The sequence below is a fragment of the Bacteroides sp. AM23-12 genome, assembly GCF_003434395.1.
Taxonomy (GTDB): domain Bacteria; phylum Bacteroidota; class Bacteroidia; order Bacteroidales; family Bacteroidaceae; genus Bacteroides; species Bacteroides thetaiotaomicron.
In genome coordinates, this window is the sequence record NZ_QTLF01000001.1 from 230,686 (window position 1) to 288,356 (window position 57,671).

The window sequence follows — 57,671 nt, forward strand, 5'->3', positions numbered from 1 at the left end:
GAAATTTTGCCGGAGTCGACGAATCTGGAATCTAAGTTTGGTAGTAAAGCCAAGAAAGGCATTTGGGTGTTGGCATCTAAAAAGAATCCTTCCTATTTGGAGGAGTTTGAGAAGAAATTGGCAGAGAACTAACTGGAATTAATCTATATATGGGATTCTTTTTCGTCTATATACTAAAATCGGGGGTGTGCCTGTCATTGTTTTATTTGTTTTACAGGCTGCTGTTGAGTAAAGAAACGTTCTACCGTTTTAACCGGATTGCGTTGTTGGGCATTCTCGTGTTTTCTTTGTTGCTTCCGCTGATTGAAGTGACCAAGGCGCCGCAGAATGAAATAAATCAGGCAGTACTGACAATTGAACAACTACTTGTTATGGCAGAGAATCATCAGGAAACCCAGGTGACAACAGTAGTGGAAGGAGATGATTTGGTAGATACGTGGAGAAGCCCAGTGCATTGGATAGAAATAGTTCTTCTATTTTATATAGCGGGCATATTTTTCCTTGTTTGCCGGAATGTCTATTCTTTATTCCGTCTTGTTCGGTTAATGAATACGGCGCAACGGAGACAGATAGATAAACATACTGTTTTGTTGGTTCATGACCGGAATGTGGCACCCTTCAGTTGGATGAAGTTTGTTGTGATTTCACGAACTGATTTGGAGGAGAACGGACGTGAAATACTGATTCACGAATGTGCGCATATCAGAAAGCACCATTCTTGGGACTTGCTCATAGCAGATATCTGTATATTCTTTCAGTGGTTTAATCCTGGAGCGTGGTTATTGAAACAGGAATTGCAGAATATCCATGAATACGAAGCCGACGAAGCGGTCATTAATGAGGGTATAAACGCTAGAGATTATCAATTATTATTAATAAAAAAAGCCGTTGGCACAAGGCTCTACTCTATGGCCAACAGCTTTAATCACAGTAAACTTAAGAAACGTATCACTATGATGTTAAAAGAAAAATCAAATCCTTGGGCGCGTTTGAAATACTTATATGTACTTCCGTTGGCTGCTATTGCAGTAACCGCTTTTGCCCGTCCCGAAATCTCTGAAAAGGCTGACGAGATTTCTGCCGTCAAAGTTAATGATTTGGCTGCAATTGTAGAAGCAAAAGTGGAAGAAATCACCAAAGATGTGCTGAAAGACTCCCTGAAAGCTAAGCCCTATGTAGTGCCTGAGAAATCAAAAATGTATGGAGGACGTTGGGTTTCTAAGGATTCATCGATTGTATATTCAGCAGATTCAGTTGTAATATTCAATGATTCCGTTGCTTCCAAGCGAAGTTCGGTTGTTTTATATGGTGGCCGTTTTGAACGGATATCGGAATCAAATAAGCCTCTTATATTGGTAGATGGTAAGGAAGTATCTAAAGATACATTGTATTCGATAATGAATGATGAAGCCAACCCGAATCGAATAAAGACTGTGTCTATATTACGTAGCGATGCGGCTCTTTCTATCTATGGCGAGAAAGGAAAACATGGTGTTTATGATATTGAATTACTGCCGAATGCGGATAACCACTTTCGAATTACTAAAACTCAGGCTAAATTTAAGACTAAAACCGGATCATTTCCTAAACTGAACTCTGTCCCTGGCATTGGCGGACTTCCCATTCGTGGTGTATATGATGGTGAGGAACCACTAGTAGTGATTGACGGTAAAGAAGTTTTGGAACCTAATGCTTTGTCTAAGATTTCTCCGGATCGTATAAAAAGCTTTTCTGTCTTGAAATCAGAGGCTGCTTTGGAGGCTTATGGTGAGAAGGCGAAGAATGGAGTGATTTTGATAGACTTGCTTTCTGAGGAGGAATATGAAGACATTAAAAAGAATCCGCAACGTCCCTATAACAATGCTTGGGAGATGGCAATGAATATCCACGATAATAAAGTTGTTCCTACAGGAAAGGTATTATTCTTTATTGATGGTAAGGAAGCCTCGGAAGAAGAATTGAAAAATATTCCGGCAAATGAAGTGCGTGGAGTATCACGTATTGATAATAGCGGGGAGGGTGAAACTACGATCCGTGTTGAAACGGAAAGAAATTCGGATAAGTGGGTATTGGCTTCGGGTATTGTAATGGATAAGGAAGGAAAGCCTATGGAAGGAGTCACTATTACTATGTATGGAACTTCATCGTCTACAAAGACTGATGCAACTGGACACTTTGAGCTGAAAACTCCTAAAGACGCCTCTCTCCAGATTTCTCGGGGTGAGAAGGTGCTTTTCAGGACAAAAGCTGCAAAAGATATAAAAATCGTATTGGATAAATAACTTAGGAATCAATATACTTAATAAAATGGTCATTCAGCGTCCTTATTATTTATACTAATCCGGGTTAAAACTATATTTGTCTCCTTTAAATATCAATGACTATGGGAATCTTTCTTATCTATATTTTGAAATCGGCGGTTTGTCTGTCTTTATTTTATCTGTTTTACAGATTGTTGTTAAGTAAGGAAACATTCCATCGGTTCAACAGGATAGCCTTATTAGGGATATTATTTTTATCCCTGCTGATTCCCTTTATAGAGGTGACTACTGCTCATCAGACCGAATTGAGTCAGACCGTACTGACAGTTGAGCAACTATTGATGATGGCGGAAGCTATGGATCCCGCGGAGGTGTCGGTTGCACAGCCGGAGGAACTTTCCATTTCCTGGGTACAAGTTCTGTTGCTGTTTTATCTGGTTGGTATTATATTCTTTGCATGCCGTAATCTTTACTCTTTATCCCGTTTACTATTACTGATTAAATCGGGTAAACGGGAAAGGCTTAAAGGAGGAGTCAGACTGATTGTTCTGGAACGGGAGGTCGCTCCTTTCAGTTGGATGAGATATATCGTTATTTCCCGGAAAGATTTGGAAGAGGATGGACGCGAGATTCTGATTCATGAAATGGCACATATTCAGAATCGTCATTCCATCGATTTGTTGGTAGCTGATATCTGTATCTTTTTTCAATGGTTCAACCCCGGTATATGGCTGCTGAAACAGGAATTACAGAATATTCATGAATATGAAGCCGATGAAACAGTTATTAATGAAGGTATTGATGCGAAAGATTATCAGTTATTATTAATAAAAAAAGCCGTTGGCACAAGGCTCTACTCTATGGCCAACAGCTTTAATCACAGTAAACTTAAAAAACGTATCACTATGATGTTAAAAGAAAAATCGAATCCTTGGGCACGTTTGAAGTACTTGTATGTACTTCCGTTGGCAACTATTGCAGTAACCGCTTTTGCCCGTCCCGAAATCTCCGAAAGAGTTGAGGAGATTTCTGCAGTCAAAGTTAATGATTTGGCTGCAATTGTAGAAGCAAAAGTGGAAGAAATCACCAAAGATGTGTCGAATATTACTTCTGGAGATTCACTGAAAAAGTTGGTAGTCACGGGTGATTCAATATTGAAGGAGAAGGGAACAATATCTATTTATGGAGAAAAAGGAAAGAATGGGGTGTTGGCTACTAAACTACTGCCGGATGAAGATAATCATTTTAAAATAACCAAAACTCAAGCAAAAATAAAGCCGGGAATGAATACATCTGTAGATAAATCGAAACTTATGGGTACCCATATTGGGGGGATATCTACGGTGGATTTGCGAGATAAAGATGTATTGGTGATCATTGATGGTAAAGAATCTTCTCGTACTGTGGTAGATGCTTTAGATCCAAGTCGTATTGAAAGTATTTCTATATTAGATGGAAAAGAGGCTACAGATATTTATGGAGATAAAGCGAAAAACGGGGCTATGGTTATTCAGTTACATTCAACCGCAGAACAAATATTGCAGAATAAGTACAAGATTGATGCTATTTCAAAAACGAGATTAGATGCTCTCAATCGTGGAAGTAAGAATTGGGGTGTAACGTTTCATTCAGTAAGTGGTAAGAAGCCGTTAGTTTATATAGATGGCAAAGAAGCCGTTGGCGAAGAAGCTTTATCCAGTGTCTCTCCGGAACGTATTAAAAGTATATCTGTAATGAAAGACAAAGCAGCTGTAGAGGTTTATGGAGAGAGGGGGAAAGATGGAGTAGTTTTAGTTGATTTGTTGACGGAAGAAGAATATCAGAATAAACAAAAATTTCCAAAACCTGCAAAGGTAAGGACTGAGAGCGAATCACCTAAAAAATCACACTTTTATATGGGGGGATCTCATGATGAGGAATGGCATGTTGCTCAAGCTAAAAAAAAGCCTTTGGTTATTATTGACGGTAAAGAAGCATTGGAAGAAGATGCTATTTCCAAACTTGCTCCTGATCGTATTAAAAACTTTACTATATTGAAAGATAAATCAGCTACGGATATTTATGGGGAAAGAGGGAAAAATGGAGTGCTGATTATCACTTTGTTTACAGATGCGGAATATGAGTTTAATAAAGCTAATCCGAAAAAGCCTTATGCAGATGCTTTGGAATTGGCAGAAAGCATGGCAAAAGATGTAGAAGGAGAAATTATTTATTGTATAGACGATGAAAAGATTAAGAAGTCTAAATTGAAAGGTATGTCTACCAAAAATATAAGATCGGTGTCTGTAAATGAAATGGATGGAACAAAGATTGTAAGATTGGAAACCGATAAATATCGTTCTGATTGGATTTCTGTAACTGGAGTTGTGACTGATGAAGAAGGAAAAACGATTGCGGCTACTGTGTTAGTAAAAGGAACAAATGATTATACTGTAGCTGACGCAGATGGTCGTTTTAATTTGAAAGCGCCTAAAAATGGGATACTTCGGATTGCTGATGTCAATAAGTCTGTTGCTGAAGTGAAAGTAAAACCTATGCTTAAAGTAGTTTTGAAAGATAAATGAGAGGATACATTATTTGATTAAAAATGAGCAGTTATATCCTGTTGAAATAAAAATATGGAATAAAAGCGATATACACTATTATTAACTATTTGTTGAACTTAAAATTTTATTATTATGAAAAAACAATTTTGTAAGATTTTACTAGCTGTTTCATTTCTTTTTCTTGTACCTGCACTTTGTATGAGTCAAAACTTAAAAGGAATCTGGAAACTTGTTCAGAGTGAAGGCTCTTCGCAAGTGGTCAGATATAAGGTACTTGATAAAGATGGCAATTATTTCAATGTGGATGCGTATATCAAAGATGCTGTAGACGTGAGTTCAGGCAGCCGCAGTTCGGACGATGTATTTTGCCCGTACAAAATTACCCGTTCGGGGGAGTACAGCATCATTGCAAAAGGCCTTTACTGCGAGAAACTGCGTAATGAACATGGCAGATCGGCAAATGCTATCGTTCCTATATCTTACCGGATTGACGGAAAGAAAATGACGCTTCTGTTCCGGTTGGGCAATAATGTCTATCGGGAAGTTTATCAGAAGGTATCCAAACTGGGTAAATGAGTCAGATTTTGTAGACGGAGGTACTCAAGTATCTCCGTTTCTTGTTCCGGATGGAACCAGCGTATTTCTTCATCCCTTTTGAACCATGTCATCTGTTTGCGTGAATAAATGCGTGAATTTTGCTTGATCTTTTCGATAGCGAAAGGGAGTTCCCATTCTCCGTCCAGATATTTGAACAGTTCTTTGTAACCTACGGTATTAAGAGAGTTTAGATGCCGGTAGGAGAGTACGGAACGTACTTCGTCCAGTAATCCTTCCTCCATCATTTGGTCTACACGACGATTAATGCGGTCATACAGTTCTTCTCTGTCACGGGTTAATCCGATCTTAAGAATGCGGAAAGGGCGTTCCTTTTTCTGTTGGGTGCGGAAAGATGTATATGTCTTTCCGGTCATGTAACAGATTTCCAATGCATGAATCACCCGTTTTGGGTTTTTCAGGTCTACGATGCGATAGTAGTCCGGATCTAATAAACGGAGCTCTGCACAAAGTTGCTCCAATCCTTCTTCCTCATACTTTTGCAGCATCACCTGACGTGTTTCAGCATCAACGGTAGGGATGTCGTCAATCCCCTTGCAGATGGCATCTACATACATCATTGATCCACCAGTAAGTACTACTACCTCATGTTCTGTGAATAATTGATGGAGGATTTCCATCGCTTCCTGCTCATATTGAGCGGCGCTGTAATAATCGGTAAGATGAAGAGTGCCTACCAGATAGTGAGGCACACGTTTTAATTGATCCGGGGTAGGAGCCGCCGTTCCTATTTTTAATTCAGCATAAAGTTGTCTCGAATCAGCGGAGACAATGCTGGTGTGAAAGTTCTCCGCCAGTCGCAGGCTTAATTCTGTTTTTCCTACTCCTGTAGGTCCGATTAAAACAATGAGAGTGGGCATGGATTTTAAAGTATTAAGTATTAGGTGTTAAGTATTAAAGTGTCGGGGATAAAAATATTAGGTATTAACTGCTTGTCACTGCATAGCAATTAATACCTAATACTTGATACTTAATACTTAAAACTTCTCTTCTTCATAAGAGCCACCCGCGTTACCACCTATGTCGAAGCCTTCCTGATCAAAATCTTCCATATCAAAGTCCTGATCACCATAGAAATTTTCGTCCAGGTCGAGTGAACCGCTTGCAGCAGCCATTTCTTCAAAATCTACAGTTTGTGGCGGAGCATCACCCGATTTCTTGGTACATTTGGCACCATTCATATCTTTTCCGGTGATGATTTCAGACAATTCGATGAAGAAGCAACGCTCTGTCATGTAGTCGAATACATACAACAATTTTTGCTTTTCATCTTCTACCAGTTCGCTGATAGTAGTCTCTTTCATTACCCAACTATCCATTTCCGGATTGTCGTCCATTTCTTCCAAAGTGACTTCTTTTTCTTTTTCCCAATCATCATCACAGATAAAGAAGGAGGTCATCTGGTCGTTTGTGTACCCTACTGATTTCAGTATTGCTTCATGGAAGTCAAGAAATGTAGCTTCCGGATCAATTTGTATTTCTCTGACAAAATCGTCAACTTCATCAGATATGATAGTAAATCTGTATATCATAATATGACTATTTTGAACTGTTTATTTAATAATACCACGTTCTGAATTACGGATGAAATTGATGATGTAGTCAATCTCCGGACTCTTCTCAACTTCATCTTCAATTTTCTTCAATGCATCTGTCGTATTCAAGCCGCTTTGGTAAATGATACGGTAAGCGTTATGAATACTTTCGATCACTTCATTGGCAAAACCACGGCGACGAAGGCCGATAATGTTGATACCGCTGAAAGCTATGGGCTCACGTCCTGCAATGATATAAGGAGGGATATCTTTACTGAAGCGGCATCCGCCCTGAATCATTACATGGCTGCCTACATGGCAGAACTGATGCATCAATACATTGGCACTGATAATAGCATTGTCGTCAATAACGATTTCACCTGCCATCTTGGTAGAGTTGCCGATGATACATCCGTTACCGATCAGTGCATCGTGTGCTACATGCACCCCTTCCATTAATAAGTTGTTGCTTCCTACAATGGTACGCCCTTTAGCTGCCGTACCACGGTTGACTGTAACATTCTCACGAATCAGATTATTGTCTCCGATCTCAGCAGTTGATTCTTCTCCACGAAACTTGAGGTCCTGTGGAACTGCTCCGATAACAGCACCCGGAAAGATCGTATTTCCATTACCAATGCGTGAACCATACAAGATGTTCACATTAGCCATAATCTTGTTGTTATCGCCAATAACTACGTTTTTATCAATAAATACAAAAGGCGCAATTTCTACATTTTCTCCGATTTTAGCTTCGGGATGAATATACGCTAGAGGACTTACCATGTTTTTGGTTTTATTTATTTTTTACTATTTGTGCCATGAATTCTGCTTCGCAAACGACTTTTTCGCCAACGAATGCATAACCTTTCATTGTGGAGATGCCACGACGGATCGGGGCTAATAATTCTACACGGAAAAGCAGTGTATCTCCCGGTACTACTTTCTGGCGGAACTTTACGCCATCTATCTTCATGAAATAGGTAGAATAACGTTCCGGTTCGTCAACAGAATTAAGAACGAGCAAACCGCCTACCTGAGCCATTGCTTCTATTTGAAGTACGCCCGGCATCACTGGTTCCTGTGGGAAATGTCCCTGGAAGAAAGGTTCGTTTGCTGTGATATTTTTGATACCTACGATATAGCTGGCACCCATCTCAATTACCTTGTCTACCAATTGGAAAGGATAACGGTGTGGTAATAGCTCACGGATACGATTTACGTCCATCACCGGTTCGCGGTTACAGTCGTATGTCGGTGCCTGTATTTCATGCAGGCGAATTTCTTTCCGCATCTGACGCGCAAACTTATTGTTGATGGTGTGACCGGGGCGGGTAGCAATGATGCGACCTTTAATCGGTTTACCAATCAATGCAAGATCACCGATAACGTCCAGCAGTTTGTGACGGGCACACTCATTCGGCCAAACCAGTGGTTTGTGATTGATGTACCCCAACTGATCCGCATCCATGTGAGGAACACCCATTACATCAGCCAGTTTGTCATAGCTTTCCTGTGACATTTTGCGTTCGTAAATAACGATTGCGTTGTCGAGGTCACCACCTTTGATGAGGCCGGCGGAGAGAAGCGGCTCTATTTCACGAACAAAGACGAAAGTACGGCTGGCAGCCACTTCGTCTTTGAAATTGTGCATATCTTCAAGTGTTGCAAACTGATTCGGGATAATGGTTGAATCGTAGGAAACGAGTACATTCAGACTAAAATTCTCGTCCGGTAGCACGATGATAGAAGAACCAGTTGATTCGTCCCGGAATTCAATTTTAGATTTGATGATATAAAAATCCTTGACAGCACTTTGTTCTTCTGTTCCTACACGTTCTATTTCTTGTACATAATATTGTGCACTACCGTCCAAAATCGGAAATTCCGGACCATTAACCTGGATAAGGCAGTTATCAATGCCCAATGCATAAAGGGCTGCCATACCATGCTCTACGGTACTTACTTTGACTCCATTCTTTGACAATACTGTGCCACGGGTTGTTTCCGTCACATTGTCGGCTACTGCATCGATAGTTGGTTGTCCTTCCAGGTCAATACGCTGGATTTTATATCCATGATTGTCCGGGGCAGGATTAAAAGTTACAGTGAGATCAAGTCCAGTGTGAAGACCTTTCCCGCTCAGTGAAAAGCTATCTTTCAGCGTTTTTTGTTTCAGCATTGGTTACTTATTTACTTATTTAATAGTTGTTTTAATTCTTCTACTTCTTTACGCAGATTGCGTATTTCTTTTTGCATATCCGGCAAATTCTTAGTCACAACAGCAGCCTTGAAGTAAGCTTTCGGTTCCATAGGAGGAGTCCCGATCAGTACGCTGTCTGCTTTGATGCTGCTTGGTATACCTGATTGTGCTCCCAGATTTACCCGGTCGCCGATTGTGATATGTCCGGCAATACCTACCTGACCGCCAAACATACACCATTCTCCGATTTTGGCAGAGCCTGCTATGCCGACTTGAGCCGCCATAACTGTGTGTGAGCCAATTTCATCGTTGTGCGCAATCTGCACAAGATTATCTATTTTAGCGCCACTATGTATGATGGTAGCTCCCATTGTAGCACGGTCTACACAGGTATTGGCACCTATATCTACTTTGTCTTCCAAGATCACAATTCCGATTTGTGGAATCTTATCGTATCCGTTCGGAGTGGGAGCAAAACCGAATCCATCGGCTCCGATCACTGCACCTGAGTGAAGGATACATTCATTACCGACACGGCAGTCATGATAAACATTTACATTTGAGTAAAGAAGACAACCGTTGCCTATCTTCACACCGTCTCCAACGAAAGTATGCGGGTAAATTTGAGTATTATCTCCGATAACGGCGTTTTCGCCGATATAGGCAAAGGCACCGATGTATACGTTCTCGCCAATTTTGGCGCTGGGGGCAATATAAGCCAGTGAATCGATACCTTGCTTCTTTGGTTTACTCATTTCATAGAGGTTAAGCAGCTTCGCCAGGCTTTCATAAGCATTGTCTACTTTTATCAGAGTAGCTTGAATCTCATGTTCAGGGACAAAATCTTTATTAACTAATACAATGCTTGATTGTGTCTCGTAGATATAAGGCGTATATTTAGGGTTCGACAGGAAAGAAATAGCTCCGGGCATTCCCTCTTCTATTTTAGCGAATGTGTGTACCGTTGCGTTTTCATCTCCAATGATTTCCCCTTGGATAAATGCTGCAATTTGCTTAGCCGAGAACTCCATGTCTTTATTTTAAATTAAATTAGTTCACAAATAACGGATTTTTTTTTCAGATTTCCGTGTTATTGAATGAATATTTTATACTTATCTATGCAATCGCTGGTAGCAGAGATAGTATTTCTTTACCTTTTTGGACAATAATGAGATGTTCAGCATGTCCGATGCTTCGGCAATATTTTTGATAGTGCCGTCTTTGTAGATAATATCAATACTGTCATCTGCCGGGTCGTACATATTCTTTTCGATGCTGGGGGTAGAGACAAAATAGTTCGCTTCGGAAAGGGTTATGCCTAGTTGCTGGCTGATTTGCAAAGTTAACTCTTTTATTCTGTCCTCACCAATAGGTTCGGCAGAATTTTCCACTTTAAAGATATTTCGGTTAATCATGCCCAGACTAAGTGTGGAAAGAACTTTATCCGGATGGTTGCTCCATACTTTCAAGGCAGTCCAGATATCATTGTCATCCAATTGGATGAAATTTTCCAGACAATCGGGATTGTTATGGAACTCCGTATGATTAATGTCATTATATAGAAAGAAATGTAAGGCCGGCGAAGCAAACAGTTCTACTCCCTGTGATGCCAGTTCTTTGGCACGAAGCAACGTGCTGATAAGCATTCGTTCATAGGCTACCGATGTCTTGTGCAGATATACCTGCCAATACATCAGGCGACGTGCTGTCAGGAAATTTTCGATAGAGTAGATACCTTTGGATTCAATTACGAGACGGTCGTCGGCCACATCAAGCATCTTGATGATGCGGGCAGAACCGATATTCCCTTCTGTAACACCGGTATAGAAACTGTCACGACGAAGATAATCGAGGCGGTCCATATCCAACTGACCACTGACGAGCTGATGCAGGAATCGTTTCGGATATTCGTCCTTAAAGATCTGTATGGCAAGACTAAGTTGCCCGTTCATCTCTTTATTCATTCGTTCCATCAGCATAAGGGAGATTTCTTCGTGAGAAACTCCTTGTACAATCGTATCTTCAAGCACATGCGAAAAAGGACCATGTCCGATGTCATGCAGTAAGATAGCCGCTTGTACGGCTTCAGCTTCGCTGTCAAATATAAAGTTACCTTTGGAGGTCAGTTGGGTGATAGCTTCGCTCATTAGGTAGAACGCACCTAGTGAGTGCTGGAAACGGGTATGTTGTGCGCCGGGGTATACTACTGACGAGAGTCCTACTTGCTTGATGCGGGTAAGACGCTGCAAAAGGGGATGCTGTACAATATCGTACAGTAACCCCTTTGGGATATTAATGAATCCGAATACCGGATCGTTGATTATCTTTCTTTCGTAAGGCATTCCTTCTCTTTAAAGAATCGCTTTCAGTTGCTCTGCCATTTGCGCCTGTACTTCTTGGGCGGCAAGCCTTGCAGCTTCGGCAAACTTTTCTGTTTTATCGACGTAGATGATTCCACGGGAAGAGTTAACAATTAAGCCACAGGTACTGTTCATTCCATATTTGCAAACTTCTTCGAGCGAACCGCCTTGCGCTCCGACACCGGGAACGAGCAGGAAGTGGTTGGGAACAATCTTACGAATATCTTCAAAAGCACGTCCTTGAGTAGCGCCGACTACGTACATCATACGTTCGTCATTTGCCCATTCCTGTGATTTGCGTAGTACTTTTTCGAAGAGACGTTCGCCGTTTGCATCTTCTGTCAACTGGAAGTCGTGGGAACCTTTATTGGAAGTCAGTGCCAGCAAAATCACCCATTTGCCTTCGTAAGTAAGGAATGGAGTTACGCTGTCTTCACCCATATAAGGAGCTACAGTGACGGAATCTATATCCAGTTCTTCGAAGAAAGTACGGGCATACATGGCAGAAGTGTTTCCGATGTCGCCACGTTTGGCGTCGGCAATAATAAACTGGTCGGGATAGTTTTCCTTGATGTATTTTACTGTTTTCTCAAATGCGATCCAGCCCTTCACGCCCATACTTTCGTAAAAAGCGAGATTCGGTTTGTAAGCGATACACAGATCGGCTGTTGCGTCGATAATCGCTTTGTTGAATGCGAAGATCGGATCTTCTTCTTTCAACAGGTGCTCGGGAATCTTCTTGATGTCAGTATCAAGTCCTACGCAAAGGAATGATTTCTTGCGTTTTATGTTTTCAAATAGCTGTTGTTTATTCATGTCTATACTATAATTTTTAGAGTTCACTTTCTTTCAGGCGTTCCGCATTTTCTGCCACGATCAGGTGATCGATACAATCTTGAATATCTCCGTCCATAAAAGCGGCAAGATTATAGATGGTATAGTTGATACGATGATCGGTGATACGTCCTTGAGGGTAGTTGTATGTCCGGATTTTAGCCGAGCGGTCGCCGGTAGATACCATTGTCTTACGTTTGGAAGCAATGTCGTCTATGTATTTCTGATGCTCCTTGTCGTAGATAAAGGTACGGAGTCGTGCCAGGGCGCGTTCCTTGTTCTTTGGTTGGTCACGGGTTTCTGTACATTCAATCAGGATTTCTTCTGCAACGCCTGTATTCGGGTTCTTCCAGATATAACGCAAGCGTACACCGGATTCTACCTTATTAACGTTCTGTCCGCCTGCACCGCCACTTCGGAAGGTATCCCATTTGATTTCTCCTTCATTGATGACTACGTCAAATTCTTCGGCTTCGGGGAGTACGGCCACCGAAGCGGCGGAAGTATGCACACGTCCTTGTGTCTCTGTGGCAGGAACACGTTGTACGCGGTGTACACCCGATTCATATTTCAATATTCCGTAGACATTGTCACCTGTGACACTGCAAACGATTTCTTTGAATCCTCCGGCTGTTCCTTCATTTGCATTGGATACTTCCATTTTCCAGCCTTTGGTTTCACAGAACTTGGCATACATACGGAAAAGGTCGCCGGCAAAGATTGCGGCTTCGTCTCCTCCTGCACCACCACGAATTTCGAGGATGGCGTTCTTGCTGTCTTGCGGATCGGCAGGAACAAGCATCAGTTTGATTTCTTCTTCTAATGCCGGAAGACGTTCCTGACTGTTGTCCATCTCCTCTTTTGCCATTTCACGCATGTCGGCGTCCGACTCATTCGAAAGGATGTTTTTGGCTTCTTCGATGTTGCCCAGCAGTTGGATATATTCTTTGCGGGCTTTCATCAAGTCATCCAGATCCTTGTATTCTTTGGTCAGTTTGACATAACGTTTCTGGTCGGCAATTACTGCCGGGTCGGTGATGAGGGTAGATATTTCTTCAAAACGGGCTACAAGTCCGTCTAGTTTTTCTAATATGGTACTGTTATCTGCCATTCTTTAGTATCTGAATTCTCCGAACTCGCTTTTAATGATTAATTCAGTCTGGTCACACGCTTCGATACGTCCTACTATCTGTGCAGGAATGCCGAATGATTCGGAAATAGCGATCACTTCTTCTGCATGTTCCGGTGACAGGTAAACTTCAAGACGGTGTCCCATATTGAATACCTTGTACATTTCCGCCCAGTCTGTACCGCTTTGTTCCTGAATAGTCTTGAACAGAGGAGGAACAGGGAAAAGATTGTCTTTTACTACACGGACATTTTCTACGAAATGCAGCACTTTGGTTTGCGCACCACCGGAGCAATGAACCATACCGTGGATTTCCGGACGTAAGGTGTCAAGTAGCTTTTTCACTACCGGAGCATAGGTGCGGGTAGGAGAGAGTACCAGTTTACCTGCGTCAATTGGAGAATCCTCTACAGTATCTGTCAGTTTTAATCCTCCGGAGTAAACCAGTTCTTCAGGTACGGCGGCATCATAGCTTTCCGGATATTTCTCTGCGAGGTATTTGCCGAAAACGTCGTGGCGGGCACTTGTCAGACCGTTGCTGCCCATACCTCCGTTATATTCTTTTTCATAGGTAGCCTGTCCGTAAGAAGCAAGGCCTACAATGACATCTCCCGGACGGATATTGGCATTGTTAATAACGTCCGAGCGTTTCATGCGGCAGGTTACGGTAGAGTCTACGATAATAGTACGAACCAAGTCGCCGACATCAGCAGTCTCGCCACCGGTAGCATATACGCCTACACCCATTTCACGGAGTTCAGCCAGCAATTCGTCTGTTCCGTTGATGATAGCGGAGATTACTTCGCCGGGAATCAACAGTTTATTGCGTCCGATAGTTGAAGAAACGAGGATATTGTCTACAGCGCCTACACAAAGAAGGTCGTCGATATTCATAATCAATGCGTCCTGTGCAATACCTTTCCACACAGACAAATCGCCTGTTTCTTTCCAGTACATATAAGCAAGGGAAGATTTGGTTCCGGCGCCGTCGGCGTGCATGATGTTGCAATATTCCGGGTCCCCACCCAGTATATCGGGAATAATTTTGCAGAATGCTTTTGGGAAAATTCCTTTGTCGATGTTCTTGATGGCGTTGTGCACATCTTCTTTTGATGCGCTTACGCCCCGCATCATGTATCGTTGATTACTCATGAGTTAAAGAATTATTTTTTGTATACGGCTGCAAAAGTACTGCTTTTTTTTCGTACAGCCAACTATTTGTTTATCAAGCTTCGTCCAGAAGAAGAATAAAACATAAAAGTGTTAATTAATGGTTCGTATTATTTTAATCATTATGCTGATTGATAGTGGAAAGAGACTAGTTAAACCGTTAAAGAGACAGGAGCAAAAGTTCCTTTTTAACGCTCTTTTATGGAAGTCCTTTCGTGGTGGTTAAGAGCTGGAATCGCCGTTATCTGAATAAATCAGGTAACGGCGATTCCGATTTTAGCTTGGAAGTTCTTTAAGAAATCATCCTTTAGAACTCTACTTTCGGAGCTTTTTCGCTTCCTTCTTCCGCTTTAAAGTATGCTTTCTTGTCGAATCCGAACATCCCTGCAAATATGTTTTTCGGGAAACGGCGGATATTGGTGTTGTACGATTGTGCCGCATCATTGAAGTTTTTACGGGCTACATTGATACGGTTTTCGGTACCTTCCAGCTGTGCCTGTAATTCAAGGAAATTCTGATTGGCTTTCAAGTCAGGATAATTCTCTGTGATAGCCAATAATTTGCCAAGTGCAGACGTTACAGCACCCTGTGCTTTTTGATATTCTGCCAGCTTTTCCGGAGTCAGACCTTCGGCATCCACTTTGATCTGTGTGGCTTTGCTACGTGCTTCTACCACTCCTTCCAATGTCTCTTTTTCATGAGAAGCATATCCCTTTACGGTGTTTACAAGATTGGGTATCAGGTCTGCGCGACGTTGGTATTGGGTTTCTACATTGGCCCATTGTCCGCTAACATTCTCATCCATGGTGACAAGACCGTTATATACACTGACTACCCATATGACAAGGATAGCCACAACGGCTAAAATGATGATAATTGACTTTTTCATGTTTCTTACTTTTTGATGAGTATTTGATTATTTAATATTATCTGTAGGGATCAGAATCGTGAACCGGCTCCACCGCCGCCTCCCATTCCTCCACCGAAGCTGCCTCCGCTAAAGCCTCCGCCACTGCCTCCGAATCCGCCGATGAACGGACCGCCTCCGCCACCCCCTCTGTTGTGATAGTCGCTATCGTAGCTTTGCTGACGACGTATGATTGTATTTCCGCAGTTCTTGCAAGTATAGGTGACATCTTCCGTCTTTACCCCATTGACACGTGATACAAGTCTGCTTCCGGTTCTTTGCAGGGCATGTTTCCCGCATTTGGGGCAACGGCTCTGATTTCTTGCGGCAAAGAACGCTATCCCTACACCGATTACAGCGAACAGGATAACAGCGAAAATGAAATCCATCGATTCATTATTCGATTCAGAAAGCGATTCATTTTCCATTGATCCGTCAAGTCGCTGGCAAGTCGCCCGGATTCCGGCTACCATTCCTTCATTCCAGTTGCCGTCTTTCAGATATGGAATCATGTACTTAGTCTGGATACGTTTGCATATTGCATCGGGAAGTACCCCTTCCAAACCGTATCCGGTGTAAAACTGGATGCAGCGTTGGTCGGTGACTAACAGGATAACGAGTCCGTTATCTTTTCCTTTCTTGCCTACTCCCCATTGATTGAGCAGCTGATGGCAAAAATCAAAACACTCCATATCACCAATCGAAGGAACTATGGCAACTACCGTTTCAATCCCCGTCTGTTGTTCCAGAGCGTGGAGCATAGTGTCTATTGTGTCACAAGCAGCTTGCGAAAGTATCCCTGCCGGATTGCATACATACTGCATTTTATTTTGCAGATGTACTTTTGGCAAGTTGTCTACCGTATATACCTTTTCTTGGGCTTGCAGTGGAATCAGTAGAAAAGTAGCAAGTATAAGCGTCAATATTGATTTCATAACAATCATTTTACATTTGCAAATATAGAAACTTTTTCTGTTATGATTCCAAAACTCCTTGTTATAATAGGTTTAATGAATATACCGCCCGACGAAATCCCGTACTTTGTCGGTGTATTCCTGTTTATTCTCTTTGTACGAGAGGGCATGGGCTGCTCCCGGTACGATCCAGAGTTCTTTGGGTTCCGGCTTTGCTTCATAGAGCGGATAAACCATCCATGTGGGGACATATGTATCTTTGTCTCCATGAATAAACAGCATGGGCAGCTCACATTTCTCTACCTGCTTTAGCGAGGAAGCTTCTTTGAAGTTCCATCCGTATTTTTTCTCGCATAACCAGCTTGTAGTGTACATTAACGGGAAAGCAGGCAGGTGGAAGGAAGATTTGAGTTCGTGCGAAAATTCATCCCATACACTGGTGTAGCCGCAATCCTCTACAAAACATTTCACATAAGGTTGCTGCTTTTCGCCGGATACCATCATTGTGGTGGCACCTCCCATTGAGATACCATGTACTACCATTTGAGTACTGTCTCCAAAGATTTCATTTGCAATGTTCATCCATTGCAAAACATCGATCCTGTCTTTCCATCCCATTTGGATGGCTCGTCCTTCGCTCTCTCCCTGATGTTGCAAGTCGGGAAGCAGGATATTATATCCCAGATCACGATTATACAGATAGCCGATCATGAACATACGGATAGCATTGTCGGTGTATCCATGAACGATTACCGCCGTTTTACTGGTTGGAGCAGGTGCGGTGATGTAAAAAGCGTGTAACTGTATGCCTTGCGGATTGATAATGAATGTATCCTTCAGAGCATTCACTTGTTTCAGGCTATCCACCCACGGACGCAGGAAAGGATAGTTTCTGTACATATAGGGATATGAATCGGCGTCTTTAGACAATATTTTGGCATTCGGCGTCAAGGAGAAGTTCAACATATAAAAACTCCCGCCGATTGTGCAACTGGTAAGTACCAGCATGATAATAATAATGCTGTAGACTGCTCTTTTCTTCATAATAAATCCCCTCAATTAAAATATCACGCCCATATTCTTAACTCTATCAGAAAACGGCTGTCAGCACCTTTATCTTATCGGTGCCATATTTCCCAAGCGGCAAATGCCTGTAAAAGTAGCATTTCCAAACCGTTTTTCGTAACAGCACCTTGTGCTTCTCCCTTTTTCATGAAAAGAGTGACGTTCGGATTATATAACAAATCGTAAAGCAAATGGTTTGGAGTGAGCAGTTCGTAAGGAATGTTGGGGCAGAAATCTACTTTGGGGTACATTCCTACCGGAGTACAGTTGACGATTACGGTGTATTCCTCCATGATTTCCGGAGTCAGTTCTTCGTAAGTCAGCATATCGTCGGTCTTGTGTGTCCGCGATACAAACACGCTTTCGATACCCAGATTCTTGAGTCCGTGATAAACAGCTTTGGAAGCACCTCCGGTGCCGAGGATCAGTGCTTTTTTGTGCTGAGGTTGTAGCAGCGGCTGAATAGATTGTGTAAAACCGATGATGTCGGAATTGTAGCCGACCAGTTTTACTTTTCCTTTCGGTTGGCGGATAATCTTAATGACGTTTACAGCGCCAATTTTAGCTGTATCCCGATCGAGTTCGTTCAGAAAAGGAATCACTTGCTCTTTGTAGGGGATGGTGACATTGAGCCCGCACAAGTTGGGATTCTCTTCAATAACTTCCATAAAATCATTGATATTGGGAATCTCGAAATTCACATATTCCGCATTGATGCCTTCGGACCTAAACTTTTCGTTAAAGTAGCCGATTGAAAACGAATGTCGCAAGGGGTAGCCGATTAAACCGTATTTTTCCATGACACGAAAGGATTAAATTAATTATTCATCATTCTTCATTATTTTGTCGCTGTATAAAGTGTGCAGATACCAAATGTCAACCGTCGGAAATGAACTTCGCCGAATCCGGTTTTCGATATGACTCCTTTCATGACTTCCCCTTGGGGAAATACTTTGATAGTGTCCGGCAGATAATGGTAGGCACTGTTGTCTTTGGAGAGGAGTTTGCCAAGCAATGGGATAACTACTTTCGAGTAGATGGCGAACAGTTGCTTCATGGGGAAGCGATCCGGAGTAGTCAGTTCCAGGATAACCAGATGTCCGCCCGGTTTCAGTACACGACACATTTCGGAGAGGCCTTTGTCCAGGTCTTCAAAATTGCGGATACCGAATGCTACGGTGATAGCGTCAAATCTATTGTCGGCAAAGGAGAGAGAAGTGCAGTCCTCCCGGGCAAAAGAAATTTTGTCCGAGAGTCCTTCCTTCTTTACTTTTTCACGACCCACGTTCATCATGCCTTCCGAAATATCCGTTCCGATCAGTTCGTCAGGATTCAGTTCGCGGCAAGCGAGGATGGCGAAGTCTCCTGTTCCGGTGGCAACATCCATGATGTGCTGTGGGCGGAAGGGACGGAGCCAGGCAATAGCTTTACGGCGCCAGCTGCGGTCTATACCTAAAGATAAGGTATGATTCAGTTTGTCGTAAGCATGCGCAATGTTATCGAACATACGTTCCACCTGCTCGGTTTTCTTACCGTCTTCGTTGTAAGGCTTGATATGTTGTTGTGGGTAATCCATGCTTATTTGCTCAAGAAATTCATAACGTTCTTTTCGATACGTTCAGCGATGTTGCTGGTATCTTCTTTCACAAATTTCTCACCGGTGATATTCTCGAACAATTCGATGTAACGATCGCTGATGCTCTGTACGATAGCCGGAGTCATTTCAGGAACTTTCTGACCATCCTTGCCTTGGAAACCATTTTCCATCAGCCATTCACGAACGAATTCCTTAGAAAGCTGCTTTTGAGGTTCGCCTTTTTCGAAGCGTTCCTGATAGCCGTCAGAGTAGAAGTAACGGCTTGAATCCGGTGTATGAATTTCGTCCATCAGATAGATAGTACCGTTGTGCTTGCCGAATTCGTATTTTGTATCAACGAGGATCAGACCGCGTTCAGCAGCGATTTCAGTTCCACGTTTGAAGAGAGCCAGTGTATATTTCTCCAGAGTCTCATATTCTTCGGGAGTAGCGAGTCCTTGTTTCAGGATTTCTTCCTTAGAGATATCTTCGTCGTGCAGTCCCATTTCCGCTTTCGTTGTCGGGGTGACGATCGGTTCCGGGAATTTCTCGTTTTCGCGCATACCATCCGGCAGTTTCACACCGCAGATTTCGCGTACGCCGCTTTTGTAAGTACGCCATGCGCTACCGCACAGATAGCCGCGTACAATCATTTCTACCGGAAAGCCTTCGCACAAAACTCCGACAGTAACCATCGGGTCCGGCGTAGCCATTTTCCAGTTCGGACAGATGTCAGTAGTGGCATCGAGGAATTTGGCTGCAATCTGATTCAGCATTTGGCCTTTGTAAGGGATACCTTCAGGTAAAACCACATCGAAAGCCGAGATACGGTCGGTTGCTACCATGACGAGTTTTTCGCCGTTGATGTTGTACACATCGCGCACTTTTCCGTGGTACACGCTTTTTTGTCCCGGAAAGTTGAAATCTGTTTTTGTTAATGCTTTCATTGTTTTATTATAATTACAAATTACAAGTTACAAATCACAGAAACGACTAGTTGTTGACCTGTTTCACCGGTCGTTCGCCGTTGATAACCAGTTGTTCATTCTTTCGTTTCTCCCTTTCGGCTTTCGCCTCCTTGTCGAATTTTTCGTAAGCATCTACGATGCGTTCCACTAGTTTATGGCGTACAATATCTTTTTTGTTCAATTCTACAAAGCTGATTCCCTTTACCCCTTTCAGGATGCGGAGTGCTTGCACCAGTCCCGAAGTTTGTGAGGCGGGGAGGTCAATTTGAGTCATATCTCCCGTAACGATCATTTTGGTATTCATACCCATACGGGTGAGGAACATTTTGATTTGTTGTACAGTGGTATTCTGCGCTTCGTCCAGGATTACGACTGCGTCATTCAGTGTACGTCCACGCATAAATGCTAACGGAGCAATCTGAATAATGTTCAATTCCATGTATTCCTTTAACTTGGCAGCGGGGATCATGTCCTGCAGAGCATCATATAATGGTTGCAGATACGGATCGATCTTATCTTTCATATCACCGGGCAGGAAACCGAGTTTTTCTCCGGCTTCTACAGCGGGCCGGCTGAGGATAATCTTTTTGATCTCTTTATTTTTCAGCGCACGGACGGCGAGGGCTATGGCGGTATATGTCTTTCCCGAACCGGCGGGACCGATAGCAAATACCATATCGTTTTTGGCAAAGCCTTCCACCAGCTTCAGCTGGTTCTCGCTTCGTGGGATAATGGGCTTGCCGGTAACGCTGAAAACAATTACGTTTCCGGTCTGTTCCGCTTGCGGAGCATTCCCTTTTATAATGTCGATGATGACTTCCTCTTTCAGCGAATTATATTCGGCACAGTATTTTTCGAGTTTGGTGATATTTTCTTCGAAGGCACACATTTCCTCCTCATCGCCCAGCACTTTGATGACATTGCCGCGGGCAACGATGCGTAGCTTCGGATATAAAGCTTTAATTAACTGTATATTGGCGTTGTTTACGCCGTAAAAAATAACCGGGTCAATATCCTCAAGAACAATCAGTTTCTCTATCATTGAATCGTATTAAAGAAAAATTTCTGCAAATTTAGTGAAACGTTTTGGATTCTTCGGCTGTTTACGGGTGAATTTTATTGCAATTTATACTCATCGTGCAGTGATGTGGAAACATCCCTGTTTTAATTCATATTTTATGTAGCATTTATCGGCTTGGCGCAAGTCTCTCAACACTTCAGACAGAACGAGCTTCAAGGTATCGGCATTGACATCCTGCAGAGGGCGTCCGTCTTCGTCTTCCACCTTTTTGAATCGTTTCCAGCTGACGTCAAAGGTTGCGCCATAGCAATGGGCGGAGTTTGCGGAAGCATTTCCATTCCGACGGCGGAGACGCTTCACGTCACTCTGCGAACGTAGTACGGAAGTGACGATAATCTGATTTGGGTTCAATCCTTTTGCTGTCAGTGAATCAAGAAAATTGGAGCCGATGGTGTCGAGCAATTCGCTGGCGCGGGGGACCAGATAGGGGATGGAATGCGTCAGAGAGTCTACTGTGTAAAATTGGTTGTCGGTGATATGGATAAGCTGTTCTTTCATCTTTTCGGCAGCGTCCCTGTCTTCCGGCGGGCAGATGCCGACGGCTTGGGCCACGGCGAGATGTTTATCATTCAAATCCGGGAAAGAACGTTTGTAACTGACTACACCACGGATGTTGCGGGGTTCGTTCAGTTTGAGAGACATATCTTTCTTTTTGCAGCTGGCAGTAAGAGTGACAAGCCCCGTAATCAATATAAATAAAGGCAGAAGGTGAAGTTTATGGTTATTCATTTTTAATATTTTGCTCGCAAAGATATAAAAAAATGCCTACCTTCAAAATGAAGGCAGGCAATCTCTATGAAATAATTTATTGGTTATTTCTTCTTCTCTTCTTTTTTCTCCTCCGGCTTTCCGGCAGGTTTCTCTTCCGTTTTGCTTTCCGGGTTGATGATACCCTTTACCGTTTCGCCGATAGGCAGTTTATCCAGTACACCGAGACTTGGGGCTACTGTTTTCACCAGTGAACTGAGGAAATTGCTTGTACCTCCGTTTCCTCCGTCGAATACGGTGATATTGCCTAGGTTCATGTGTTCGAAAGCCTTCACTTGTTCTCCGGCAATTTCCTTCCATTGGTCTACCATCTTGTATTGGATGGCGATGGCAGGGTTCGATTCTGCTGCTCTGACCATAGCCTCGAAACCTTCTGCTTCTGCGAGCAATGACCTCTTCTTACCTTCTGCTTCCGCTTCCAGTTTCAGTTGGATAGCTTTGGCTTCCGCTTCCGCTTGTGCCAAAGTCGCTTTTGCACGTGCTTCCGCTTCACGGGTAATCTTTTCGGCGATGGCATTTGCCTGAAGGATAGCCTCCTGTCTTGCGATCTCTGCCGGAACGATCTTTTCAGCTTTCAGTGAAGATTCTACTTTCTTCGCTTTTGCTTCTTCCACTTCTTTTTGGGCGATTTCCCGGGCAGTTTGTACGGCAGCTTCCGATTTTGCAGCGGCTTCACCGGCTTGCTTGTCGGCATTTGCCTGTGTGACGGCTAATTCGGCATTTGATAAGGCCACTTCCTTCTGTGCGTCATTACGTCCGATAGCCGCTTTCTTAGCAGCTTCTGCCTGTTTGATTTCCATGTCGGAGTTCAGTTCGGCGACACGGCTTTCCTTTTCGGTGTTTGCCTGCTCGATGCGGATATTCTTTTCCGCTTCCGCTTTGGCCACTTGCGATTCTTTTTCTGCGTTGGCAAAGGCTACCTGAGAGATTCTCTCCTTATCCGCATTTGCTACAGAGATTTCCTGTTGCTTTTTAGTTTCGGCGATGGCGATATCCTGATCTTTGCGGGTTTCCGCAACCTTTGTTTCACGTTCCTTTATCTGATTGGCAATTTTGATAGCACCCAGCTTTTCCTGTTCTTCGATGTTGGCTTGTGCTTCGTTCAGAGCCTTGCTTTCAGCTTCCTTACCCAGGTTGACGATGTAGTTGGCAGCGTCGCGGATATCACTGATGTTGATGTTCATCAGATACAAACCGAACTTGCGAAGTTCCGTGTCGATGTTGTCTTTTACTTTAGACAAGAATTTATCACGGTCGGAGTTCAGCTCTTCGATAGTCATGTCTGCAATCACCAGACGCATCTGACCGTATACTACATCCGTAATCAGGTTCTGTTTGTCATCCATTGTCAGTCCCAGCATACGTTCGGCAGCATTCTGCATCACTTCCGGGTCTGTGCTGATAGCTACGGTGATGGTAGTGGGTACGTCCACACGGATATTTTGGGCAGATAGGGCGCCTGTCAGTTTACAGTCTATCTGCAATGGTTTCATAGAAAGGAATTCGTAGCCCTGAATGATCGGCCATACGAAAGCGGCCCCACCGTGATATAACTTGGCTGATTTCTTTTCTCCCCCTGTTTTACCGTATACAACGAGGACTTCGTCACTCTTACATTTACGGTAACGCGACAGGATGCCGATAAAAGTAAGCAGAATGACCGCCACTAGTATAGCAGCCATGATTAGCATTTCTTGTGTCATAAAATTGTGTATTTGAATAGTTATTTAATGTATAAAGTTCCGTCTTTGTAGCTGCTGATGATTGTTCTGTCTCCGGTCTGATATGCTTTTCCGGTTTCGGAGATCACGTCCACTTCGCGCATGGCGCCGTCCCGGTTTGTCTGTACGGTATATTTGTTATCACTTTGCTTGAAGTAAATGGTACATTCCCGTCCTACCAATTGATCGGTCTCTTCAGACCGGTTCACTTGCTGCAGTTGATAGGCTTTCTTATAAAGAAACCATACGGCAAAGACAAAGAACAGACCTACCAGAATTCCGATTGCATAACTTGCTATATCGGCATTTCCTACGAGGTACATATACCATCCGAATCCGATCCCGAAGTGGGTGAGACCTTTGAAAGATACTACGCTGCTGATATCAGCATCCACGTCCACATCTGCATCTATGTCTCCGAAGAAAATGGATAATACGAATTGAATAAGAAAAATTCCTGTAGTGACGAGGGCGATGATTAGGAAGATGGTATGACTCATAGTAATTCTGTATTAATATAAATGTATCAGTTATAATACTCCAAATATACAGGTTTATAAGAGATAAACAAAGATAATGTGATAAAAAGTAGATATGTTTCGAAAAGTTTTCATTTTCAGATTGCCTCTGTTCAATTACCTGTGTTATCAATATACAATTACTCTTGTATAATTTTGGGACCAATCCGGACTATTGTAACCGTATACGAGGAAAGGATTATTAGGCTTCATGGCTATTACATGTTTTACGTTATACATTTTATGTAATACAAAGAACACAATAAATAATCAGATATGCAAAGAATCACTCACATAAGATATTCATTTCTTGATCTCCCAAAAGCCATTACGACGTCCGTTTTTGCGTTCTATAATACCTCTTTCACTTAAGTTTACGGTCATGGATTTGACGGTTCTCTCAGATTTTCCTATGTGCTGTGCTATTTCTTTTTGTGTTGCATTTGGTTTTTCTTTGAGGTAGTTAAGTACGGCTATCTCTTCCAAAGTGCAGTCTAAAGTGCAATTTTTGCACTTTGGGATATCCATATCAGTCTGTTTTGCACTTTGAATGGCTTCCTTTTCGATTTCGTCGATCTGTAGATTTCGATTTTTAAGTTCATTTTGTTCGTTGAGAATCAGGTTTCTGAAGAATTTTTCTAAAAATTCGGTCGTGGCATACACACCTTTGGTTAGGTCATTATAGTTAGCTCTGACGAGAGCATTGCGGAAGTACCAAGAATGGTTGGCGAAGGTCTCGTTACTGAAATTGAATCCAAAAGTATGCAGATATTTGATCGTGAATACGGCTGTTGTGCGTGTATTTCCTTCACCAAAGGCGTGTATTTGCCATATTCCAGAAACGAATCGGGCAATATGTCTGATGGCCTCATCTATATTCAGATTTTTATAATCAAAAATCTTTTCTTGAGAGAAATCATATTCCAAGGTTTCGCGGATACTTCCTGCACTGGCATAAAGTACTGTTGCTCCTTTCAGTACCCATTCATTCTTTGTAATATTGTAATCCCGTATTTGTCCGGCATGGCTGAATATGCCTTCAAATAAATGCCGATGAATAGCCAAGTATTCGATAGGTGAGAATGTGAATGTATTCTCCGAAAGGATCTCTGTTATTCTGGCTGAGACCTTATCGGCTTCTTCCGTACGATCTTCGCTAGATGAACGGGCAACCTTTGATTTGTAATAACTATCAACTAATTGTTTGACCTCGTCAATAGTGATATCCCCTTCAATGTGTTGGCGGGCTTTTTCCTTCAAATATTCCGAAGGTTTAAGACCATCAACAGCTTGCAGGCCAATGGCTGTTTGCCAAGCGTATCCTTTCTCCCGCTTATGCGGTTCGCTCTGTCTTATGTATTCCTCGAAGTCGTTCATCTTTTACGTTATACATTTTATGTAATACAAAGAACGCAATAAATAATCAGATATGCAAATCATGTGAACTCCTGCGAATCATAACTTATGCTTCCGGTGAATTGTTGTTCACAAACAAAACAAGCTTTGTAAATATAGCTATCATTTTTGCTTCATTGACATGAAGCTATCACTTTGACAAGTTAAAAAGGCTTCTACGGGTTGGAAGCCTTTCTTATGGGCAATGCAATCTGAAGACATTTCGCGAATTATAACTTATGTTTCCATGTTTTCCTGTCAAAATCACCAAATCGTGAAACTTATTTTTCGTCCCATATGATAAAGGCTTCGCATCCTCGCTCGAATTCATCTCTTTCGGGGGGGCCTATAGCACCAAAATCTTCGGTGATCAAATCTTCTATAGGAGTACACCCATTAATCTTCATTTTTTCATTTGTCATCATCATTTGTTCTCCTTTCATTTTCTTTTTGCACAAAAAATCCCCACCCACTCAGCGCTACTTTCACAAGCTGCCTCTGAGTGGATTGAGGAACACAAACAAAACAAACAATATATTGTGTAATTTCTTACTACGAGTTATGAAGCTTATACTCTTCTGCAGTTTTCTATGCTGCAGGGCAATCAAGTACAAGCAGTGAATCTTCGCACAGTGTAATGGAACACTTTTCCAATATACTGAGGTCGATTTCAACTTTTATCCGACCGCAGACATCTTGCACTTTGTGTTTGAAGTCTACAAAGCCCTTCACAAATTTCTCGATTCGGTTGGCTGAATGCTCGTAAGCATACCAGCGTCCGTTCTCTTCAAACAGATAGGCTTGTCTCATATCTGATGATTCTAGTTGCAGGATGTCTTTTTGTGTCATAATATCTAAGAATTTTAAGTTTTATTTACTGTATTATTTTACTATTTCCACATCTCGTACACAGCGGATAGAAAGATTTGCCATTCTTTCATTGGAGCCTCCGTTAACGCCATCATTGGATAACATTAGATTACCTGATGTACAGAAGAAGCGTGTATAATTATCTTTTTCCGCTCCTGTTTTGTATTTCCATAAAGTACGGGATAGCGTGTTGTCTACGCCTTTAGAGTTATAGATATACATTAGCATCATTTCTCTCTGATTAGGTGCTCTCCAAAGCCCTTTATCTCTTTCGTTGTCCTCCTCGGTATAGTTTTTACACCAGCTACGGTCACCATCATAAGTTCGATACCAAGGAGAATACCTGGAGTCTCTCTCATACCAATAAGAGCGTATTACTTTTTCCCAAGTAGTTATCGTAAAGGGACTTCCTTGGTTTCCGCTACCGCTTTCTGTTTTATTTTTAGCCATCTGGAATGCATAAGCTGGTTTGTTGCCATCTTCGAAGTTGTTATGAATGGCAAGTTCACCTGTTTTAACGCGTGAACGGATATTTTGGTCTGTCAGTCTTGACATTACGAAAATTCGTTTTTTAGTAGCTATTTCGTCATTAGTTGAATATTTATTGTAGACTTTTACTCTAGCCTCATCTTTGTATTCAAAAGCTTGATTGGGATAATTCGTCTTTTTGATATCACTTTCCTGTGTCACATCAATACCCAAATTACGTACACACCGGAAATTCTGTGCACTTCCTGCTCCCCAACCGCTTTTCCAAGGACTTACGGAGGCTCCTTCTTCTGACCAAATACGTTTTTCATCACTTGTTGAATAATGATACTTTCCTCGTTCGCTATATACAAAGTTTATATTCTCAGAATCAAGTAGTGGTGATGGCAAACTTTTTGCTCCCAAATACATACCCATTAACTGTTCGCTGGTAGGTACATACCATTTCACTTCATTAGCAGTAATTATACCATCCCCATTTTCATCACGGTTGCGAGACAGGCAGCGTGCTACTACAACTGCTTCGTTTTGGGTTGTGAATGTATTCATATTTTGATCCCAACTGGTACGAGTGACATGACTATCCCAAGAGTTATTATTTTTTAAATACTGCCAAGTGTTCCATAAACCATTGTAAGACACAGCATCTGTAATGTTTCCCCATATTGTTGCTGCTCCAGTTTCGTTAATATGCTCCATGCCCAGCGCAGTTCCTGATTCTGTGCTATAATAAGTTTGGATGGAACGCTGTGTAAGCATATAACGTGCTTTTGCGTAGCTACTTTCATTATCAGTGCTATACTTAGGTGCGTACACCAACATGATGTAACGATCTGCAGCATTAGCAAAGTGACGCCAATAGGTGGTAGCATCATTTCCCCAATTTTCTCCTTTAGGGGGCTTACTATAATAATACTCGTCTACAAAAACTGTATAAAAATATTGCTTAGTTTTGCTCTTGTCTTTTGCTGTATCATTATTATATCGCTTTATTATATCATCTCCTAAATTAAAGATATCAATAATAGTACCTTTATGTAATGCTAATTTTTTATCTGGATCCTTACCTGTATTTTGCTTGAAATGAATCCAATGATAGTCTTGTGGATTGCTGATATTGCTAGCTGCATCGGCTTGATCTTTGTTTGTCACAGTACCAAATGGGGTTTTAACAACAAATTGCAAAGCATTTTTTCCATTTTCGTCCGCTACGTCATTGTAGCTGAATCCCATAACAAAGCTATTGTAGTGAGCGTCCAAAGTACGGGCTTCTACTTCCGCATCGACTACATCGCCCTCTTCACCAGGACGGTTCTCTTTGTCTTCTTCAACTTCTACAACGATGTTATCCACGTTATTAATTTGGATCTTATAGGTATACTTCGTATTGCGATTACTGGTAAAGTTGGCAGGGTCATCGGTGCCACCTCCTAAGTGAATTATGTATGTCACATTTGCTACGCGGGTTACATCTTTTCCATCTTCCTTATGGGCTATTTCCATACTAGCCTTAATTTCTACGTAGGTGGCGAACGGCTCAGAGAACTTATATGTACCGGTATTGATAACCTTATCTTTGTTATCCGGGTCTTTTATCTTTTCTTCAGCCTCTCGTTTTGCGTACTCCGCTTGTCTTTCTTGAATATTCATATTACTAACATCTGCGGCAATCTTTTCTCCGTTGTACTCTTTAGCAGATTTGACGTTTTCCAACATATAGAAGTCAAAAGTACGATAAACTTTGTCGCTAGTTACTGTTCCGAATGCTTTGGAAATAGAACTTTCTTCTGCAAAATCACCTGAGTTGGTAAATACACTTTTGTCTTGGGGAAATACGGTTGATTTCAATGGCACGTTCTTTACTTGCCAGCTAATAGGAGTAAAGGTTTTAACCTCTGAACCTACTGCTATCTTGAATGTGATATGAGAATCTAAACGATTAAGTTCTATTTTTCCTGCAGAAACGTTTCCTTCTTCATTTATGACGCAATATCCTTCCGCTTTGTTTGGTTGATTGGTAGTTTTGTATGCTCCACTCATGCTTAGAGCTGCCTGTACTCTTTGGATATTGACTTCTGTTAAAGCTGCAGTAATATTGTTTAAGTCGGATATTTTGTCAACATTGTCCAACTGTGATTTTAGGTTTGTACCAGTCAACTCTGTTGTAGTGACATTTGCTACTGCATAGATACGACATTCACCACTGGTAGTTTTCAAAACGATACTTCCTTTATTCTTATTAGTTGTTGTACTGACAATTTCGTCTGTAGAGAAAAACTTGCCTGTCTTTTTTTGTTGGCTGTTTGCATCAAATACTAATACATAAAGGTCATTTACTTGACTTTCTGCATCCTCGTCGAGTGATCGAGTTGAAACTTCGCTCATTCCAGAGATTGACATTCCCAGTTGAACTTCTACTGGAATACCGACTTCTACTTTTGTAGAAGATATAATTTCTTCATCTGTACAGGCATTAAAAATAATACAAGCCAGTGTAATACACAGTAATTTATTGATAACTCTTAATATGTTGTTTTGCTTTTTCATCAGAATATCTCCTTGATATTATTAAAAAGGTGCTACTTCAATCTCTTTTTCATCCCATATAGCCACTTCATAGTCTATACCTACATCAATATCCATTTTCACACTTCTGATATTGAAAACGTACATATAGTTACGTAAGACATCATGAGGATTTCCATTTTGAGCAAATGCTAATGTATAAGTTTTGCTTTCTCCTTTAACCATTGCATCAATTTCTAAATAAGCTTTTTTATCTGTTACACCTATATTTTTATGTTCCGGAAGATATAAATGGTTCTCATAAGCATTCATTTCTGCATCTGTAATGGTACCGGAAGATATAGGTGTTGTGGATTGCTGAACATCAGTCGGAATATATGGTTCACTCAGATCATTAGAGGCACAATAGCCTGATGTATTATAGTTGCATAATCTGATTTCAGTAATTCTGAAATTATCTAAACCTTTGCCTTCATTTACTGTTACGTTAACTTTTGCAACTGCACGCGTTAACGCTAGTTTTGCTACATTTTCTCCTTCTGCAAGTGGTCTTATTTCGCACATTCCTGCCATAGGGATATTTGTACTCCAGTCATCGTTGCTATTAAATTCGAAAACTAATTGATTATATAGTGCTTCGGGAGTTGTATAATTACTGGGCTTATTTGCTGTGATAACCTTTTTGTTTTCACCATTTACTATTACTACAAATTTCACTGCATTATTTGAATCGTAAGTTTCAGTTAATGTACCTTGTATCATCCGTGTATTCTCTCCATCAGTTCCAAATATTGATACGTACTTTACTTCTTCCTTGAACTGGTTATTTTGAAACGCATATATATGTACATCCTTGATTTTGCGTTCGCTTTCTTCTCCTTCTGTTGTGTCTCCATCGCTTTCTCCTGCTCTTGTTACAGAACTGTTGAACGCAAAGTTTAGAACGAGACTTACACGAGCATCTTTTACAGTCTGTTTGCTCTTGCTGCTATCCGGACATTCATCCATAACTCCGTCTGAGACACAAGACGTTGCCATTATGCAGAGGATAGCCAGCAAATAATATGTCAATTTAGAGTATTTCATTTTTTTTGTATTAAAGTTCAATATCATTAATTTGGATGATCCAGTCATTTACATCAATTACTGTTTTGATGAGTGCAAGTTTTTCGTCTACAAAAATCTTTATGGTATATTCGTCTTCACGGTCCAAGTATTCTTGGAGAGAATAGTTTCGATCTTTATATTTTTCCGCATCTACTTCTTCGAAGTATTTTATCAGGTCATCACTGTGGAATAATACTTCTTGTGTTTGAGAGTTCTTGATCGTTAATTCAGGAGTTTGTCCCTTCACAAGTCTTGCTACACTTACATCACTGGTGATGCCGTTATATTCTTTGGCAGGTTCGTTTTCTGCACTAAAAGCTCTTGTTGTTACAACTTCAGCTTTGGTATTATAGGGCTTGTAAGTCAATAAATTGTCTTCAAGCAATGAGTTGTCATAGTTCATGTAACCATTATCGTCATAGATTGCACATTCAAATGTGTTTTCGGTAAGTACTTTTGTTATCGGTCCGTTTGACTGATTAACCTGTGCTACAATAACGTGTATGGTGTTGGTATTCTTCACTAAGGACACTTCAGTGGTTTGTATTCTTCCACTACGAGTAGTAGTTCCTTTTTTTACTTCACCGTGCCAAAGTGAATACAGACTACTATCTACTATATATTTTCCTTTTTCTTCTTCAGAGGTGCTTCTTGTAGCTTGTTTGCGCAGTGTCTTTACGTTTAATTCTTCAATTTTTGATTGATCTGGATATAGTAAGGGTACTGCGAATGATTCGTCATTCAATCCAGCCCAAACGATCAGCCGACATTGAGATGGGTCTATACCTGCTATATTCATAGCGTAGTCTATATCTCCCAATTGTTCACCTTGATCCGTGTTCTGATAGACGAGATTATTGTTTTCATCAAAAGCATAAAGGGTGACACTCCTTACTTGTTCTGCGAATACATCCTTTTCTTCCATATTGTAGTCATACTTGAACTTAACACAATATTCGATGTCGCAATCTTCGTTGTAATTCAAGATAGAATCACATGATGTGATTGCACCAGCCAATATTGCAATTGACAATATCTTGTTTGCTCTTTTTTGTATGGTGGTTAGTATTCGTTTCATTGTCTTTTTTTTTATGCTTTTCGAGAAGCGTATGTTTTGTTTGAATGCGATGCTCTGTATATAAAATCGAGTGTGAAAAGTATCGGGAGAGGAGAAAACCTCTCCCGATATATAATTTAGAGATTAGAGGTCGTAACCGTTAACTTGGATAGTCCAAGGTTTAACTGTAGTTTCAATAGTCAACATTGTTGCGTCTGGAGTTGGTTCTGGTGCCGGAGTCGGCAGACCAATCTTAGTAATCTTGTTAACTGTCAGTTGATACCAGTTATTACGTAAAACAGAAGTAGATTCTGTAGGTGCGTAAGTCTTAATATCAGCTTCGTAGTAGCAAATACCGCCTAGATACTTCATAATACCATATTTAGCAAGGTCTGCAGGGTTAGATGAATCAAGTGCTGTAATAGCTGCATTATCGTAATATGTAGTCAACGCATCCCATGTAGTGAAGAGACGATATGTTGTTACACCATCAAATGTAATAGCTCTGATGAAGAAGTCCTCGTTTATAGGTGTTTCATCTAAACAAACTTGACCTTTATAGTGAACTCTAGTTGGGTTGGCGATAGTATTATTTTCTAAACAGTAAGTGACTCCTTCAGTAATCCATCTATAAGTAGCATCAGTAGCTGTTCCTGTTGCAGGTATATATTGTTGTAACCAACTTGATGCACTTGTTTTACCACCGAATATATAAGAATCGCTTGATAAGTTAGAGAAAGAGAATCCCTCAAGCTTAACAGATACTGCCTTGCCGGTTGTATTATAAATTTTATCTCCGTTTTCAATGGTAAATGCTTCTGATAAATTTGTCAATTCATCCAATTTGGCTGCTACACGGTCTACGGTAATGGGAGCTACGTTGGTTGTACTACCGGCTTCGATATCTATAGGCTCTGCTGTAGAACCACTCATTAAAAATGCGTTCTCTTTAGCTACAGTTTCTGCGATGTATGCTAAACCTTTATCAGGTAGTGATTGTGCTCCTACGGTTAATTCTGTAAGATCGGCTGTCGCTGCAAGAGCATTAGCCTTGTCTGCGTCATAATTGATAATTGCGTAAACATTTACACCATTAGCAGCTTCCACACTGAAAGCTTCAGTCTTATATGTTTTGTTACTACCTTCTACCAATGTTAAGTTTTTATAGACTTTGTTTTTGGTGCTGTTCGGGTACACAATAATTGCTGTAACTGTAGAAGATTCCCTTTCGAAATCTGCTCCTTCATCTGGCTCACCAGATACAGCTCTAGTTCCTTGATCAGCGAATTTGAGGTTAATTTGCATACTTGCTTCTTCACCTGTTGTTTGAATGCCGTTTTCAACGATCTCGTCATTGTTGCTACAAGCTGTCATGGCTGCTACTGCCAAACCTGCTAATAATAAATTCTTTACTTTCATTTTTGTTTTGATTTTAATGTGTGATGCTATAATTCTTTTTTTGGGGTTGCACACTATATATAATGTATACTGTGCTAATTGTTTTTTTTTCTTCTTTTGAGGAGAGTCATCTAAAGGATGAGGGTCGTTTGTTTTGTTAAAACATCATTTTCTTTTTAATAGGAAGCCCTTATATTATATAAGGAAAAAGAAGTAACTTCCGAGAGGAATGATTTTGTTTGTTTCTAATAGGCAATGTTTCTTTAATTGTTTATATACTGATTTTATTGTTTTGTTCTTTTGTTTGTTTCGCAAGAAACTTTTGTTCCTTATCGACATTGCAAAGGTATGGGAGAAATGCGAAATCGTTAATTGGTGTTTTTTTCAATTTTGAAGGTGAATTTTTCAATCTTTTAAATGGTCTTTTGAAATGGGTGAATTGATCGTTTTTTGAATGATTTTTTGGTTAAATGAATGTTTTGCCGCCTATGTTTTCTATTTACCGCTGTTGTTGTTTTATTATTTTCTTCAACTATTTTAGATATAGCGAATAGAATTTGCAGCTAATGTATGGGGAGTTAGTGAAATTGTGTTTCGTTCATTCCGTTTTGAATGATTTACTACTGCTTTGCATCACATTGAGAATTACAGTACCGATTAGGGTTCAGATTGTTCAGCTTTATCATGAACCTCCTTGTTCATCGATATTCCGGCTGAAAGTACTATCCTAAAAACTGGAAATATCGCTTTCAGTGCTTTCAGCCGTGTTACCAAATTCAATCATCGTCTTACCACCAAATATACATTCCCATATTCCGTATGCTTCCGTTCTACCCCCATTTTTATCAATACTTGCGCAAAATGGTTCGGATTGAAACCTCGTAGAGCAGCAGCATTCCGTTTCTTCAGTTCTTTATAAATATCGGCGGCAGAAAGTCGCAGATATTTCTCTTCCGCTGAGGCTGAGGTGCGGAAACAACTGAGAAATACCTCTTCGGCAGGGCAAGTACGGTAAAAGGGTGCATTATTCTGTTGTATTTCACGTTCCGTTTCTTTGTCGAACCAATACGGACACCCGTCGGCAAGCTCCGCTTTCAGTTGGGCGAAGATCTGTTCATGCTCGATTCCCTCACAATTTATCGGCTTTTCTACTTCTACACAGAAGAAACGGCGGCTGCCTGTCGGGTCACTCATCAGATCGGAGCGGTTGGAAGTTCCGATGAAAGAAGCGATGCGCGGCAAGTCCCGGAAGTTACGCTGATACGCTTTGCAGACGTGGAGACTCGACATTTGCATTAAATTCTTCAGAAGCGGCATTTTACTCTCTGCATATTTGTCGAATTCATCCAGATTGATCAGCCCCATTTCTGACAGAAGACGTTCTGCCTGTCCTTCTGATGTCAGTTTGAGATTATCCATATAGTAACGTTGCAGTACTTTGGGCATCAGCGATTTGCAGAAAGTCGATTTCATCCGTCCCTGTTCGGCACTGATCAGGATGGGAGCCAGGCTGTTGGCATGGACACCCGTCTTTCCTTCCCATTGGGCAGCCAGTCCCAGCATCCATGTGTGGAATCCTTTTACCCATAGAGGTAGTGCAGATACACGTCGGGCAAGCGGAGTCAACCGGTCGATGCCGTCCCAGGGAGGAAGTTCGTCCATATAAAGCCGGAAAGGATGATACTCTCCGATTTGTGTGGAATAAATATATCGGCTCACATCTTTATCCCAGCAGGAAATGCCCTCTGCATGAGCCTCCATGCAGAGGGTGTTCAGTTCACGTTTTCCGATGGGACGAAATTCGGTCTTTGCTCCGCTTAATGGGCGAAATTCTGTTTCTTCCGTCAGGCGGTTGTAGCGGAAGTCATAGTGAGTTTGCAGAAAGGTGTTGACCCGTTCCGTCAGGCAGGCGGAGTTGTTGGGGGACTGCTGCTTCGGTTCGGGCGTTGCGGGAACGGGAGGTGTGTCAATCTGTGATACGCTCTCTTTTTTCCATGCCTTTATCAGCATGGCGATCATTTGGGTTACTTTTTCCATCATATTTGTTCTTTTTTTTAAGTTTCGTGCATCAAAGTTACAATGCCGGGATAGCGATTTGCAAGTGTTTTCGATAGATTCCTTTAAATACTTCCGTTTATGAAATAACGTAGGAATCATTAGGTTTTCCTGCCTTTCTGTTGTATCTTTGAAGGCGCAAACATCAGAGGCTAATGCAGATTAGCTGATCAGCTATCCTTCATTAGTCAATCGGCTAATCTCCATTAGCCGGGCAGCCATAGCACATTAGCCGATGAAAATGAAGCTTCTTTCATCGGAAGTTTCCGTAGGAATAACAGATTAGAAGTACTTATTTAATAAAAGAGGAAGCTATGGCTATATTATTTGACTGGTATGAGAACCCGGTATCACCGGATCAACCGAAGAAAAAAAGATTCCATCCCCGCATTGCTTACAATGGTCAGGTAGATACGGACGAAATGAGGAGTAAGATTCAATCCCGTTGTACGCTGAATGAAGTCGATGTGACTGCTGTACTGGATGCTCTTTCGCAGGTGATGGGAGAGGAGTTGGGAGAAGGACGGCAGGTGCATTTGGACGGCATCGGCTATTTTTACCCCACGCTGACTGCTACGGAAGAGATAGCCGCCGACACTCCACGACGGAATATGAAAATCAAACTGAAGGCTATCCGCTTTCGTTCGGATCAGAAATTGAAAAACTCTATCGGATTAATTAAGGTAAAGCAACTGAAGAAGAATTTTCATTCGTCCAAACTTTCGGAAGTAGAGATTGATATGTTGCTGAAGGAGTATTTCAGTACGCATCAGATGATGCAGCGCAGAGATTTCCAATCTTTGTGTGGCATGGTACGTTCTACGGCTATGATTCATATCCGGAGAATTTGCCAGGAAGGAAAGTTGCAGAATCTCGGATTGCGTAATCAGCCGATCTATGTTCCTGTTCCCGGATTCTACGGGACATCCAGAGATCAGCCGACGCTCCGGTAAATTCCCGGCTGAAAGGACTGAAGGCTGAAAGGGTGCTTTTTCGGGGGCGGCTTTCAGCCGCTTTCGCCTGCTGGCAGGCGGTTGTGGCGGATGGCTGAAAGGGCTGAAACGCTTGAAAATAAAAAAACATTCCATGAATATTTATGGGGCTTTTTTTATTTTTGATGAAGGCAATATCGTGATGTTGTTTAATGGCTTTCAGAAAAAGACACAAAAAACGCCCGAAAGTGAGATTGAAAAGGCAGTAAAACTTAAAAATGAATATTATGCAAGTAAACCCTGACGTTGGAAGTATGGATGCTGTATTAGACAAATTGTACGGCAAGGTAGGTACCAACAAGTCCTATATATCTAGAATTGAGAAAGGAGCGCTTGAGCCGGGAGTCGGACTTTTCTTTCGTATCATTGATGCATTGGGCTTAAAAGTGGAGATTGTTAAGCCGATGATATGATGATTATGATATAAAAAAAACGCACTGCCTTCTCAGGTGGTGCGTTTGTGTTTTGGGGTAAAATTGTTTGTTGTTATTCTTTGGGGTAATTTCTTATGCTTTTTAGTTGTTTCATATTGGTGTCAGCCTGAGTGGTGAGTCCACCGGCTTTTGCTGCATTGAAATATTTCTCTGCCGCATCGTAGTCGCCTTCCAGCAGTGCGATGACTCCCAGGTTATTCAGCGTTTCGGGAGCTTTCTGATCAGCTTTGGCAAGATGCTTCTTCGCTGTTGTCAGGTCTCCGCCTTTCTGTATTTCCATGGCTCCTGCATTCAGATTGGCAATAGGGTCATCCGGGAACATGGTGGCTGCTACCTGGAACGAACGGTTGAACTCTTCGCTTCCCGGCTGACAGCTTTTCGCAATCCGATAGATTTCTTGTAGGCTCAACAGTTGCGGACGTGTCTTGATAATCTCTTTGGTTTCTTCCAGATTGAACCCGCGTACGGTATAGTTGACGGTATAGTCTGAATGACGCAAAGCCGGATAACATTCTTCCAATATATATTTATAAGTTTGAGGACCTGCCAATTGAGCGATCTGGCGTTCTTTCTTGTCTATGTCCAGTGTCGAGTCATCCATCAGTTTCAGTATCTCGTCCTTCTTCTCCAATGAAGAAGCTGCGATAAACTTGCGGAATCCTTCCCAATCTTCAGAAGTATACTCTGAAGTGATCAGTTTATTGTCGAACTTGTAATAACTGGTCACATAATCTACCAATGCCTGTGTACGACCTTTTGCCAGTCGGGTATTGTTGGCATATCCACCTTCCGGTGATGCGTAACCGTGAATTTTTATACTGCTGAGCGTTGTCTTGTCATCATTACGTACACTGTCAATGGTAGCACGTATCTTGGCCAGCTCTACTGTGTTGCGACGATACTCCGGTCGGATGATAATTTGGTTCACCGGGAAGTCGAGGAAAGCGCTTCCTTCTATGGCACGGTGCTTGACGGCTTCTGCCTGTGGAGTGATATAGGATATAGCGGGCTGTAGCTGCACGGGTAAAATGTTCAATCGGGTGATTAATTCACCGCTGGTCTCCTCTTTCAGGTCGCAGCAGCCGCATACATCAATATTTAGTTTCATTTCCGCATCACGCATCCAGGCTTCGAACTGGAATTGCTGGTGGTAGTTGATAATCTGTTCTTTATTATGCTTGCGACGGATAACACTGTAAGTATTTTCCGAAGGAGCGATGTTATTGCGTTGGTTTACTACTTCACGTTTGCGACCGTAAACTACGATGGAAGGTAGTATCTTGGTGCGGCCATTTGATTCGAGGAACGGAGTGAGGGTGGCGACATGATTGGAGGAGAGCTTCAGATTCTCCTGCATCACGATATCCATATCGATGCTCAGCACATTGTTATCTTCATTGCGTGTGATAGATTCTTTCTCTATGCGCACCTGATCTCTATAAAGTGTCTGCGCTTTCCCGCCCAATACAGGCAGCAGGCAAAAGAGTATGCATAATATCTTTTTCATATTTGTTTTGTTTTAGAATAAATAGATTAAACTGATAGCAGCTTTCGTGGGACCTAAATAGTTCTTATGTCCTTCGCTAACCTTCTCACCGCACGTCTTGCATTCGAACTGCTCATACTTGACACGTGCGTAACCTACACCAATATTCCCTTCCAGATTCCAATGCTTGGCAAGAATCCATTGATAACCGTAGGAAATACCAGCACCGAAGAAATTGCCTTTGAAGCGGTGGTCCTTCAGTTCCGGCCAGATGCCCCAGGGCATATTGATGGCGGCAGCCTGGTAGACGCCTCCATGTACATGGAATCCCACAAAGTGTCCATTGAACTTGTCGCAGAACCAGTAACGGAGTTCCGGCTGGATGGCGAGCATCTTCATCATCTTCTGATCTTTGTATTTCCACGGATTATAGTTGGCATACAAGTCCAGCGTTAACTTCTTACTCAGACCGACTTCGGCTCCGAGATTGATAATTTTCATCGCGTCCATTACAAGATTGGTTTTCACTCCGACTACCTGACTATATAATAAGGTAGAAGCAAACAAGGTAACGAACAAAAATAAGATTCTTTTCTTTTTCATCGCATGATGGGTTTTGTTTGTTGATGTTGCAAAAGTAACGGTTATATGAATAGACGTTAATTGGTGGATTCATCTTTCTTCTCTTTCCTTTCAATGGAAATTAATAAGTGGGGTGGTATATCATTCTTTTTATAGGTGGCATATAATTCGTTGGTAATAGGTGGTGTTTTTACCGCTCGTATTGAATGAATCGCAGATGAGCGGCGATTTGATACTTGCATATCTTATTCAAGTGCTTGAATAAGCTGTATTTCGTTCGTTAAAGAGTGGTAATTCATTCATTTTGTCTCCTGAAAAGTTTTTTCTATTGAATAAAACGCCTATGTTTGCAGTGTACAAACAAACAAGAAAAGATAAATAAGACAACTTAAGTTTAAAAGATTCCCTCCTAAGGAACATGAACAGATAAACAATATGAAGTGTAAGAAGCGGACGAAATAACAAACAACAGTTCGCAAACAAATTAAAAAAACAAATAAAATTTAGGAGGTACTAATATGAAATCAATTAAATTCTTTTTCGCATGTGTATTGGCATTAACTTTTGTAGCATGTTCTAATGCTGAAAGTGATAGTTTTGAAGACAACTCTTCAAACTTTGAATCCATGATATCTTTATATGGTATACAATCTGCAACTGTTGACTCTAAAGTAGGTGATGTACCTTCTGTGACTGCAGAAGAAATGGCAAGTGTGCTTGAAGCGCTTCGTCAGAATGGTAATACTATCCGTAACTGTGAATCGGAAACTTTGGAAGGATACTACGAAGGTGGTGACAGAAAAGAAGTGAAGATGATCGCAGAATATCAGGCCCGTACCAGAAGCGGTGCTTTCGTAGAACAATTCGCATTGTGTGTTTCCATCAACTTTAATATTGATAATAACGGCGGAGTATTTTATATAGGTACTACATACTCTTCCTCGACTGACCTGTTCAACTGGCAGGGTTATGGAGCTTCCTTATCTACTACTGCTGAAGGAAACAGTGTATTCAGCTCGACTTCTTATCTCTATTTCCGTGTAAGCGACCAGGGTAATTGCCTGGTTAAGGTACCCGTAAGCTTTAAAGGTAGCTACAACTTCAAGGATAATAAGGGAACTTATAGCTTTACTCTTTCCAAAGCAGCTAATTAATACAACAGGAATTTATTGATTTTAGGTATTACGTTACAATATATACAACTTATATAAAAGGGCTCCTTGCGCCGTGCACGGAGATTCCATCAGACAAAAAGAGGAACCAGACAGCAAACAATATAGCTTTGGTCATTCAGGCAATTAAGAAACAAACAATGGGAGGCCCGCCGATTCTTTTACGAATCAGCGGGCTTTTACTTTATTGTGAATTATTGCTAAAAAATATTTGTTATCCGATTTGCTAATGATTTAATTATATATCTTTATCAGCCAATACACATGAACAAAATACAATTAAGATATGAGGAAGTTCTTCTTTCTGTTGTTGCTGTTGACGGTTTTTCTTCCGTCATACTCTATAGATACCCACTGGGACCTGGAACCGCAAATAATTAAAAACGGAGTCGGAAATAATACTATTTATCATGTTTGTTACGGAAGCGAAGGCTTTATGTGGTTCTCTACCGACAAGGGAATCTCCCGCTACGATGGCTTCAGATTTCGTGATTATCCGCTCATTATGAGCGTTGACTCCCTTTCCACTCCTTTGCATCAGGCTGTAAAAACGCTGAAGGAAGGTTCTGACGGTTTATTTTATGCTTCACTCTATCAGGGGGGAATAACCTGTTTTGACAAAGAAATGGAAAAGTTTTTGCCTGTACGTTTTGACAGGCCGCTGAAACTTAAAGAGATTCAGGATTTTTGCTGGAATGATGGCAGCCTGTATCTGGCTACTTCGCATGGATTGTTCGAATCGCGTCCCATCCGCAAGAAAGAAGGAAAAGAAGATTTCGTCTATTGTATATTGAATCCCGAACCTTTGATAAAAGGAAAGATTACTAATCTTTGCACGGATGGAAAAACAAACCTGTACTTTGCCGTTGACCGCGAAAAGGTGATACATTATGATCTCGTAACCAAAAGAACTTCTGTGATCAGAGAATATGATGTGGTGAACAGACTCTTTTTGCGACAGGGATATTTATGGATATGCAGATTATGGAATGATATTGTATGTTATGACCTTAAATCGCATAAGGAACGTGTAGTCTCTCTCGAGGGGGGCGACCAGCCGGATTTCTCCAACTCGTATGTTACGGATATGGTGATGAAAGATAAGCAGACGTTTTATCTGACGACATGGGACGGATTATATAAATTGCATTTTGAGAATCTGAATTTGTGTGAGAGTCCGTTTACATTGACACTGCTGACACAGGGGGAAAGAGCGTTCCATTCAAGGATCGAAAATAAGATGACCAGTCTGCTATGGGATAACAGGCAGCAGATTCTTTGGGTAGGTACCTTTGGCGGCGGAGTGGTAAAGTTTGATATCAGCGACAGTATGTACAGCCGGGTACGGCAGAATTTCAAATCCAGAGTGGATGGCATGGTCGAAGATGCAAAAGGGTATATCTGGTTGACGGTGACCGATGGAGGCATCATGAGAAGTACTACTCCGTCATTTTCGATGGATACACATTTTGAACCATGGAAAAAAGTATCCGGTCTCTCCGGACGTTATCACATATATAAAGGTAAAGATGGAAACATTTGGCTGGGTAACAATTTGGGAGAGATCATCTCTGTCAATCCGCTTACGGAAGACGTGGAATCTTTTCAGTTGAAAAACAGCGAAGGCGGGAGGATGCAGGCTGTTGTCCACTGTTTCTGTCTGGATTCGTGGAATCGTTTGTGGGTAGGTACTTCGAATGGACTGGTACAGGTAGATCCTAAAACTCACGGATGCAAAAATATAAAGCTGCCCGGTGAAATCAAGAATGTATTTGCCATCACTGAAGATAAGGAAGGAAATGTATGGGTAGGTACGGATAAAGGGCTGAAAAGAATTGAAACGAACGGTGACCAGATACGGGTGGAAGGAAACTATGAAAAGGAGAATGGGCTGGAAGAAGCCGGAGTGCGAACCCTGTATGTGAATAACTATAATCAGATTTATGCAGCCTATCTGAACGTCGTTATTCGCATCGACGGAAGAGAGAAGGATAAGATAGAATCTGTTTATACACTGCAGAGTGGATTGACGGACGGACATGTCAGTTGCATGGTCGACGACCATATCGGAAACACATGGGCAGGAAACAATGTAGGAGTGATGACCATCAGAAATGGACAGGAGGCTTTTTATAGTTATCTGTCGGTGGGAAACTGCAGTGCAGTCTGTCGTTTGAATGACGGACGCTTGTTATGGGCGAATTCCTGGGGGCTGATTTTCTTTGATCCTTCTGCTACCAAAGGCGATAGTGGCAAGAAGCATTTGATGCTGACCGATGTGGAAGTCGGTGGAGAAACGGTGCTGGCAGGAGAAAAGCGGAACGGGCAGATGATTCTGGCTGTTTCTCCGGAAAAACAGGAGAAACTGGTGTTTGCTTCCGATAACAACGACTTTCATTTGTTCTTTTCCGATCTGCGTTACGGACTGGCACAGCGCAAGATTGCTTACCGTCTGCTTCCTGCGGACAAAGAATGGAAAATGATACCGCTTGCAGAAGGACTGTGGTTCAACGGATTGGCTGCCGGAAAATATGCCTTGCAGGCTAAGCTGGTTTTCCCGGATGGGAAAGAAGGGGAGGTAATCGAGATTCCTCTGGTGGTGAAGGGTAAATGGTATCAGACTATATGGGCGTATATCATGTATGTTCTGTTACTTGGCGGATTATCTTATTTCTTCTATTCTTATTTCAGAAAGAAGGATCAGCGCAAACAGATTCATCGTGACCGTGAGATGATACTGAAGGAGAATCTGAATCTCGAAAAGCTGAAACAGGAACAAAAAAAAGAGATAGAAGCGATGAGGAACCGGTTGCTGATGCTCTTTGTGCAGGAATTGCGTACGCCGTTGTCACTCATCATCGCTCCGCTGAAGGAATTGCAGAAGGATGACGCTCAGACTTCTCAGCTTTCTCTACAGGTGGCGTACCGGAACTCACTCCGCATGGTGGATGCCTGCGACCAGTTGCTGGCAGTATACGGGCAGGGCAATATGGAATCAAAACTGGAAGTTGCTCCGTATTCGGTGGATAAAATGATCGACAGCTCTCTTTTTGGTGTCCGGGACTTGTTGAAGGTGTATACCATTGATTTCCATTGCGAGAAGAGAATCAAGAAGGAGATGGAATTTTATGTGGACAAAAAGAAAATAGAATTCGTCATTCATAATCTGTTGACAAATGCTTTCACCCATACGCATTATGCGGGAACGGTTTCTTTATCTGTTTGTGAGGTCGTGAATGACAATATGCACTATGTCTGCCTGATAGTAGAAGATGACGGAAAAGAAAGGGTAAGAACTGTTGAGCAGTTGATGAGCGAGAATGAAGGATCGGAACGTGATATGTCGGCTGCGCAAATGGGATTCACCATCATGCAACAGATGATCGAAGCTCATTACGGAACGATTACTCTTGAAAGTACTGAAGGAAAGGGGACGAAGGTCACGGTCAATCTTCCCGCCGACAGAGATGTCTTTGAAAACAATCCGAATATTCAGTTTATTGATCCGGAAGAACTGACAGAAGTAGCAGAGCTGGAACCCGAATCGGCAGAAACACAGAAACAGGATTTGGCAGTAGAGGATGCTGTGGTGCAACAGGATCAGCAACTGCCGCTTTTTGCGGAGGCATTGCCTGCCGAAGAAGTAGCATCCCCCGTAGCGGGCGGAGTTAAAAAGACGATATTGATTGTAGAAGATCATAAGGATATCCGCCTGTATCTGAAAGTGCTCTTCGGCAATGAATATAACTTGTTGATGGCAACCAACGGGCAGGAGGGAGTCGATACGGCAATGAAAGAGATGCCGGACTTGATCATCTGTGATGTCATGATGCCGGTGAAAGACGGTTTCGAATGTTGCCGGGAGGTGAAGGAGAATCCGGAAACGTGCAGTATTCCTTTTATCATGCTGACGGCAAAGGTAGAAGACGACGATATTATTCACGGACTGCAGCTGGGTGCGGATGATTATGTACTGAAACCATTTACTCCGGGCATTCTGAAGGCGAAAGTCAGCAGTCTGATTAATGGTCGTCAGACGTTGAAGCAGATGTACACGAAGTTGTTCAAATTGCCGGGAACGGATACAATTGTCGTGAGCGAACCGGAACAGGCGGGTGAGGAAGTGAAGACGGAAGATCCGTTTATCACAGCTGTTATCAAAATTGTGGAAGAAAATATTTGCGAGGCGGACTTCAGTGTGAAGAAACTGGCAGCGGAAATGAATATGAGTCAGCCCACCCTTTACCGCAAAGTGAAGCAAAGTACAGACTATACCATTATAGAACTGATCAGAGGAGTACGTATGCGCCGTGCGGGAGTGCTGTTGAAAACGAAACAATATGCAGTGCAGGAAGTTGCCGAAATGGTGGGGTATAATGACATTCCGACTTTCCGCAAACATTTTGTGGATGCATTTGGTACGACTCCTTCTACGTATGAATAAAAAAATGACTACTTTTGCAGTCGAAAACCCTAAAATGAGGAATCGGCGTGCAAAGGTATTTTATTTATTTGGCTTATGATGGAACCAACTATCACGGTTGGCAGATACAACCCAACGGGAGTAGTGTGCAGGAATGCTTGATGAAGGCTTTGTCTACTTTTCTGCGTCGTGATGTGGAAGTGATAGGTGCTGGCCGGACGGACGCGGGGGTGCATGCCTCGCTGATGGTGGCACATTTTGATCATGAAGACGTGCTCGATACGGTGACTGTCGCCGACAAGTTGAACCGTCTGTTGCCTCCAGATATTTCTGTCTATCGTGTCCGTCAGGTAAAACCGGATGCGCACGCCCGTTTTGACGCGACTGCCCGGACATATAAGTATTATGTGACTACCGCCAAATATCCTTTCAACCGCCAGTACCGCTACCGTGTCTATGGTTCATTGGATTATGAACGGATGAACGAGGCTGCACGAACCCTGTTCGAATACATTGATTTTACAAGTTTCAGCAAACTGCATACAGATGTAAAAACAAACATCTGCCACATCTCCCATGCCGAATGGACGAAGATGGAAGGCGAAGACACCACCTGGGTATTTACTATCCGTGCCGACCGCTTTCTCCGTAATATGGTGCGTGCCATCGTAGGAACATTGCTCGAGGTAGGACGCGGCAAACTGACCGTGGAAGGTTTCCGTAAAGTGATAGAACAACAGGATCGTTGCAAAGCGGGAACTTCCGCTCCGGGAAATGCGCTCTTCCTTGTCAACGTAGAATATCCGGAAGATATTTTCTCAGAGGAAACTAAAAAGTCAGTACTATCTACACTCCTTCCCGAAGGAGGGGAGTGTTAGATACTGCCGACTTCCCAGTCAGCTCAATATTACTTGTTACTTATTACCTATTACTTATTTCAACATGTGGTTATTATTAGCTTTTCTCTCGGCTACCTTGCTGGGATTTTATGATGTATTCAAGAAACAGTCATTGAAAGATAATGCGGTGTTGCCTGTATTGTTTTTGAATACGCTTTTCTCCAGTCTAATTTTTCTGCCGTTCATTTTGGTATCGGCATTCGAGCCTGATCTCCTTGGGGGAACCATCTTTAATGTTCCCGTTGCAGGATGGGAGCAGCATAAATATATTATCATCAAGTCGTTTATCGTTCTGTCATCGTGGATATTCGGTTACTTCGGGATGAAACACTTGCCTATTACCATTGTGGGGCCTATCAATGCTACCCGTCCGGTGATGGTGCTTGTAGGAGCAATGCTGGTGTTTGGCGAGCGTCTGAATCTCTACCAATGGATCGGAGTGATGCTGGCAGTGGCTTCCTTCTTTATGTTGAGCCGTTCGGGGAAGAAAGAAGGGATCGATTTCAAGCATAACAAATGGATTCTCTTTATTATACTGGCAGCAGTCATGGGAGCTGTCAGCGGATTGTATGACAAGTTTCTGATGAAACAGCTGAATCCGATGCTGGTGCAATCGTGGTATAATGTCTACCAGTTCTTTATCATGGGAACCATTATCTTCCTTCTCTGGTGGCCCAAACGGAAGACGACCACTCCTTTCCGCTGGGACTGGACCATCATTCTGATTTCCGTATTCCTTTCGGCGGCAGACTTTGTCTACTTTTATGCTCTGAGCTATGATGACTCCATGATCTCCATCGTTTCGATGGTTCGTCGGGGAAGCGTGATCGTATCTTTCATTTTCGGAGCGCTCTTCTTCCGTGAAAAGAATTTAAAAAGCAAAGCGATTGACCTTATCCTCGTGTTAATCGGAATGATATTCTTATATTTGGGGTCTAAATAAAAAGTACAATATGAAATCAAATAAAATCACTTATACCATCGCATTTTTCATCATCAGTCTGTTTACTTTTGTCTCTTCACAGGCGCAGGAAGCAAAGACTCTTTTTATCAACGTACCGGATTCACTTTGTCCCTTGCTTACGAAGGTGAACCGTGAAGACTGCATCGACTTTCTGAGCAGTAAAATGAAAGCACAAGTGGAAAACCGCTTCGGACAGAAATCGGAAATGACCGATCTGAGTAAGGACTATATCCGGATGCAGATGACTCCGGAAACCACTTGGCAGATGAAAGTATTGGCTTTGAATGATACCACGAATGTGATTTGTACGGTAGCTACGGCATGTGCTCCGGCTTGTGACAGCAGCATCCGCTTCTATACTACAGACTGGAAACCTCTGACTGCCGATTCATTCATCACCCTGCCGGTCATGAACGATTTTCTGCTTACTCCGGACTCCACTGCGATATACGAATTTGACGAGGCCTCCCGTTCTGCAGACATCTTATTGATGAAAGTGGATATGAACAAGGAAAATACAGAACTGGCTGTCACTCTGTCCACTCCCGACTATATGTCAAAAGAAACGGCAGAAAAACTTAAACCGTTTCTCCGCCGTCCTATTGTTTATCAGTGGAAGAATGGAGCGTTTACCAAATAAACAGCTCCGCCCCATTTCCACTAATTATCCATTTTCCATTCTCCATTATCCATTAACCAAGCACTCATTGATGAATGCCACCATCTCCGGTGTATGTTCTTCTACGCTTTGAAGTAGTTTGAACTGTGCCTTGGTGCGCACCAGATTATGTTCGGGATATTTGATTTTGTAGTAAGTATCTCCGTTGATATAATCGGCAAGGAACCGTACGCACTGCATATAGGGGAATAAAGCGGCAGCATAAGGCAGATTCTCTATTTCAATGGGAGTGAGGAACGATTTGGCACCTTTCAGATATCCTTTGGTGAATGCCTTGAATATCTCCATGTTGAAGTTCACACGATTCAGGTCTTTGTCATCTTCATCTCCGGTGTTGGCACCTGTACGGAGGAAATCACCGTAGTCGGAGAAGATGAAACTCGGCATTACCGTATCCAGGTCGATGACGCAAAGCACTTTCCCGTCTTCATCAAACATCATGTTGTTTACTTTCGTATCGCAATGGCATACTCGTTTCGGAAGCTTTCCTTCGCGGAACAGGCGTTCTGCCTTGCACATTTCGTCCGCACGTTTTTCTATCTCGTCCAGATAATACTGTACGTCGGCTACTCGTCCGGCAGCATTGGCAGCGACTGCATCACGTAGCTGTTTGAGACGGAATTCCATGTTATGGAAGTCGGGGATGGTTTCTCCCAGTGTTTCCGGAATGTCGGCAAGCATAGCCTGAAAGTTTCCGAAAGCCTCTCCTGCATAATTGGAATATTCCGGATTGACAGTCTCGTACGTTTTGGCACGCGGAATGAATACCATGACACGCCAGTAGCTTTCTCCATCAAACCAATAAGTTTTTCCTTCTTCAGTGACGAGGAAAGAGAGAACTTTGCGGTCGATGTCGGCTTCTCCGGCTTCGGTCAGTTTCTTGCGAATATGTCCGGTGACTGCGGCAATATTGGATTGAAGCATTTCTACATTCTGGAAGATGGCATGGTTGATGCGTTGCAGAACGTAGTCGGGGGCGTCTGCTTCCTGTGTGTTAACTTTGTATGTGTCGTTGATAAGTCCTGCTCCCAAAGGCTTGATCTCTGTGATAGTACCTTGGGTGTTGAACTTGGCTACAATACTTGATAAATCTTTCATGGGTCTTTTCTTTAAAATTTATACTAAGGTTATCGATAATCATATTTGGTGGCTTCGGTAGCCTGACTGCCGGAACGGACCGGTACCAGAGTGAACCCCCAGTTGTATTCGCGGTTGGCGGGAATCTGGTGGAAAGGTTCGGGACGTGCCCCCCAACTGTCATAACCGCCTACTCCCTGTTGCTTCATGTCGACACAAACTTCGACGAAGTCTCTTGGAGTGATGTCGTTGACGTGATGCATCCGGCGCAATACATTGCGGGCGGCCTTCTCGTCGTGGTTGGTAGCTTCTTCCGGGCTGAAGTTATTCCATTGGTAGGGGTGGGGTAGCGCTTCTTCCGAGTCGAAGTCCTCGACGGAATTGCGCAGTGCGTTGAAACCGATCAGGCTGTCGGCAACGATGACAAGGCCGTTTCCTTTATCGGGAGACAGGTTAAGCCAGCGCGTATCCGTGTGGTGTCCGTTCTCCTGAGGACGTACATAGTTGAAGTACATCTTATCGGCGGTTGTCTGATAGATGCCTACCATGGTTCCGTGATTGCGGTCGATGTAGTTTTCTTCCGGACCACGTCCGAAATACTGTACATTATTCATCTGTGCCGGTAAGCGGAAACGTACACCGATGCGGGGAACTTCCAGCTTGGAAGCGGCTTTGCGGGCTGCATCACTTCCGGGAGTGAAGGTAGCCATGCGGGTAGCTTCGGAGACTTCTGTTTCGGCAGCCTGCATATCGGTAGAAGTAAATTTGGCATTTACATGAACGATTCCGCTTGGGTATATCTTATAGGTGACAACATACAGATTGCCGGCTGCCAGCAGATAAGTTGCCTGCAACAGGACGGCTTTGTCTTCTGTGCTTACCTTCGTGTCTGTCACGTGGAAGTCTTTGCTGGACTGTTTCCATACGTGGAGGCGTTTGGGAGCACCGTTTCCGTAATCATTGTCATTAGGTGCCCGCCAGAAGTTGGGCTGGATGCCGAATCCGTCTTTGAAGTATTCGGTTCCATCCACTTTGTATGAGGTAACCAGACCGCTCTTCTTGTTGAATACAAAGTTTACTTTTGAAGAAGAAACAGTCAGTTCGTCTCCTTGGGTTTGAGTTTGTAATGCGGGGCCGTTGGCTTTGTACGTATTCCTTTCGGCTTCAACGGGCAGACGGAACTGGTCATATGCAATTTCGTATCCGGCGGGAATCAGCGGTTCCGGTTCTACGGCTATCACACTGAAGTTAACGAAATATTCCGTTCCCGGACGGGCTTTCAGACCATTTACCGGTACGGTGAATTCTTTCGAAGCTTGCGGAGCGATGTCCAGTGATACCTTTCCGCTTTTGACGGTTTTTCCGTTGGCCAGTACGCTGTAATGTATCTGATACTTTTTCAGATTGGTGAAGTAGAAACGGTTCGTGATGTTGAACTTGCCCGATGCTGCGTCAATCGCATCGAAGCCGACATTCTGATGCACGTATTTCACTTCTGCCATTGCCGGATGCGGACCACGGTCGGGGTTAACAAGACCGTTGCAGAGGAAATTACCGTCGCTGGGTGCATTTACTCCGAAGTCACCTCCATAAGCCCAGTATTCTCTTCCGTTCTTGTCTTTCTGGAGCAGACCCTGATCTACCCAGTCCCAGATATATCCTCCCTGAAGGTTCGGATATTTATAGATAGCCTGCCATTGTCCCCAGAGATTTCCGGTAGAGTTGCCCATTGCGTGTGCATATTCTGACGGGACAATAGGACGGTCGCTGCCGTTCTTGCCGATATCTTCCAGCCAGCCGGCACCCGGATACTGAGGTACGTACATATCGGTGTTCCATTCCCATTGTGCACGTTCATAGTTGACGGGACGTTGCATGATGTTCTTGTCGGCTTCTTTCAACCAAAGATAAGTCTGGTAGAAGTTGTATCCGTTTCCGGCTTCATTTCCTAACGACCAGAAAGTGACGCTGGGGTAGTTCTTGTTGCGTTCGAACATATTGATTGTGCGATCCATGTGTGGTTTCAGCCATTCGGGATTGTTGCCTAATGAGCCGCCTTTACGTAGATCGTAGTACATACCGTGGCTTTCGATATTGGCTTCATCGTACACGTAAAGTCCGTATTCGTCGCAAAGTTCATAGAAACGGCGGTCCTGCGGATAATGGCAGAGACGTACACTGTTCAGATTATGCTGTTTCATTAGTTCGAAGTCCCGACGCATCAGTTCTTCGGTGACGTAATGTCCGGTTTCCGGATTATGTTCGTGGATATTGACTCCTTTCAATTTCAGCGGTTGTCCGTTGATAAACAGGCATACATAAGGTTTTCCGTTGGCGGCTTTCTGATCGATAGGTTTGATCTCGATGCGACGGAATCCTACGTTGAAAGGGATAATCTCATTGACTTTACCCTCTTCTTTGACAGTCATTACTAGCTTGTAAAGGTTCGGGTGTTCCGATGTCCATGTGTGTACATCGGTCAGATTCTTGTCAAAAGAAAGGGTTCGTGTCTCGTTGACAGGGACATAAGTTGTCTTCTCTTCGGTGGCAACTACTTTTCCCTGAGCGTCGAGCAGTTCATATGCCAGTGTCAGATTGGTTGCAGCCGGACGATGATTGCGCAGGTCGACGTTCAAAGCGAATACTCCGTTCTTGTAACTGTCATCCAGTGTCGATGTGATGCGGAAATCTTTCAGGGCGGCTTTGGGCTGTGAATACAGATAAACATCCCGTTCGATACCGCTGATACGCCAGAAGTCCTGACATTCCAGATAAGAACCTGTGCTCCAACGGAAGATTTTCAGTGTAAGTACATTCTTACCCGGTTTCACGTATTTGTTGATCAGGAATTCTGCGGGGTTCTTGGAATCTTCGCTGTATCCTACTTCTTGTCCGTTGATGTATACATATACACCTGATTTCGCTCCGGCGAGGTGGAGGTAGATATCCCGTTCTTTCCAATCGGCGGGAATATCGATGTCCCGACGGTAGACTCCCACGGGATTGGCTTCCGGAAGGCTGGGAGGCTGTGGATTACGGGGCTTGAACTCATAACCGTGGTTGGTGTAGATAGCCACTCCATACCCTTGTACTTCCCAGTTGCCCGGGACTTTGATATCATTCCAGGAGTCCGTGCTCACGGAAGGGTCGGTGATATTGGCGGGAAGGTCTTTGTAGCTGTCTGCAAAGAAGAACTTCCATGTACCGTTCAGCAACTGATAATAGTTGCTTTTTTCAAACTTCCCGGTAAGTGCATCAGTCCGGTTATCGTACGTCATGAAGGAAGTACGCGGATATTCTTTATTGACCGATACAACTTGCACATCCTGCCAGTAAGGTTTGTCGGATGTCTTTTCGGCCATAGCGCCTGTTGTTAACAGAGAGAATATTCCTGCCAGTAATAGGTGATATGATCTGTATTTCATGTTTTTCAATCTTGTTTCTTTTTTTATTTAACTTTGATATGGTCGAAGCCTTCCCCATAAACTCCGATAACGGCACTTTGCGATACAAATGCGTTGGGGTCGATATCTTTAATCAGTCGGAAGATGATGGTAGACTCCCGCTTTTTGGCAAGCACAAACATCATTTTCACTTCTCTGCCTGTGTAGAAGCCGGTTGCATTGATGATCGTCACTCCACGGTGAGGGTATTCGTTGATGTGTCGTCCTATCTCCTCATATTTATTGGATATGATAAAAAACTGGACAGACTGACGTGCGCTGTTTACTACCTGATCGAGGACGAAACTGCAAATGTAAAGTGTTGCAAATCCGTATACCACCTTCTCCCAGTCCTTCAGAACGAAATAACTGGAGGTAATGATGATCATATCGCAGATCAGTATGACTCTTCCCAAGGTTATGTCCCGGTATTTGTTGATGATGGCGGCAATGACGTCCGTACCGCCGGTGCTTCCGTTGGCGCAGAACGCAACTCCGATACCGCCGCCACAGAACGATGCTCCGATGACGCATGCCATGAAAGGTTGGTCGCGAAGAAGGGAAACGCCTGATGCCAGTTGCTGGATAACGGACAGGAAGAAAGTCAGGGTGAATACTCCAAAAATAGTTTTAATACAGAACTTTAATCCCAATAACTTAAGCGCAAGCAACAATAAGAAAAAGTTAATGCTGAAATATGTATACTGTACCGGGAATCCCGTTGCCCAATATACAATAGATGCAATACCCGGCACTCCGCCCGTCGTAATGTCGTTGGGGAGTAGGAAAACGGTCCATCCGATGCCATAAAGTATCATACCTACGGCGATCATCACATAATCTTTGGCTTCCCGAAGGATAGTCTGTCTAGAGGGTTTTAAAATATCTGCTTTCATATAGGTGATTATAATAATCAGTAAAGTGCCGAACATGAACTTACGGATAACCTGACTTTTTCCCAGTCTGGCTATCCGTAAGTTTATATATTAATAAGGTATAATGGCTTATTCGGCAAAAGCATGTCTGTAACCTTGCACTTTGTTCCATCCGCCACGGGTGAAATCAGGAACTTCTACCGGAGCAGAACCGTTTTCGATGGAGAGTCTGGTCAGTTCGGCCATACAACACCATTCTGCGAGGTCGTAAACGTCCATGTCCAGTGGCAAACCATTGCGCAGACAGTATACCAGACGATAGTCCATGATATAATCCATACCGCCGTGTCCACCTACTTTCTTGGCAGTTTCTTCCAGTTCTTTGTGAATAGGATCTTTGTATTTAGCCATCAATGCTTTTTTTACATCTTCAGATACAGAACCGTGTGCGTTCAGCTTTTCGTGATTCGGCACATCATTAGAGTCTACTTGTGTAGGTCTTAGACAGTATTCCTCAATCGGATATTTGCTGGCATAGCCATCAGCTCCAACTACCTGGTACATACGGCTGTAAGGACGGGGAGTCATTACATTGTGCTGTATCAGCATTGTTTTGCCGTTCTCCGTACGGATGAGGGTTGTGGTCTGGTCTCCGTTCTGGAAGTCTTTTACTTCTTTTCCGGTAGACTTTTTAATGTATGCCGGACCGTTCACAGCTTTGGTGTCCATAGCTACGAGAGTTTTCATACGGTCGCCACGGTGAATATTGAGTACCTGGCAAGCCGGGCCCATACCATGAGTTGCATATACATCACCACGATGTTTCTGATTGTAGTCCATACGCCAGTTGTTCCAGTAATACGGCCAGAAGTCTTCCAGATTGTGTATATAAGCACCTTCTACGTGAAGTACCTCACCGAATACACCTTGTTGTGCCATATTGAGTGAAGTCAGTTCAAAGAAGTCATATACGCAGTTTTCCAGTTGCATACAGTGTTTGCGAGTCTTTTCAGAAGTGTTGATTAGCTTCCAGATTTCATCCAGTGTCATAGCGGCAGGTACTTCGATGGCTACATGTTTGCCATGTTCCATAGCGTATACACCCATGTCTGCATGGTGTTTCCAGTCTGTAGCTATGTATACCACGTCGATATCGTCACGTTCGCAGAGCTTTTTCCATGCTTTTTCGTCTCCTGCGTAGGAAGCTGCTTTCGGCAGACCGGCTTTCTCCAGTATCTTTTGAGCATTTTCAACACGTTCGGGGAGAAGATCGCATAAAGCTACAATCTGAGTTCCCGGAATATGTGTCCAGCGTTCGACCGCACCGGGACCGCGCATTCCCAATCCGATAAAGCCTACACGGACTGTTTCAAGTTTAGGAGTAACGAGTTGGATTACATCTTGCTGATTTGCCGGACGAGCCGGAGTTTCTACTTTAATCGGAGAGAACTTTGCTTTTGTCTTTTGAGCAAAACTGGTCTGGCAGGTCAACAATGCAAGACCGATGAGTGTGTTAAGTAGTAGTTTCTTCATCTTTCTTTTAATTTTTAATTGGGGGTTATTAATTGGTTTTTCATTTCGGTGTCAAAAATACTAATTAATTAATCAATCCAGTGTAATTATTGTAGATATTTTCATTGCCCGTCTATATTTTTGGTAGAAAAAGAGTCGCACTATTCGCTATGTTATAATGATATTTTCGGCATCGCCCGAACAGTGAGCGATGCCGTTTCTACATCTGTAATGTGTGTTAAGTTAAATTATTCTTATAACAGAATACGTTTTCCGTCAGCTTGTACGGCATATAATTTGGCATTCACCATCAATATAGATGAAGGAATCTCGAAAGTCGTGAAGGTAGAAAAATAAAGTAATTTTCCATTTTCATCATTCTCTCTGAGTTCAAAAGCCACAGCTTCATCTCCGTTTTGGATGGAGACCTTGCGTCCTGCCAGCTCTGCCGTGATAGCTTTGGTTATCTTCTGATTTTCTTTGAATTGAGTGTAATATCCGACATCTCCGACTGCCGAATAGCGGTAGTCATTCGGTGGAAACTCACTTTTCTTTCTGTCTTCAATGTATTGGAAAGCATGTTTCGGGGCAGGGAATTGTGCCATGTATTCTTTTGCTTCCCGAATCATCGCATCACTTACATAGTATTTGTATGTTCCATACTGTTCGATAGTCGTATTGACAGGTTCGAAGAATCCCCACATCTCGAAAAAGTCTGTCAGGTTCTGATTGGCGGCTTTACTTGCCATTTTGGCAAATTCAAGTTGCTTTTTCCCGGGATCTTCACCTTCGGTCATATTCACTTCACGCATCAGTTTGAAAAGTGTTTGCCAGAAATCTGTTTTATATTCGCATCGGTGATAGTAAATCCATAGTTGCCAGTTCATTCTCATATGCGTTTCTGTGTCTTCGTTCTGGTGGGTTGCGTCTCCCATATTATACCAAGCCTGCCCGTTGGCATAACGGGCGGTTGCAACGCTTCCTAACCCGTTACCACGCGATTTGTATTTTCCTAATTTATAGATAATGAAATTAGAGAACAGATTATTAGATGATTCGGTAGAACTGGCCCAGTTAATAGCTGCCTGATGAACATGGCCAATTTCATGAGCTGGTCCCCACGCGTTATCTTCCGCTGCCATTACATTATCTTCCAACAAGATATTGCCTAAGTAGGTATAGACAAATCCGATTTGATAGTCAGAAGCCCACATATAACTTCCTTCCGGTGAGATGGCAAATAAATGGTTGTTGACTTGTGATGGGCGTACATCGTCAATTCCCATTAATTCTTGTTGCCAGCCGACAATGTTATCCCATAGATGGATAGCTGAGAGGATGTTGTTGGGTACATATTCCAATAATTTGTTGCGGTGGAAATAGAACATGATCTTTTCACCGCGTATGCAGAAGTATTTGTGTGTTGATTTTTTCAATAATTCAGCGTATTTTTCGTCTGTCTTATGTTCTTTCAGGTCGAAGAAACCGTTCACTGTGCCACTTCCGAGTGGTATGTGAATTTTGATGGGTTTTGCTGTATTTGAAGTCAGTTCGGTGTTGTACATGACAAACAATTGTCCTTCTCCTTTCATAGTCAGTTTGTTGACTCCGGGATTTAGCATATAGACATCGCCTGAAGAAGCTGTTTGCTTGTATTCTGTTCCTGTTTCCCAAATACACTGCATTGAAATATTCTGTCCGTATGTGTCACCAACCAATACGATGATATCGTCTCCTGCCTTGACGGATATACCAGTCGGATTGTCGAGATCACTATATTTCTTAGTCATTAATTTATCCGCCCATTCAGCAATATTACTGTATGGTTCATAGCTGCGAATGCGAAATTCTTTTTCCCATTTGTCGTATGTATTGTCACGAACCGCTTCTGCTATTCTGACGAAATAGTCTGGCAGAGCTTGTATCTGTTCGTTGGTGACGTTGTTCTTTATTTCCGTACAAGTTATATCGGTGAATACGGTAAGAAGTTGTTTATCCAGTGTTTTATCCGTATTTGTTTTGTAAAATTCCATTTCATCACAGCTTACAAAATCACCCAGACCGCTTAATACTTCGAATTTGATTCCGGTCGCTTTTATGCCTTCTGAAAATGAAACTTTGGAAGGAGCATTCTGCTCTTTAAAGTCATATTCTCCCTGTAATGTATAATCTGATCGGTCAGGATTGGTTGTTGTATATACTTTGACCTTTCCGAAGTTTCCATTACCGGATCGTGTATAATAAATTAAGTAGTCTATTTCCGTATCTCCTTTAAAATAGTATTCCAGCGTGACAGGGAATTTGGCGGATTGTCCCCACGGAGTGTGGAAAGGGGCAGCTCCATCAGTTGAAAATTTGCCATCATATGTATTTTCAATATCCTGTCCCTCCTGATGCTCACTCGCTTTGCCTCCGGTTGGTGTAACCTTGATGTCACCCTCAACAATTACTTCGCCTTTGGCATATTGATTAACGGTGATAGTATAGGTAGCAGTAGTTGATGTTACTTTTATGTTGGCTGTTCTTTTGGTTTCGCCTGTATTTTCATTCACTGTAATTCTCAGGAAAGTTCCTTCTGCTGCTGTCTTTTGTTTTGAGCATTGTAGCCAGTTTGCTTCATAAGAGACACTCCATTGAGCTAACTCCATAGATGTGTTAATTGGAATCTGGACAGACGTACTTGATTTATCCAGATTTTGTATCAGATATTCTTCACTGATACTGAAGGAGCTATTTATAATCGATTTTTCGGTATCCTTGCATGCCAGTGAAACTGTGAATAGAGTAAAAAGGGCTAACAGGTTAGTAATGAATCTTTTTATTGTCATTTTTTTGCTGTATTAGTTTTTAAGATAGATGAGGTATAAAAGGGTGAATCAAAAGTCTGACTCACCCTTTGTCTCTCATTTATTATTCGGACAGTATGAACAGACTAAATTCGCTCCATACAAAGAAGGAACCACTGGTCCAGTTGCTTTCACATTCAAAGCGTAAGGTGTTGGCAGCATTGTCTATTGAAACGTCGGGAGAAACATAAACTCCTGCAGCACCTGACGGGAGACCATCTTCATCCCACGCAAAACGCTTGTAAAGTTGTAAATTGTTCTCATTCGTTCCTGTATATAAATTGAACCATGCCAAAGCGGCATTTCCGTTATTTGATCTGTTTGTATAGGTGAAACGGAATGTCTTAGTTGATACGGGCAATTTTACTTGAACATAATGCTTGTCGGCAATTGATACACTCCACGCGCTGTGGAAGTAGGTACCTATGTCTCCATCCAATAAATTAGCTAAGGAACCTTCTGACGGTTCTATTGCATTACTGGAAAGCATGTCCGCTGTCAGACTGTATTTTTCAACAGATGCAACCAGTATAAATGGATTCGTGTCGAATTCGAAACCGTCTTTTCCATTAATTTCCAGAATCTTTATACCCACATTTCCGGAGGTCTTCGTAAACTTAGGGATATTAACCTGAACAGAAGATGTGTTTCCAGGCTCAAATGAGATGATATCCGAAACTAACGTTGCTCCTTCTAAGGTAGTAGTAGTTTCATCAATTGCTACTTTACAGGTGAAATTCCATTGGTTTTCGACTTGCAATCCTAAAGCAAGATCAATGATACCTCCACTTTGTGATAAATATTTAGTCACGGTTCCTGAACTGGATTCAGTGACTGAAAGAGATGGAGTAATAATCTCCGGTTTCAGAACTAATGTGTTTTTATCCGCCAGGATGGAATCGGATGTACTGGTCAGCATGATTGGAAGAACACACGTTTGTCCCTCTTCAAGAGTCTGCTCAAAGATTTCTATCTCGTTGGTATTCAACTGTAAATTGATGATCTTATAGGTTTCAGCAGAAGAATAATCGAGTTCTTCCATGTTGAACGAATAACAATTGGCAGGCATTGCCACATAGTCCAAACCTCTCTCGGAGATATACTTCTCAAAATTGACTGCATCCATTGCACCGATATGGGCAGAAGCTGTCAATGTGGGTTGACTTCCGGATTTAATGACCGTTATTGAATAGTTAGTAGCCTCTCCTGTTTTATAAAG

Annotated in this window: 46 protein-coding genes and 1 pseudogene (2 of these 47 only partly in view); 12 read left to right on the plus strand and 35 right to left on the minus strand. The window is 42.5% G+C overall.

Going from position 1 to position 57,671, the window contains the following annotated elements; genetic code table 11:
• The 4 genes from DW640_RS00710 to DW640_RS00725 form a co-directional block, all read left to right on the plus strand.
• Positions 1 to 132 carry the 3' portion of a M56 family metallopeptidase gene (locus DW640_RS00710; RefSeq protein WP_061473390.1) on the plus strand. It extends 1,485 nt beyond the left edge of the window, so 132 of the gene's 1,617 nt are visible here — the last part of the coding sequence; its start codon lies beyond the left edge, outside the window; it ends in the stop codon at positions 130 to 132.
• Positions 133 to 149: 17 nt separating this feature from the next.
• Complete coding sequence (locus DW640_RS00715) at positions 150 to 2,282, plus strand: M56 family metallopeptidase (protein WP_008764411.1); 2,133 nt, start codon at positions 150 to 152, stop codon at positions 2,280 to 2,282.
• 101 nt (positions 2,283 to 2,383) lie between these two features.
• A complete protein-coding gene (locus DW640_RS00720; protein ID WP_008764412.1) occupies positions 2,384 to 4,825 on the plus strand; it encodes a M56 family metallopeptidase in 2,442 nt (813 codons plus the stop codon).
• A gap of 180 nt (positions 4,826 to 5,005) precedes the next feature.
• Positions 5,006 to 5,383: a hypothetical protein gene (locus DW640_RS00725; protein ID WP_225629635.1), complete on the plus strand. Its 378-nt coding sequence runs from the start codon at positions 5,006 to 5,008 to the stop codon at positions 5,381 to 5,383.
• Here the strand turns inward: DW640_RS00725 and miaA are convergent.
• The 27 genes from miaA to DW640_RS00855 form a co-directional block, all read right to left on the minus strand.
• Complete coding sequence (miaA, locus tag DW640_RS00730; protein WP_008759877.1) at positions 5,356 to 6,282, minus strand: tRNA (adenosine(37)-N6)-dimethylallyltransferase MiaA; 927 nt, start codon at positions 6,280 to 6,282, stop codon at positions 5,356 to 5,358. The genes DW640_RS00725 and miaA overlap by 28 nt on opposite strands.
• Positions 6,283 to 6,399: 117 nt before the next feature.
• The gene (locus DW640_RS00735) at positions 6,400 to 6,954 is read right to left on the minus strand and encodes a hypothetical protein (protein ID WP_008759878.1); all 555 of its coding nucleotides are present in this window, start codon (positions 6,952 to 6,954) and stop codon (positions 6,400 to 6,402) included.
• Positions 6,955 to 6,975: 21 nt separating this feature from the next.
• Positions 6,976 to 7,743, minus strand: a complete 768-nt coding sequence (gene lpxA, locus DW640_RS00740; protein ID WP_008764415.1) for an acyl-ACP--UDP-N-acetylglucosamine O-acyltransferase — start codon at positions 7,741 to 7,743, stop codon at positions 6,976 to 6,978.
• A 10-nt stretch (positions 7,744 to 7,753) separates the two neighbouring features.
• Positions 7,754 to 9,139 (minus strand): bifunctional UDP-3-O-[3-hydroxymyristoyl] N-acetylglucosamine deacetylase/3-hydroxyacyl-ACP dehydratase, encoded by a 1,386-nt coding sequence (locus DW640_RS00745; RefSeq protein WP_008759880.1) that lies wholly within the window; start codon positions 9,137 to 9,139, stop codon positions 7,754 to 7,756.
• Positions 9,140 to 9,150: 11 nt separating this feature from the next.
• Positions 9,151 to 10,191 (minus strand): UDP-3-O-(3-hydroxymyristoyl)glucosamine N-acyltransferase, encoded by a 1,041-nt coding sequence (lpxD, locus tag DW640_RS00750; protein ID WP_055216796.1) that lies wholly within the window; start codon positions 10,189 to 10,191, stop codon positions 9,151 to 9,153.
• 81 nt (positions 10,192 to 10,272) lie between these two features.
• The gene (locus tag DW640_RS00755; RefSeq protein ID WP_055216798.1) at positions 10,273 to 11,502 is read right to left on the minus strand and encodes an HD domain-containing protein; all 1,230 of its coding nucleotides are present in this window, start codon (positions 11,500 to 11,502) and stop codon (positions 10,273 to 10,275) included.
• A gap of 9 nt (positions 11,503 to 11,511) precedes the next feature.
• Positions 11,512 to 12,336 (minus strand): orotidine-5'-phosphate decarboxylase, encoded by an 825-nt coding sequence (gene pyrF / locus DW640_RS00760; protein ID WP_061474367.1) that lies wholly within the window; start codon positions 12,334 to 12,336, stop codon positions 11,512 to 11,514.
• A 16-nt stretch (positions 12,337 to 12,352) separates the two neighbouring features.
• A complete protein-coding gene (prfA, locus tag DW640_RS00765; RefSeq protein WP_117576873.1) occupies positions 12,353 to 13,465 on the minus strand; it encodes a peptide chain release factor 1 in 1,113 nt (370 codons plus the stop codon).
• 3 nt (positions 13,466 to 13,468) lie between these two features.
• Complete coding sequence (locus DW640_RS00770) at positions 13,469 to 14,635, minus strand: AIR synthase-related protein (RefSeq protein ID WP_008764417.1); 1,167 nt, start codon at positions 14,633 to 14,635, stop codon at positions 13,469 to 13,471.
• 325 nt (positions 14,636 to 14,960) lie between these two features.
• On the minus strand, positions 14,961 to 15,542 hold the full coding sequence (locus DW640_RS00775; protein ID WP_117576875.1) for a LemA family protein: 582 nt from the start codon (positions 15,540 to 15,542) through the stop codon (positions 14,961 to 14,963).
• A 50-nt stretch (positions 15,543 to 15,592) separates the two neighbouring features.
• Positions 15,593 to 16,495, minus strand: a complete 903-nt coding sequence (locus tag DW640_RS00780) for a YgcG family protein (protein ID WP_008764420.1) — start codon at positions 16,493 to 16,495, stop codon at positions 15,593 to 15,595.
• Between the two features lie 72 nt (positions 16,496 to 16,567).
• Complete coding sequence (locus DW640_RS00785) at positions 16,568 to 17,518, minus strand: alpha/beta hydrolase (RefSeq protein WP_008764421.1); 951 nt, start codon at positions 17,516 to 17,518, stop codon at positions 16,568 to 16,570.
• Between the two features lie 74 nt (positions 17,519 to 17,592).
• The gene (locus tag DW640_RS00790; RefSeq protein ID WP_008759889.1) at positions 17,593 to 18,339 is read right to left on the minus strand and encodes a shikimate dehydrogenase; all 747 of its coding nucleotides are present in this window, start codon (positions 18,337 to 18,339) and stop codon (positions 17,593 to 17,595) included.
• A 38-nt stretch (positions 18,340 to 18,377) separates the two neighbouring features.
• Positions 18,378 to 19,115, minus strand: coding sequence for a bifunctional demethylmenaquinone methyltransferase/2-methoxy-6-polyprenyl-1,4-benzoquinol methylase UbiE (gene ubiE, locus DW640_RS00795; protein ID WP_008764422.1), 738 nt, complete (start codon positions 19,113 to 19,115; stop codon positions 18,378 to 18,380).
• Positions 19,116 to 19,117: 2 nt separating this feature from the next.
• The gene (locus tag DW640_RS00800) at positions 19,118 to 20,062 is read right to left on the minus strand and encodes a phosphoribosylaminoimidazolesuccinocarboxamide synthase (RefSeq protein ID WP_008759891.1); all 945 of its coding nucleotides are present in this window, start codon (positions 20,060 to 20,062) and stop codon (positions 19,118 to 19,120) included.
• Between the two features lie 46 nt (positions 20,063 to 20,108).
• A complete protein-coding gene (locus DW640_RS00805; protein ID WP_008764423.1) occupies positions 20,109 to 21,125 on the minus strand; it encodes a PhoH family protein in 1,017 nt (338 codons plus the stop codon).
• Between the two features lie 90 nt (positions 21,126 to 21,215).
• On the minus strand, positions 21,216 to 21,893 hold the full coding sequence (locus tag DW640_RS00810) for a DUF5715 family protein (RefSeq protein WP_074856365.1): 678 nt from the start codon (positions 21,891 to 21,893) through the stop codon (positions 21,216 to 21,218).
• Between the two features lie 83 nt (positions 21,894 to 21,976).
• Positions 21,977 to 23,635, minus strand: a complete 1,659-nt coding sequence (locus tag DW640_RS00815; RefSeq protein ID WP_008764424.1) for a flotillin family protein — start codon at positions 23,633 to 23,635, stop codon at positions 21,977 to 21,979.
• 20 nt (positions 23,636 to 23,655) lie between these two features.
• Positions 23,656 to 24,153: a hypothetical protein gene (locus DW640_RS00820; protein WP_008764425.1), complete on the minus strand. Its 498-nt coding sequence runs from the start codon at positions 24,151 to 24,153 to the stop codon at positions 23,656 to 23,658.
• Between the two features lie 321 nt (positions 24,154 to 24,474).
• Positions 24,475 to 25,548 carry a Fic family protein gene (locus DW640_RS00825; RefSeq protein WP_008759897.1) on the minus strand — a complete coding sequence of 358 codons (1,074 nt, stop codon included), beginning with the start codon at positions 25,546 to 25,548 and terminating at the stop codon, positions 24,475 to 24,477.
• A gap of 299 nt (positions 25,549 to 25,847) precedes the next feature.
• Complete coding sequence (locus tag DW640_RS23625) at positions 25,848 to 26,009, minus strand: hypothetical protein (RefSeq protein WP_170848613.1); 162 nt, start codon at positions 26,007 to 26,009, stop codon at positions 25,848 to 25,850.
• A 145-nt stretch (positions 26,010 to 26,154) separates the two neighbouring features.
• On the minus strand, positions 26,155 to 26,415 hold the full coding sequence (locus DW640_RS23630) for a hypothetical protein (protein ID WP_016268497.1): 261 nt from the start codon (positions 26,413 to 26,415) through the stop codon (positions 26,155 to 26,157).
• 33 nt (positions 26,416 to 26,448) lie between these two features.
• On the minus strand, positions 26,449 to 29,472 hold the full coding sequence (locus DW640_RS00835) for a fimbrial protein (protein WP_016268496.1): 3,024 nt from the start codon (positions 29,470 to 29,472) through the stop codon (positions 26,449 to 26,451).
• Between the two features lie 21 nt (positions 29,473 to 29,493).
• Positions 29,494 to 30,537, minus strand: a complete 1,044-nt coding sequence (locus DW640_RS00840; RefSeq protein WP_032813940.1) for a FimB/Mfa2 family fimbrial subunit — start codon at positions 30,535 to 30,537, stop codon at positions 29,494 to 29,496.
• Positions 30,538 to 30,547: 10 nt separating this feature from the next.
• A complete protein-coding gene (locus DW640_RS00845) occupies positions 30,548 to 31,636 on the minus strand; it encodes a FimB/Mfa2 family fimbrial subunit (RefSeq protein WP_016268494.1) in 1,089 nt (362 codons plus the stop codon).
• Positions 31,637 to 31,759: 123 nt separating this feature from the next.
• A complete protein-coding gene (locus DW640_RS00850; protein ID WP_117576877.1) occupies positions 31,760 to 33,034 on the minus strand; it encodes an Mfa1 family fimbria major subunit in 1,275 nt (424 codons plus the stop codon).
• 759 nt (positions 33,035 to 33,793) lie between these two features.
• Positions 33,794 to 35,053 (minus strand): DUF3874 domain-containing protein, encoded by a 1,260-nt coding sequence (locus DW640_RS00855; protein WP_011109169.1) that lies wholly within the window; start codon positions 35,051 to 35,053, stop codon positions 33,794 to 33,796.
• A 329-nt stretch (positions 35,054 to 35,382) separates the two neighbouring features.
• Here DW640_RS00855 and DW640_RS00860 point away from each other — a divergent pair, with 329 nt between their 5' ends.
• The 3 genes and pseudogenes from DW640_RS00860 (at position 35,383) to DW640_RS00870 (ending at position 36,473) form a co-directional block, all read left to right on the plus strand.
• Positions 35,383 to 36,021, plus strand: coding sequence for an HU family DNA-binding protein (locus DW640_RS00860; RefSeq protein WP_008759907.1), 639 nt, complete (start codon positions 35,383 to 35,385; stop codon positions 36,019 to 36,021).
• A gap of 100 nt (positions 36,022 to 36,121) precedes the next feature.
• A pseudogene (locus DW640_RS00865) lies at positions 36,122 to 36,304 on the plus strand (type II toxin-antitoxin system RelE/ParE family toxin); the annotation flags it as partial.
• Positions 36,288 to 36,473, plus strand: a complete 186-nt coding sequence (locus DW640_RS00870; protein ID WP_008764435.1) for a helix-turn-helix domain-containing protein — start codon at positions 36,288 to 36,290, stop codon at positions 36,471 to 36,473. The pseudogene DW640_RS00865 and the gene DW640_RS00870, both read left to right, overlap by 17 nt.
• A gap of 73 nt (positions 36,474 to 36,546) precedes the next feature.
• Here the strand turns inward: DW640_RS00870 and DW640_RS00875 are convergent, their stop codons facing one another.
• Positions 36,547 to 38,001, minus strand: a complete 1,455-nt coding sequence (locus tag DW640_RS00875) for a DUF3868 domain-containing protein (protein ID WP_090613663.1) — start codon at positions 37,999 to 38,001, stop codon at positions 36,547 to 36,549.
• A gap of 12 nt (positions 38,002 to 38,013) precedes the next feature.
• Positions 38,014 to 38,583 carry a DUF3575 domain-containing protein gene (locus DW640_RS00880; protein ID WP_008759911.1) on the minus strand — a complete coding sequence of 190 codons (570 nt, stop codon included), beginning with the start codon at positions 38,581 to 38,583 and terminating at the stop codon, positions 38,014 to 38,016.
• A gap of 497 nt (positions 38,584 to 39,080) precedes the next feature.
• Between DW640_RS00880 and DW640_RS00885 the strand changes: the two genes are divergently transcribed.
• From DW640_RS00885 to DW640_RS00905, 5 genes are all read left to right on the plus strand, one after another.
• Positions 39,081 to 39,716: a DUF5033 domain-containing protein gene (locus DW640_RS00885; RefSeq protein ID WP_008759912.1), complete on the plus strand. Its 636-nt coding sequence runs from the start codon at positions 39,081 to 39,083 to the stop codon at positions 39,714 to 39,716.
• Between the two features lie 304 nt (positions 39,717 to 40,020).
• On the plus strand, positions 40,021 to 44,178 hold the full coding sequence (locus DW640_RS00890; RefSeq protein WP_061474374.1) for a response regulator: 4,158 nt from the start codon (positions 40,021 to 40,023) through the stop codon (positions 44,176 to 44,178).
• A 47-nt stretch (positions 44,179 to 44,225) separates the two neighbouring features.
• Positions 44,226 to 45,035, plus strand: a complete 810-nt coding sequence (gene truA / locus DW640_RS00895) for a tRNA pseudouridine(38-40) synthase TruA (RefSeq protein WP_008764438.1) — start codon at positions 44,226 to 44,228, stop codon at positions 45,033 to 45,035.
• A gap of 64 nt (positions 45,036 to 45,099) precedes the next feature.
• On the plus strand, positions 45,100 to 45,999 hold the full coding sequence (locus tag DW640_RS00900; protein ID WP_016268488.1) for a DMT family transporter: 900 nt from the start codon (positions 45,100 to 45,102) through the stop codon (positions 45,997 to 45,999).
• Positions 46,000 to 46,009: 10 nt separating this feature from the next.
• On the plus strand, positions 46,010 to 46,660 hold the full coding sequence (locus tag DW640_RS00905; protein WP_074856367.1) for a DUF3256 family protein: 651 nt from the start codon (positions 46,010 to 46,012) through the stop codon (positions 46,658 to 46,660).
• Between the two features lie 45 nt (positions 46,661 to 46,705).
• Here the strand turns inward: DW640_RS00905 and DW640_RS00910 are convergent, their stop codons facing one another.
• From DW640_RS00910 to DW640_RS00935, 6 genes are all read right to left on the minus strand, one after another.
• Positions 46,706 to 47,797: a phosphotransferase enzyme family protein gene (locus tag DW640_RS00910; protein WP_072066204.1), complete on the minus strand. Its 1,092-nt coding sequence runs from the start codon at positions 47,795 to 47,797 to the stop codon at positions 46,706 to 46,708.
• A gap of 29 nt (positions 47,798 to 47,826) precedes the next feature.
• Positions 47,827 to 51,201, minus strand: a complete 3,375-nt coding sequence (locus tag DW640_RS00915; RefSeq protein WP_072066205.1) for a glycoside hydrolase family 2 TIM barrel-domain containing protein — start codon at positions 51,199 to 51,201, stop codon at positions 47,827 to 47,829.
• Positions 51,202 to 51,224: 23 nt separating this feature from the next.
• A complete protein-coding gene (locus tag DW640_RS00920) occupies positions 51,225 to 52,115 on the minus strand; it encodes a YitT family protein (RefSeq protein ID WP_011109173.1) in 891 nt (296 codons plus the stop codon).
• A 108-nt stretch (positions 52,116 to 52,223) separates the two neighbouring features.
• Positions 52,224 to 53,627, minus strand: coding sequence for a Gfo/Idh/MocA family protein (locus DW640_RS00925; protein WP_008759920.1), 1,404 nt, complete (start codon positions 53,625 to 53,627; stop codon positions 52,224 to 52,226).
• Between the two features lie 233 nt (positions 53,628 to 53,860).
• Positions 53,861 to 56,434, minus strand: coding sequence for a M60 family metallopeptidase (locus DW640_RS00930; protein ID WP_022469956.1), 2,574 nt, complete (start codon positions 56,432 to 56,434; stop codon positions 53,861 to 53,863).
• Between the two features lie 82 nt (positions 56,435 to 56,516).
• On the minus strand, positions 56,517 to 57,671 hold the 3' portion of the coding sequence (locus tag DW640_RS00935; protein WP_074856368.1) for a BT_3987 domain-containing protein. 138 nt of this gene lie beyond the right edge of the window; 1,155 of the gene's 1,293 nt are visible here — the last part of the coding sequence; the start codon falls outside the window, past its right edge; its stop codon occupies positions 56,517 to 56,519.

Excerpts from the sequence above, each read along its gene's own strand:
- DW640_RS00770 (WP_008764417.1), bottom strand. The coding sequence starts at position 14,635 with ATGAGTAATCAACGATACATGATGCGGGGCGTAAGCGCATCAAAAGAA.
- DW640_RS00725 (WP_225629635.1), top strand. The coding sequence starts at position 5,006 with ATGAGTCAAAACTTAAAAGGAATCTGGAAACTTGTTCAGAGTGAAGGC.
- DW640_RS00930 (WP_022469956.1), bottom strand. The coding sequence starts at position 56,434 with ATGACAATAAAAAGATTCATTACTAACCTGTTAGCCCTTTTTACTCTA.
- DW640_RS00920 (WP_011109173.1), bottom strand. The coding sequence starts at position 52,115 with ATGAAAGCAGATATTTTAAAACCCTCTAGACAGACTATCCTTCGGGAA.
- DW640_RS00915 (WP_072066205.1), bottom strand. The coding sequence starts at position 51,201 with ATGAAATACAGATCATATCACCTATTACTGGCAGGAATATTCTCTCTG.
- DW640_RS00835 (WP_016268496.1), bottom strand. The coding sequence starts at position 29,472 with ATGAAAAAGCAAAACAACATATTAAGAGTTATCAATAAATTACTGTGT.
- DW640_RS00900 (WP_016268488.1), top strand. The coding sequence starts at position 45,100 with ATGTGGTTATTATTAGCTTTTCTCTCGGCTACCTTGCTGGGATTTTAT.
- DW640_RS00925 (WP_008759920.1), bottom strand. The coding sequence starts at position 53,627 with ATGAAGAAACTACTACTTAACACACTCATCGGTCTTGCATTGTTGACC.
- DW640_RS00735 (WP_008759878.1), bottom strand. The coding sequence starts at position 6,954 with ATGATATACAGATTTACTATCATATCTGATGAAGTTGACGATTTTGTC.
- DW640_RS00810 (WP_074856365.1), bottom strand. The coding sequence starts at position 21,893 with ATGAATAACCATAAACTTCACCTTCTGCCTTTATTTATATTGATTACG.
- DW640_RS00890 (WP_061474374.1), top strand. The coding sequence starts at position 40,021 with ATGAGGAAGTTCTTCTTTCTGTTGTTGCTGTTGACGGTTTTTCTTCCG.
- DW640_RS00855 (WP_011109169.1), bottom strand. The coding sequence starts at position 35,053 with ATGATGGAAAAAGTAACCCAAATGATCGCCATGCTGATAAAGGCATGG.
- DW640_RS00800 (WP_008759891.1), bottom strand. The coding sequence starts at position 20,062 with ATGAAAGCATTAACAAAAACAGATTTCAACTTTCCGGGACAAAAAAGC.
- DW640_RS00815 (WP_008764424.1), bottom strand. The coding sequence starts at position 23,635 with ATGACACAAGAAATGCTAATCATGGCTGCTATACTAGTGGCGGTCATT.
- DW640_RS00880 (WP_008759911.1), bottom strand. The coding sequence starts at position 38,583 with ATGAAAAAGAAAAGAATCTTATTTTTGTTCGTTACCTTGTTTGCTTCT.
- DW640_RS00885 (WP_008759912.1), top strand. The coding sequence starts at position 39,081 with ATGAAATCAATTAAATTCTTTTTCGCATGTGTATTGGCATTAACTTTT.
- DW640_RS00745 (WP_008759880.1), bottom strand. The coding sequence starts at position 9,139 with ATGCTGAAACAAAAAACGCTGAAAGATAGCTTTTCACTGAGCGGGAAA.
- DW640_RS00870 (WP_008764435.1), top strand. The coding sequence starts at position 36,288 with ATGCAAGTAAACCCTGACGTTGGAAGTATGGATGCTGTATTAGACAAA.
- DW640_RS00910 (WP_072066204.1), bottom strand. The coding sequence starts at position 47,797 with ATGAAAGATTTATCAAGTATTGTAGCCAAGTTCAACACCCAAGGTACT.
- DW640_RS00820 (WP_008764425.1), bottom strand. The coding sequence starts at position 24,153 with ATGAGTCATACCATCTTCCTAATCATCGCCCTCGTCACTACAGGAATT.
- prfA (WP_117576873.1), bottom strand. The coding sequence starts at position 13,465 with ATGGCAGATAACAGTACCATATTAGAAAAACTAGACGGACTTGTAGCC.
- DW640_RS00790 (WP_008759889.1), bottom strand. The coding sequence starts at position 18,339 with ATGGAAAAATACGGTTTAATCGGCTACCCCTTGCGACATTCGTTTTCA.
- DW640_RS00715 (WP_008764411.1), top strand. The coding sequence starts at position 150 with ATGGGATTCTTTTTCGTCTATATACTAAAATCGGGGGTGTGCCTGTCA.
- DW640_RS00785 (WP_008764421.1), bottom strand. The coding sequence starts at position 17,518 with ATGAAGAAAAGAGCAGTCTACAGCATTATTATTATCATGCTGGTACTT.
- DW640_RS00845 (WP_016268494.1), bottom strand. The coding sequence starts at position 31,636 with ATGAAACGAATACTAACCACCATACAAAAAAGAGCAAACAAGATATTG.
- DW640_RS00825 (WP_008759897.1), bottom strand. The coding sequence starts at position 25,548 with ATGAACGACTTCGAGGAATACATAAGACAGAGCGAACCGCATAAGCGG.
- lpxA (WP_008764415.1), bottom strand. The coding sequence starts at position 7,743 with ATGGTAAGTCCTCTAGCGTATATTCATCCCGAAGCTAAAATCGGAGAA.
- DW640_RS23630 (WP_016268497.1), bottom strand. The coding sequence starts at position 26,415 with ATGACACAAAAAGACATCCTGCAACTAGAATCATCAGATATGAGACAA.
- ubiE (WP_008764422.1), bottom strand. The coding sequence starts at position 19,115 with ATGGATTACCCACAACAACATATCAAGCCTTACAACGAAGACGGTAAG.
- DW640_RS00775 (WP_117576875.1), bottom strand. The coding sequence starts at position 15,542 with ATGAAAAAGTCAATTATCATCATTTTAGCCGTTGTGGCTATCCTTGTC.
- DW640_RS00780 (WP_008764420.1), bottom strand. The coding sequence starts at position 16,495 with ATGAAATCAATATTGACGCTTATACTTGCTACTTTTCTACTGATTCCA.
- DW640_RS00720 (WP_008764412.1), top strand. The coding sequence starts at position 2,384 with ATGGGAATCTTTCTTATCTATATTTTGAAATCGGCGGTTTGTCTGTCT.
- DW640_RS00755 (WP_055216798.1), bottom strand. The coding sequence starts at position 11,502 with ATGCCTTACGAAAGAAAGATAATCAACGATCCGGTATTCGGATTCATT.
- DW640_RS00905 (WP_074856367.1), top strand. The coding sequence starts at position 46,010 with ATGAAATCAAATAAAATCACTTATACCATCGCATTTTTCATCATCAGT.
- DW640_RS00850 (WP_117576877.1), bottom strand. The coding sequence starts at position 33,034 with ATGAAAGTAAAGAATTTATTATTAGCAGGTTTGGCAGTAGCAGCCATG.
- lpxD (WP_055216796.1), bottom strand. The coding sequence starts at position 10,191 with ATGGAGTTCTCGGCTAAGCAAATTGCAGCATTTATCCAAGGGGAAATC.
- DW640_RS00805 (WP_008764423.1), bottom strand. The coding sequence starts at position 21,125 with ATGATAGAGAAACTGATTGTTCTTGAGGATATTGACCCGGTTATTTTT.
- miaA (WP_008759877.1), bottom strand. The coding sequence starts at position 6,282 with ATGCCCACTCTCATTGTTTTAATCGGACCTACAGGAGTAGGAAAAACA.
- DW640_RS00860 (WP_008759907.1), top strand. The coding sequence starts at position 35,383 with ATGGCTATATTATTTGACTGGTATGAGAACCCGGTATCACCGGATCAA.
- pyrF (WP_061474367.1), bottom strand. The coding sequence starts at position 12,336 with ATGAATAAACAACAGCTATTTGAAAACATAAAACGCAAGAAATCATTC.
- DW640_RS23625 (WP_170848613.1), bottom strand. The coding sequence starts at position 26,009 with ATGAAAGGAGAACAAATGATGATGACAAATGAAAAAATGAAGATTAAT.
- DW640_RS00840 (WP_032813940.1), bottom strand. The coding sequence starts at position 30,537 with ATGAAATACTCTAAATTGACATATTATTTGCTGGCTATCCTCTGCATA.
- DW640_RS00875 (WP_090613663.1), bottom strand. The coding sequence starts at position 38,001 with ATGAAAAAGATATTATGCATACTCTTTTGCCTGCTGCCTGTATTGGGC.